Here is a 55,878-nt window from a genome sequence, read left to right on the forward strand (position 1 = left end):
CAGGTCGAGCGCCAGCTCCTCGCCGAGCTCGGCGCCGGGCCCCTCGCGCTCGCCCGCGCCCAGCGCGCCCAGACCGCGCGGCTGCTCATCGAGACGACCACGCTGCCCATGGCGCAGATCGCCTTCGCCGCGGGCTTCGCCTCCATCCGCACGTTCAACGACACCGTCCGCGAGGTCTTCGCGCACGCCCCGGGCGAGCTGCGCACCCGCGCCGCCCGCCGCGGCCGCGGCCCCGGCGGACCGCCGCCCGCCGCCCACGGCACGCTCTCGCTGCGGCTGCCGTTCCGGGCCCCGCTCCACCCCGACAACCTCTTCGGCCACCTCATCGCGACCGCCGTACCCGGCGTCGAGGAGTGGCACGAGGGCGCGTACCGCCGCACCCTGCGCCTGCCGTACGGGCACGGCGTCGTCGCGCTCACCCCGCACCCCGACCACATCGGCTGCCGCCTCACCCTCACCGACCCGCGCGACCTGACCCTCGCCATCAGCCGCTGCCGCAGGCTCCTCGACCTGGACGCCGACCCCGTCGCCGTGGACGACCAGCTGCGCGCCGACCCGCTGCTCGCGCCCCTCGTCGACAAGGCGCCGGGGCGGCGCGTGCCGCGCACCGTGGACGAGGCCGAGTTCGCGGTCCGCGCGGTGCTCGGCCAGCAGGTGTCCACGGCCGCGGCCCGCACCCACGCCGCGCGCCTGGTCACCGCGCACGGCGAGCCGGTCGACGACCCCGAGGGCGGCCTCACCCATCTGTTCCCGGCCCCTGCCGCGCTCGCCGCGCTCGACCCCGACTCCCTCGCGCTGCCCCGCAGCCGCCGCGCCACCCTCATGACCCTCGTACGCCATCTCGCCGACGGCACGCTCCGGCTCGGCGTGGAGAACGACTGGGAGCGGGCCCGCGCCCAGCTCACCGCGCTGCCGGGCTTCGGCCCCTGGACCACCGAGGTCATCGCGATGCGGGCGCTCGGCGACCCCGACGCCTTCCTGCCGTCCGACCTCGGAGTCCGCCGCGCCGCCCAGGGCCTCGGGCTGCCGCACACGCCCGCCGCGCTCACCGCCCGCGCGGCGGCCTGGCGCCCCTGGCGGGCGTACGCCGTCCAGTACCTGTGGGCGACGGACGACCACGCCATCAACCACATCCCCGCGCACCCCGGGCGCTGAAGCCCCTACGCGAACCCCTGAGACCCCCGAGACCCCTGAGACCTGGGATTGACCGCCATGCACCGTACGCACACCGTCATCGACAGCCCCTACGGGCCGCTCACCCTCGTCGCCACCGACGGCACCCTCAGCGGCCTGTACATGACCGAGCAGCGCCACCGCCCTGCCGAGGAGACCTTCGGCGACCGCGACCCCGACGGCTTCGACGCGGCGACCGAGCAGCTGACGGCCTACTTCGCGGGCGAGCTGACCCGCTTCGACCTGCCGCTGCGCCTGGACGGCACGCCGTTCCAGCAGTCCGTCTGGCAGCAGCTCCTGAAGATCCCGTACGGGCGGACCCGTACGTACGGGGAGCTCGCCGAAGCCCTGGGCAAGCCCGCCGCGTCCCGCGCCGTCGGCCTGGCCAACGGCAAGAACCCCATCGGCGTCATCGTGCCGTGCCACCGCGTCATCGGCGCGGGCGGCGGCCTGACCGGCTACGGCGGCGGCCTCGACCGCAAGCGGCGGCTCCTGGAGCTGGAGAGCGGGACCGCCCTGTTCTGAGCCGTGGCCTCCGGTGCCTCAGTCCGCACCGGCCCCCGAGTCGGCGAGCTCCGCGATCACCTCGGCGTGGCAGGGCTCCGGCACGCACCAGCACCCAAGGCGGTGCCCCCGCAGCTCGGGCAGCAGCGCGAGCAGGTCGGGGCGGCTGAGGAGATGGTCGCGGTACATGGCCACGACCTCCTCCCGCGTCCCGTCCTTACCGGGCCGGAAGGGGCTGGCCAGGGGAGAGCCCTTCAGGTGCCAGCCGCCCCGGTGCATGGCCCGGCCCACGTAGACCACGTCGGCGTAGTCCGGGTCCTCCCGGTGCCCCTTGAGGTTGACGACGGTCGTACGGCTCACGACGGGGCTCCCTCCGGGCGCGGTGCCGCGAAGACCGCGCAGGTCGTCGTGGCGTGGGCGTGCAGCTTGCCGTCGGCGGAGCTGACGACGCGGGCCTCGGCCGTGGCCGTGGTCCTGCCGACGTGCAGGGCCCTCGCGTCGCAGCGCAGGCGCGGCGAGTCCGCGAACACGGGGCGGACGAAGTTCACGCTGAGCTGGGTCGTGGTGTAGGCCCGGCCCGGCGGCAGCAGGGTCGCGACGGCGCAGCCCAGGGCGGAGTCGAGCAGCGTGGCCAGGACACCCCCGTGCACCGTCCCCATGGGGTTCAGGAGGTGCTCGCCCGGGTCGATCTCGAACACCGCCGTGCCCTCGCCGTAGCCGACCAGGTGGTAGTCGAGGGTCGAGCCCAGGGGCGGCTCCGGCAGTTCCCCGGCGAGGATCCTCCGCAGCAGCTCAGGACCGCTCACGTCCCCCGCCTCGGCCCAGGGCACCGGCGGCTCCCAGGTGTGCGTGCGGACGCGTGGCCCGCGCGGGTCCGGCTGCGCTGTCATCGGCGTGCTCCGTCCTTGGGCCCGGCGCGCGCCGTTCGGCTCGCGCCGCTTCCCTTACGACTCTCCCTGGCTTCGCCGACGGCCGCGCGCCGAGAGCCGGCGCCCGCACGGCCACCCGCCCGGGCCGGCGCCCACCCCGCCCGAATCAGCCGACCCGCCGCCCGCCCTCCAGCTCCACCGCGCCGCCGCCCGCCGCCAGCACGTCCAGCGCGACCCGCAACCGGCGCGCGAGCGGCACCGAGAGGTACGACTCCAGGTCCCCGGGTGCCACCAGGCGCCAGGACAGCAGCTCCTCCTCCTGGATCCGGATGGCCGCGAACCGCTCGTCGGGGAGCACCCCGCCGTCGTACAGGAACGCCACCAGCGGCGGTCGCTCGTCCGTGCCCGGCACCCAGTCGACCACGAGGAGGCCGCCGAGCTCGATGTCCAGGCCGACCTCCTCGGCGGTCTCGCGGCGCGCGCCCTGCCGGGGCGTCTCGCCGTCGGCCGACTCGACCCCGCCGCCCGGAAGTGCCCACTTCTCGCGGTAGTTGGGCTCGACGAGCAGCACGCGGCCCGCCGGGTCGCGGATGACGGCGGCGGCTCCGGCGAGGACGCGCGGCAGGCCCGCGATGTAGGCGGCGTAATCGAGAGTCGTCACGGAGGGAAGGGTAGCCCCGCGCGGCGGGGCCCCGAGGGGCCTTGCCCCCGGCTCCCGGCGCGGTCTCACTCGTCCGATCTGCCCCGGGACCTGGCGATCCGGCGGAGCCTGGGGTGGCGGTCGGCCGACTGTGAGGTCAGGGCGTCGCCGACCATGGCCCGCACCGCGTCCCGCAGGCCGTGCAGCGCGGTGTGCCGTGCGGGCCCCGCCCCCGGGTCCACCCTGAGCTCCTTCAGGAGCGCCCAGCACAGCGCCAGCATGACGACGACGAACGGCAGGGCCACCAGGATGGTCGCGCTCTGCAGGGACTTGAGGCCGCCCGCGACGAGCAGCACGGCGGCCACCGCCGACATCAGTGCCCCCCAGGTGACGACGAGCCAGGTGGGCGGGTGCAGCGAGCCGCGGCTGCTGAGCGAGCCCATCACGAGCGAGGCGGAGTCGGCGCTGGTGATGAAGTACGTCATGACGAGGACCATCGCCACCCACGAGGTGACCGTGGTCAGCGGCAGACCGTCCAGCATGGCGAACAGGGACGCCTCGGCGCCCTCCTTGGCCTTGGCCGCCATGTCCACCGCCCCGGTCGTGTCGAGCCGGATGCCGGTGCCGCCCATCACGCAGAACCACACGACGGTCGCCCCGCTCGGCACGAGCAGCACGCCGATGAGGAACTCCCGGATCGTCCGGCCGCGGGAGATGCGCGCGATGAACGTGCCGACGAACGGCGCCCAGGACAGCCACCACGCCCAGTAGAAGATCGTCCACGCGCCGAGCCAGGTGCTGTCGGTGAAGGCGCCGGTGCGCGTGGCCATCGGCAGGAGCTGGTGCAGGAAGCCGCCGACGCTCGCCGGGATCGCGTCCAGGATGAACACCGTCGGGCCGAGCACGAAGACGAACAGCATCAGGAGGGCGGCGAGCCCGAGGTTGAGCGTGCTGAGCCACTTCACGCCGCGGTGCACCCCGGAGAAGGCGGACAGCACGAAGGCCGCGCCGAGCGAGGCGATGATGATCAGCTGGAGGGTGGTGCTGTCCTCGGCGCCCGCGGTCAGATGCAGCCCCGTGGAGACCTGGAGCGCGCCCACGCCGAGGCTCGTGGCGGTGCCGAAGACGGTCGCGAAGACGGCGAGCAGATCGATGATCCGGCCGGGCCAGCCCGCCGCCCGCGCCTCGCCGATCAGCGGCACGAAGACCGAACTGAGCCGGTTCCCGCGGCCCTTGCGGAAGCCCGCGTACGCGAGCGCGAGGCCGGCGATGCCGTAGATCGCCCACGGCGTCAGGGTCCAGTGGAAGAAGGAGTACTCGAACGCGACCCGGGCGGCGCCCCCGGTGCGCGCCTCGACACCGGAGGCGGGCGGCGGGTCGAGGTAGTGCGTGAGCGGCTCCCCGACGCCGTAGAACATCAGGCCGATGCCCATGCCCGCGCTGAACATCATCGCGATCCAGGCGAGGCTCGTGAACTCCGGCTCGGAGTCGTCGGCGCCCAGCCGGATCCGGCCGAAGCGGCCGAACGCCAGCAGCACGCACAGGACCAGGAAGACATCGGCCGCGATCACGAAGAGCCAGGCGAAGTTGTCCAGGACCCAGGAGAGGGCGGAGCCGGTCGTGTTCTCGAAGGACGTCTTGCCGATCGCCGCCCAGGCGACGACGCCGAGGACGACGAGGGCGCCGATGCCGACGACGCTGAAGTCGGGGGAGCCGTCGGGGGCGGAGCCGGGCGGGGAAGGCGGGTCCGGCGGGCCGCCGGAGGTTCCGTCGGGGAGCGGCTGATCGATCACTTCCGTGCTCATGACGCCCCACTATGGAGCGGTATGCTCCGCTTTTTTCGGCTGACGCGCCGTCCTTGCGCCCAGCTGACCATGGGCAGGGGGCCCTTCCTGCGGTTATGGTCGCAGCGGCGCGACTGCCTTGCCGCGAGCAAGGCCGGAAGCAAGGGGAACGCAAGGTGGCGGACGCAGGGACGACAGCTCACGACGGGGGCCGTGGGACGGGGCGCGGTCACGGCCGCGGGCATGTGCTGATCGCCGCGGACAAGTTCAAGGGGTCGCTCACGGCCGTCGAGGTCGCGCAGCGCGTGTCGGCGGGCCTGCGCCGCGTCGTGCCGGACCTGTCGGTGCGCGCCCTTCCCGTGGCGGACGGCGGCGACGGCACGGTCGACGCGGCCGTCGCGGCCGGGTTCGAGCGCCGCGAGGCCCGGGTCACCGGGCCGCTCGGCGAGGGGGTCACGGCGGCGTACGCGCTGCGTGACGGCACGGCGGTCGTGGAGATGGCCGAGGCGTCGGGCCTGCAGCGCCTGCCCGAGGGCGTCTTCGCGCCGCTCACCGCGTCGACGTACGGCACGGGCGAGCTGATCCGCGCCGCCCTGGACGCGGGCGCGCGCACCGTCGTCTTCGGGGTCGGCGGCAGCGCCACCACGGACGGCGGCGCGGGCATGCTGGCCGCGCTCGGCGGCCGGTTCCTGGACGCGGCCGGGCAGCCGGTCGCCCCGGGCGGCGGGCCGCTGCGCGACCTGGAGAGCGCCGATCTGTCCGGGCTCGACCCGCGCCTGAAGGACACCGAGATCGTCCTCGCCAGCGACGTCGACAATCCGCTGACGGGCCCCAAGGGTGCCCCCGCGGTGTACGGCCCGCAGAAGGGGGCGTCCCCCGAGGACGTGGCGGCGCTCGACACCGCGCTCGCGCACTTCGCGCGGGTGCTCGCCCGCTCCGCGGGGCCGCGCGCCCTGGAGCACGCCGAGGCGCCCGGCGCGGGGGCCGCGGGCGGCATCGGCTTCGGCGCCCTCGTCGGGCTCGGCGCGTCCTTCCGGCCCGGCATCGAGGTCATGCTGGACGTCCTGGGCTTCGCGCCCGCCCTGGCCGGGGCGCAGCTCGTCATCACCGGTGAGGGCTCCCTGGACGAGCAGACCCTGCACGGCAAGGCACCCGCAGGGGTCGCCGCCGCGGCCCGCGCGGCCGGGGTCGAGGTCATCGCCGTCTGCGGGCGCCTGGCCCTGCCGCCGACCTCCCTCGGCACGGCGGGCATCCGCCGCGCGTACGCCCTGACGGACATCGAGCCGGACGTCGCCCGTTGCGTGGCCGAGGCGGGCCCGCTCCTGGAGCGCCTGGCGGAGGGCATCGCCCGGGACTATCTGCGCTGACCGTCCCGGAGCCCCGGCCGGGCCCGTGCGGGCCGCACGGCCTCGCGCGGGCCGCACGGGTTCGCGCGGGCAGCAAAAAGCCGGATGGGCCCGAACCACGAGGTTCAGGCCCACCCGGCTCGGGTCGGTCGCGGGAGGCTACGGCAGCTGTGCCGCTCGCGCCTCACGCCGGTTGTCCCGGAAGTTGTTCACCCGGCGAGCCGTGGCGAAGAGCGGGATCACGGCCCCGAGCACCAGCTGGAGCGCGCAGCCCGTCTGCAGCAGCAGCTGCCCGCCCGGCGCGTCGAAGGCCCACGCCGCGAGCAGCCCCATCGCGGAGACGATCCACGCCAGCATGGCCACCGCCAGGGGACCGCGCGGCTTCGGGTACTCGACGCGGCTGACCATCAGCCACGCCGTACCGATGATCGCCAGGAGCGTGGCCACGAAGGGCAGCTCCAGGAGCACGATCGAGACGACCGTCAGCGCCCCGAAGGGCGAGGGCATCCCCTGGAACACTCCGTCACGGAGCGTCACGCACGAGAATCTCGCAAGCCGCAGCACCACCGCCAGGAGCACCACGATCGCGCCCACCGCCGCGACCCGCTGGTGCGCGTCGTCGGCGACCATCCCGTACACGAGCACGAAGTACGCGGGCGCGAGCCCGAAGCTGATCAGGTCCGAGAGGTTGTCCAGCTCCGCGCCCATCGGCGAGGACCGCAGCTTGCGCGCGACGAGGCCGTCGAACAGGTCGAAGACCGCGGCGCAGAGCATCAGGATCACGGCCGTGGCCGCGCTGTGCCGGGCCATGCCCGACTCGTCACTGCCCGTGAGGTGCGGGATGAGGATGCCGGTGGTCGTGAAGTAGACCGCCATGAACCCGCACGTGGCGTTGCCGAGCGTGAGGGTGTCCGCTATTGACAGGCGCAGCGACAGCGGCATGTCCTCGTCGGCGTCGTCCACCGCGTCGACGGCCTCGGGCACCCAGCCGCCCGTCTGCGCCTCTGGATCAGTCACGGTCAATGCGAGTCACCCCAGCCACGGTCTTCTGACCGACCTCGACATCCACCTCGACGCCCTCGGGCAGATAGATGTCGACGCGCGAGCCGAAGCGGATCAGCCCGATCCGCTCACCCTGCTCCACCTTCGTGCCCTGCGGCACGTACGGCACGATGCGCCGGGCCACCGCGCCCGCGATCTGGATCATCTCGATGTCGCCGAGCTCGGTGTCGAAGTGCCAGACAACGCGCTCGTTGTTCTCGCTCTCCTTGTTGAACGCCGGGACGAAACCGCCGGGGATGTGCTCGACGGACGTCACCGTGCCGGCCAGGGGCGCGCGGTTGACGTGCACGTTGAGCGGGCTCATGAAGATCGCGACGCGGGTGCGCCCGTCCTTCCACGGCATGATGCTCTGCACGACGCCGTCGGCCGGGGAGATCACCCTGCCCTGGGTGATCTCGCGCTCGGGGTCGCGGAAGAACCACAGCATGCCCGCGGCGAGTGCGGTGGTCGGTACGGCGAGGGCCGCGGCGCCCTTGGACCGGCGGGACCGGGCCAGGCTGAGTGCCGCGGTGGCGACGGTCGGCAGGAGCCACGGCGATGCTCCGCGCGCGAGGCGTACACCAGCCAGGCTGTCGCGAGGTGCAGAGGTTTGGCTGTGGGGCATGGATGACCTTCGTAGCGGATGATGCCGCACTGCATACGGGGGGACGGCGGCTTTCCCGGGATCGTATCGGTTGCGAGCCACAACTGGGCAAGCCAGGAAGCCGAGTCGGCCGCCCGCGCGTGCTGACTGGGTGTGATCTTCTTCTCGATTAGATCTCGAAGAAACCGCCCCAAACCGGGCATTCAGCCCTGAAGTCGATACTCTTCGAGGAGTCGTCGGCCAATGATCATTTTCTGGATCTCGGCGGTTCCTTCACCGATCAGCAGCATGGGCGCCTCTCGGTACAGGCGCTCGATCTCGTACTCCTTCGAGAAGCCGTAACCGCCGTGGATCCGGAACGCGTCCTCCACGACTTCCTTGCAGTATTCGGACGCCAGGTACTTCGCCATCCCTGCTTCGAGGTCGTTTCGCTCCCCGGAGTCCTTTTTGCGTGCTGCGTTTACCATCATCGCATGGGCGGCCTCGACCTTGGTAGCCATCTCCGCGAGCTTGAACTGAATTGCCTGGTGCTGCGCGATCGGCTTGCCGAAAGTGTGCCGTTGCTGGGCATAGGAGACACCGAGTTCGAAGGCACGCTGAGCGACGCCGCAACCACGCGCCGCCACATTCACACGGCCGACCTCGACGCCGTCCATCATTTGGTAAAACCCCCGGCCGGTGGTCCCGCCGAGCACGCGATTGGCTGGAATGCGCAGGTCATCCATGACCAGCTCGGTGGTATCGACGCCTTTGTAGCCCATCTTGTCGATCTTGCCCGGGATGGTCAGGCCGGGGCGCACCTCACCGAACCCCGGCTCCTTCTCCACCAGGAAGGTCGTCATCGACTTGTGCGGGGCCGTGCCCTCGGGGTGGCCTTCGTCACTTCTGACGAGCACGGCCACGAGCGTTGACGTACCGCCGTTCGTCAACCACATCTTCTGACCGTTCAGGACGTACTCGTCGCCGTCCTTGACCGCCTTCGACGTGATCGCCGACACGTCCGAGCCCAGCGCCGGCTCCGACATGGAGAACGCCCCGCGGACCTCGCCGAGCGCCATCCGCGGCAGGAAGTACTCCTTCTGCTCCCGCGTGCCGTGCTGCTTGAGCATGTACGCCACGATGAAGTGGGTGTTGATGATGCCGGACACCGACATCCAGCCGCGCGCTATCTCCTCCACGCACAGCGCGTACGTCAGGAGCGACTCGCCCAGGCCGCCGTACTCCTCGGGAATCATCAGGCCGAACAGGCCCAACTCCTTGAGCCCGTCCACGATCCGCTGCGGATACTCGTCGCGGTGCTCGAGGTCCGTCGCGACCGGGATGATCTCTTTGTCGACGAAGTCACGGACGGTGGACAGGATTTCCCGCTGGACATCCGTGAGGCCCGCGGTCTGGGCGAGTCGGGACATGGCTACTTCTCCTGGCTCTTCGGCTCCGGGCGGCCGGGCTGCTCGCCGCCGCGCTCCTTGATGTACGTCTCGGTCGGCACCATCACCTTGCGGCGGAACACGCACACCAGGGTGCCGTCCTGCTTGTAGCCCTTGGTCTCCACGTGGACGATGCCGCGGTCCGACTTCGACTTCGACGGCGTCTTGTCGAGGACCGTCGTCTCGCCGTAGATCGTGTCGCCGTGGAAGGTCGGCGCCACGTGCTTGAGCGACTCGACCTCCAGGTTCGCGATCGCCTTGCCCGACACGTCCGGCACGGACATGCCGAGCAGCAGCGAGTAGACGTAGTTGCCCACGACGACGTTCTTCCCGAAGTCCGTCGTCCTCTCCGCGTAGTTGCTGTCCAGGTGCAGCGGGTGGTGGTTCATGGTGAGCAGACAGAACAGGTGGTCGTCGTACTCGGTGACCGTCTTGCCGGGCCAGTGCTTGTAGACGGCGCCGACTTCGAACTCTTCGTAGGTACGGCCGAACTGCATGTCCCTCACGCCTCCGGAGCTTCGAACACCGACGTGCGCCGCATGCCCGCCGCACGGCCCTTCCCGGAGATGACGAGCGCCATCTTCCGGCTCGCCTCGTCGATCATCTCGTCGCCGAGCATCGCCGAGCCCTTCTTGCCGCCCGCCTCGGAGGTGTAGTACGCGTACGCGTCGAGGATCAGCTCGGCGTGGTCGTAGTCCTCCTGGGACGGCGAGAACACCTCGTTGGCGGCCTCCACCTGGCCGGGGTGCAGCACCCACTTGCCGTCGAAGCCGAGGGCCGCGGCGCGCCCGGCCACCTCGCGGTAGCCGTCGATGTTCTTGATCTGGAGGAACGGGCCGTCGATCGCCTGGAGGTCGTGGGTGCGGGCGGCCATCAGGATGCGCATCAGGATGTAGTGGTACGCGTCCGCCGGGTAGCCGGGCGGCTGCATGCCCACGACGAGCGACTTCATGTTGATCGACGCCATGAAGTCGGCAGGGCCGAAGATGATCGTCTCAAGTCGTGACGAGGCACCGGCGATCTCGTCAACATTGACCAGGCCCTTCGCGTTCTCGATCTGCGCCTCAATGCCGATGCGCCCGACCTCGAGGCCCATCGTCTTCTCGATCTGCGTGAGCAGCAGGTCAAGGGCCACGACCTGCTGGGCGTCCTGGACCTTGGGCAGCATGATGCAGTCGAGGTTCTGGCCCGCGCCCTCGACTACGGTCACGACGTCGCGGTACGTCCACTCGGTGGTCCAGTCGTTGACGCGCACCACGCGTGTCTTGCCCGTCCAGTCGCCCTCGTTGAGGAACTTGACGATCGTGTGCCGTGCCTCCGGCTTGGCGAGCGGCGCGCAGGCGTCCTCCAGGTCGAGGAAGACCTGGTCGGCGGGGAGGCCCTGGGCCTTTTCCAGGAAGCGGGGGTTGCTTCCGGGGACCGCGAGACAGGAGCGGCGGGGGCGAAGGCGATTGATGGGCTCACTCATGCGGGGACCTCCAACGGGTCGAGGTGGTTCGCTGTGCGGATCTCGTCGACGATACGGCCGATGATCTCCGTGATGCCGAAGTCCTTGGGGGTGAAGACGGCGGCCACGCCCGCCGCCCTCAGGTCCTCGGCGTCGCTGCTGGGAATGATGCCGCCGGCGATGACGGGGATGTCGTTGGCGCCGGCGGCGCGCAGCCTGGTCAGGACGTCCGGCACGAGCTGCGCGTGCGAGCCGGAGAGGATCGACAGGCCCACCGCGTGCACGTCCTCCGCGAGCGCCGCGTCGACGATCTGCTCGGGGGTGAGCCGGATGCCCTGGTAGACGACCTCGAACCCGGCGTCGCGGGCCCGGACCGCGATCTGCTCGGCGCCGTTGGAGTGCCCGTCGAGGCCGGGCTTGCCCACCAGGAAGCGGAGCTTGCCGGTGCCCATGTCCGCGGCCGTCTTCTCGACCTTCTCGCGGACCAGGGCGAGCGGCGTGCCCGCCTCCGCGGTGACCGCGAGCGGCGCCCCGGAGACGCCCGTGGGCGCCCGGAACTCGCCGAAGACCTCCCGCAGGGCCCCCGCCCACTCGCCGGTCGTGACACCGGCGCGGGCGCACTCCAGGGTGGCCTCCATGAGGTTGCCGGTGCCCTGTGCGACCTCCTTGAGCCGGTCGATGGTCTGCTGGACGGTCGGGAAGTGGAACGGGTCGCCTCCGCCCTGCCGGTCGGAGGACTCCTGCCGCGTGGTGCGCCAGTCCCGCACCGCGGTCACGACGCGCGCCTCGACCGCCGGGTCGACCGTCATGATCGCGGTGTCCAGGTCGGCCGTGAGCGGGCTCGGCTCCGTCGCCTCGAAGACGTTCACGCCCACGATCTTCTCGTCGCCCGCCTCGATCCGCGCGCGCCGCTCCGCGTGCGAGGACACCAGCTGCGACTTCAGATAGCCGGACTCGACGGCGGCCATCGCGCCGCCCATCTGCTCGATGCGGTCCATCTCCTCCAGGGACGCCTCGACGAGCGCGTCGACCTTGCCCTCGACGACGTGCGAGCCCGCGAAGATGTCCTCGTACTCCAGGAGGTCCGACTCGTGCGCGAGGACCTGCTGGATGCGCAGGGACCACTGCTGGTCCCAGGGCCGGGGCAGGCCGAGGGCCTCGTTCCAGGCCGGGAGCTGCACGGCACGCGCGCGTGCGTCCTTGGAGAGCGTGACGGCGAGCATCTCCAGGACGATGCGCTGGACGTTGTTCTCCGGCTGGGCCTCGGTCAGACCGAGCGAGTTGACCTGCACGCCGTAGCGGAAGCGCCGCTGCTTGGGGTTGGTGATGCCGTAGCGCTCGCGCGTGACCTGGTCCCAGATGCGGCCGAAGGCGCGCATCTTGCACATCTCCTCGATGAACCGCACGCCCGCGTTCACGAAGAACGAGATGCGCGCGACGACGTCACCGAACTTCTCCTCCGGCACCTGCCCGGAGGCGCGCACCGCGTCGAGGACGGCGATCGCCGTGCTCATCGCGTACGCGACCTCCTGCACCGGTGTGGCCCCGGCCTCCTGCAGGTGGTAGCTACAGATGTTGATCGGGTTCCACTTGGGGATGTGCGCCACGGTGTACGTGATCATGTCGGTGGTGAGCCGCAGGCTCGGCCCCGGCGGGAACACGTGGGTGCCGCGCGACAGGTACTCCTTGACGATGTCGTTCTGCGTCGTCCCCTGGAGCGTGGTGATGTCGACGCCCTGCTCCTCCGCGACGACCTGGTACAGCGCGAGCAGCCACATGGCCGTGGCGTTGATCGTCATGGAGGTGTTCATCTGGTCCAGGGGGATGTCCTGGAACAGCCGCCGCATGTCGCCGAGGTGCGACACGGGGACGCCGACCCGGCCCACCTCCCCGCGCGCGAGGATGTGGTCCGGGTCGTAGCCGGTCTGGGTCGGCAGGTCGAACGCGACCGAGAGGCCCGTCTGGCCCTTGGCCAGGTTGCGCCGGTAGAGCTCGTTCGACGCCTCTGCCGTGGAGTGCCCGGCGTACGTCCGCATGAGCCACGGCCGGTCCTTCTGGCGATCCGTCATGTGCGTAACCTCGGTGTCCTTGGTGTCCTCAGTGTTCCCGGCGTGCTCGGCGTGCTCGGGGTTCTCGCCGTTCTCAATGACCTCGGCGTCCTCAGACGTTGCGGAAGCGGTTGATGGCGTCGATGTGCCGCGCCCGCGTCTCGGGGTCGCGCACGCCGAGGCCCTCGGCGGGCGCGAGCGCGAGGACGCCGACCTTGCCCTGGTGCAGATTGCGGTGCACGTCGTAGGCGGCCTGCCCGGTCTCCTCCAGGGAGTACACCTTCGAGAGCGTCGGGTGGATCTTGCCCTTGGCGATGAGCCGGTTGGCCTCCCACGCCTCGCGGTAGTTGGCGAAGTGCGAGCCGATGATGCGCTTCAGGGACATCCACAGGTAGCGGTTGTCGTACTCGTGCATGTAGCCCGAGGTGGAGGCGCAGGTGGTGATGGTGCCGCCCTTGCGGGTCACGTAGACGCTGGCGCCGAAGGTCTCCCGGCCGGGGTGCTCGAAGACGATGTCGATGTCCTCGCCGCCGGTGAACTCGCGGATGCGCTTGCCGAAGCGCTTCCACTCCTTGGGGTCCTGGGTGCGCTCGTCCTTCCAGAACCGGTAGCCCTCGGCGTTGCGGTCGATGATGGCCTCGGCGCCCATGGCACGGCAGATCTCCGCCTTCTGGGGGCTGGAGACGACGCAGATGGGGTTGGCGCCCCCGGCGAGCGCGAACTGCGTGGCGTACGACCCGAGTCCGCCGCTCGCGCCCCAGATCAGCACGTTGTCGCCCTGCTTCATGCCCGCGCCGTTGCGCGAGACGAGCTGCCGGTACGCGGTGGAGTTCACCAGGCCGGGGGCGGCGGCCTCCTCCCAGCTCAGGTGGTCCGGCTTCGGCATGAGCTGGTTGGACTTCACCAGGGCGATCTCGGCGAGCCCGCCGAAGTTGGTCTCGAAGCCCCAGATGCGCTGCTCCGGGTCGAGCATCGTGTCGTTGTGCCCGTCGCTGGACTCCAGTTCCACGGACAGGCAGTGCGCGACGACCTCGTCGCCGGGGTGCCAGGCGTTGACGCCGGGCCCGGTGCGCAGCACGACGCCCGCCAGGTCGGAGCCGATGATGTGGTACGGCAGGTCGTGACGCTTCGTCAGCTCGCTGAGCTTGCCGTACCGCTCCAGGAAGCCGAACGTCGACAGGGGCTCGAAGATCGACGTCCACACGGAGTTGTAGTTCACGCTCGACGCCATGACCGCCACCAGGGCCTCGCCCGGGCCGAGTTCGGGCACCGGGACCTCGTCCAGGTGCAGCGACTTGCGCGGGTCCTTGTCGCGCGTGGCGAGCCCCGCGAACAGTTCGGTCTCGTCCTTGTGCACGGTCACGGCGCGGTACGCGTCGGGCAGCGGCAGCGCGGCGAAGTCGGCGGCCGACGTGTCCGGCGATTGGATCGCGTCCAGGATTTCCTGCATGGGTTGCCTCCGGCGAAGGGCGCCCCGTGGGAGGCGCTCTGAGGGGTACGTCGGGTGGTGCGTGGCGTGGTGCCCGGGTGCTTCGAGGGGTGCGTGTGCTCGGTGCTCGACGGGTGCGAGGGGGCCTCGGACCCGTGGGGTTACGGGAGGTGCGAAGCGGTGGTGCCGTCGGTTCGGCGGAGGTGGTGCTGCGGCGGCGCCGTGGTGGGGCGCAGGAGGTGCCTGTGACGCAGGCGTCCGGGCGCGCTCGCCGAGGCTTGCGGGGACAGCCGGCGTACGGGTGGTGTCCGTGCGCCGGCCGCCCGGACAACATCAACGTATGACACCGCGTGCCAGTCGGCAAGACACTCAGTGCCAACAATTTCACTCAGTTGTCATTGCCCCGGTTCATCTGAGCGATGATCGATCATTGCAGGTCAGAGGGGGTGCGCCGAGCAGGCGTAAAGAAGCCCGCCCGCTCCCGGGAGGGGAGCGGGCGGGCGGAGCGGGAGTGCGGGACGGGTCAGGGGCGCGTGCGCAGGGCCTTCTCGATGGTGCGCATGATCTCGTCGAGGGGGGCGTCCGTACGGGCCACGGTCACCAGGACCTCACCCCGGTCCGAGACGGTCGCGGGCGCCCCCGAGGGGGCCGCGTCGCGCCCGGCGCCGATGCCCGTCCCGAACGTCCGCCGCACGATGCCGAAGGCGTGGTCGAGCTGGCCCTCCACGTCCCCCTGGCCCCCGGCCCGCAGCCACCGCCGCAGCACGTGGTTGTGGGCCGTGACGACGGCGGACGCCGCGACCTCCGCGAGCAGCGGGTCGTCGTTGCCGTCGTGGTGGGCGTGCTCGTCGAAGTGGCCCAGGAGATAGCGCGTGAACAGCCGCTCGTAGCGCGCCACGGAGGCGATCTCGCGCTCCCGCAGGGTCGGGACCTCGCGCGTGAGGCGGTAGCGCTCCACGGAGACGGTGGGCGACGCCGCGTACATCTTCATGACTTCCTTGATGCCGCGGCACACGGTGTCGAGCGGATGCTCGTGCGCGGGCGCCGCGTTGAGCACGGCCTCCGCACGGATCAACGTGTCGTCGTGGTCGGGGAAGATCGCCTCTTCCTTGGAGCGGAAGTGGCGGAAGAAGGTCCGCCGGGCCACCCCGGCCGCGGCCGCGATCTCGTCGACCGTCGTGGCCTCGTACCCCTTGGTCGCGAACAGCTCCATGGCCGCGGCCGCGAGCTCGCGGCGCATCTTGAGCCGCTGCGCGGCGGCACGGCTGCCCGCGGCGCTCTCCGGAGCGTCGGGCGTAGCGGGCGTACGTGAGGACTTGGCGGCCTTGGGCATGACCCGAACGTACTGCATGTGCGCAGCTGAGTGCGCCCGCGGGAGCGGACCGCCCGAGGGTTCGAGCAGCCCTCCCCAGTCCGCCCGCCCGGCGCGCACGACACCGTGCGCGGCGGGCGGGCCTTCCGGGGCCGGGTCAGCGCCGGGCATATTCGCGGAAGCCACGGCCCGTCTTGCGGCCGAGGCAGCCCGCGGCCACCAGATGCTCCAGGAGCGGCGCGGGCGCGAGGCCCGGCTCGCGGAATTCGCGGTGCAGGACCTTCTCGATGGCCAACGACACGTCCAGGCCGACGACGTCCAGGAGCTCGAAGGGGCCCATGGGGTAGCCGCCGCCCAGCTTCATCGCGGCGTCGATGTCGTCGAGGGACGCGTAGTGTTCCTGGACCATCTTGATCGCGTTGTTGAGGTACGGGAACAGCAGGGCGTTCACGATGAACCCGGCCCGGTCCCCGCAGTCCACCGGGTGCTTCTTGATCGTCGCGCACAGTTCCCGGGCCGTCGCGTGCACCTCGTCGGTGGTGAGCACCGTCCGCACGATCTCGACGAGCTTCATCGCGGGCGCCGGGTTGAAGAAGTGCAGACCGATCACGTCACCGGGGCGCGAGGTGGCGCGGGCACAGGCCACGACCGGCAGCGAGGACGTGGTGGTGGCGAGGACGGCGCCCGGCTTGCAGATCTTGTCGAGCGTCGCGAACAGCTGCCGCTTGACCTCCAGGTCCTCCGCGGCGGCCTCGAGGGCCAGATCGACGTCCGCGAACGCCTCGTACGAGCCGCTCGGCGTGATCCGGTCCAGCGTCTTCGCGGCCGACTCCGCGGTCATCCGGCCCTTGTCGACGGAGCGCGCGAGCGACCTCGCGACGCGGGTCCTGGCCGCGACGGCCTTCTCCTCGCTGCGGGCCGCCAGCACGACGTCGTACCCGGCCTTGGCGAACACCTCCGCGATCCCCGACGCCATGGTGCCGGAGCCGGCCACGCCCACCGAGCGCACCTCGCGCCCCCGCACCTGCCGCGCGCCCTCGACGGGCGTCAGCGCGTCCCGCACCACCTCGCCGCTGTCCGGCTCGGCGTACGTGTAGAAGCCGCGGCCCGCCTTGCGCCCCGTCAGGCCCGCCTCGCTGAGCTGCTTGAGGATCGGCGCGGGCGCGTGCAGCCGGTCGCGCGACTCGGCGTACATGGCGTCGAGGACGGTGCGGGCGGTGTCGACGCCGATCAGGTCGAGCAGCGCGAGCGGCCCCATCGGCAGACCGCAGCCGAGCCGCATCGCCGCGTCGATGTCCTCGCGGCTCGCGTACTTCGCCTCGTACATCGCCGCTGCCTGGTTGAGGTAGCCGAAGAGCAGTCCGTCGGCGACGAATCCGGGGCGGTCGCCGACGGCGACGGGCTCCTTGCCGAGCGCGGCGGCGAGTTCGGTGACGGTGGCGACGGCCGCGGGGGCGGTCAGGACGGACGAGACGACCTCGACGAGCTTCATCGCGGGCGCAGGGTTGAAGAAGTGCAGGCCCAACACCCGCTCGGGGCGGGCCGACTCGGCCGCGAGCCGCGTCACGGACAGGGCGTTGGTGCCGGTGGCGAGGATCGTGTCCGGGCGCACGATGCCGTCGAGCGCGCGGAAGATCTGCTGCTTGACCTCGTACGACTCCGGCGCGACCTCGATCACCAGGTCCGCGTCGGCGGCGGCCTGGAGGTCGGTGAAGGTGCGGAAGCGGGCGAGGGCGTCCGCGCGTTCGCCCTCGGTGAGCCGCTCGCGGCGCACGGCGCGCGCCGTCGAGGCCTCCAGGGCGGCGACGGCGTGCGCGGCGGCCTGCTCGCTGATGTCGATGCCGATGACCTCGCGGCCCGCGACGGCGAGGACTTCGGCGATGCCCGCGCCCATCGTGCCGAGGCCGACGACGGCGACGGTGCGCAGCGGCGCGCCGGACGTACTGGACGTGCTGGACGGACGGGCGGAGGGAGCGTCCATGCGGGGACTCCAGGGAGTGAGTGACGACTGAGAGGGCGCACGCGCGGGGCGCGCGCAGGGGCGCATCGGACACGACGGCGCGCGCGTGAAAGCCACGCGAGCGGCGTGAAGGGGTGTACGGCGCGCGTGAGTTGCGCGAGAAGGGGAGCCGACGGGCCCGGTCCCGGAGCCGCGTCGTCCTGCGGTACGTGCGTACCGAACCGACAACACTCTCGACGGCTGCGTCACCAGGCCGTCAGGAGTCGTGGAACTGCTGCGTGGAGCTACTACGGGGAGTGTGCCCCGCTCACTTGAGATTAACCGGTGAGTAACGAGCGCGCCAGCCCCCGGTGCCTGTGACCTCGGTCGCGACTAGGCTCACCGCATGGATGCGGAGTTGCGGACGGTGACGGATCGCTTACGACGCGAGGCGGCCGCGTCGGGAGCGCAGAAGGCGTACGAGAGACTGCTGGCCGTCAGTGATCCGGACGAGCTGGCGGGGATGCTCCAGGCGGCGGGACAGCCCCTGTGGGCCAGGGAGTTGGCGGCGGTGCGGCTCGGCCTCGCGGGCGACAAGCGCGCCTTCGAGTCGCTCGTGCTGCTGCTCAACCACCGGGACCCGCCGCGCTGCGCGGCCGCCGCGCACGCGCTCGCCCGGCTCGGCGACCCGCGCACGGCACGCGCGGCGGCCGCGCTCGCCACGAACGAGCTCCGGGTGGCCTACGCCCTGCACCCCGTGCGGCTCCTCACCGAGCTGCGCGCCCCGGAGTCGGCGCCCGCGCTCATCACCACGCTGCGCCGCCGCCTCGCGCCCAACGACCCGTACGGCAAGGTGGCGCTGGCCTGTGTGGAGGGCCTGGGCGCGCTGGGGGACGCCCGGGCGATCCCGGTGCTCACGGCCGCCGTCGCCCACCCGCGCCTCGCGGCGGCCGCCGCGGCGGCCCTGGCCCGGGTGTCGGCGTGAGGCGTACGGGCACCAGGGGGTGCGCGTACGGGCTCAGCGGTCCGGGCCGCGGGGCCGGTGGCGAGGTGCCCCTGGGCCGGTGGTGGCGCTATGCGCCCGCGGCGGCCTCGTCCGGCACGATCGCCAGGGCCTCTATCTCCATCAGGAACTCGGGCGAGATCAGCGCCGCGACCTGCATCGCCGAGGACGCCGGAAGGCGCGTCGGGTCGAGATGGGCGTCCCGCGCGGCGCGCACCGCGGACATGTGGGACATGTCCGTGACGAAGTACGTCAGCTTGATCACGTCGTCGAAGGTGGCGCCCGCGGCCGCCAGACAGCGGCGCAGATTCTCGAAGACCCGCATGGCCTGGGCCGCGGCGTCGCCCGCGCCCACCAGCTCGCCCCGCTCGTCCAGGGCGAGCTGACCGGAGACGGCGACCAGACGGCCGGTGCCCGTCACGACGTGGGTGTACGCCGTGGCGGGTGCGACTCCGTCAGGGGCGTGGATGTGCGTCAGTCGGCTCATGATCCCCATGGTGGACCATGGGTCTGACAACGCCCCCGGCGCCCGCCGCGCACACCCCGTCGGCGGGCCCGGTTCCGCGGGCCCGCCGGGCGCGGGATCAGCTGCGGAAGCCGAGCAGCCCGTGCAGTTCGGCGCTCCGCGCCGCCTTGCCGCGGGCCGGTGCCCGTCGCGGCTTCGGGTCCGGCAGCGCCTTGCACACCGCGTCGACCTCGCCGCCGCTGCTCGGCACCCGGCCCTTGTCGAGGTACTTCGCCAAGTACCGGTCCAGGCAGGCGTTCCCGCTCAGGGTGACGCCGTGGTTGCCGCCGCCCCACTCCACCACGAGGCGTGAGCCGCGCAGCTTGCGGTGCATCGTGATCGCTCCCTCGTAGGGGGTCGCCGCGTCGTCCGTCGCCTGGAAGAGGAGCACCGGCGGCAGCGCGGAGTTGCGGACGTCCGTCGGGCGCAGGCCGGCGGTCGGCCAGAACGCGCACGGCGCGTTGTACCAGGCGTTGTTCCAGGTCATGAAGGGCGCCTTCGCGTACACCGCCCAGTTGTCCGCGCGCCACCGGTCCCAGTCGCGCGGCCACGCCGCGTCCCGGCACTGCACGGCCGCGTACACCGAGAAGCCGTTGTCGCCCGCCGCGTCCACGGCGCCCAGGCTCTCGTACGCTTTCACGAGCGGCCCGGTCCGCCGGTGGTTCGCGTAGGCCGCGAACGCGTCGGCGAGCAGCGGCCAGTAGCCGTTGTAGTAGCCGCCCGGCAGATAGGTGTCCTCCAGCTCCGCGGCGCCGACCTTCCTGCCCGCGGGCCTCTCGGCGACGGCCGCGCGCATGGCGTACCACTTGGCCTCGACCTTGTCCGGGTCCTTGCCGAGCTTGTACGTCGTGTGGTGCTTGGCCACCCAGGCGAGGAACGCCTTGTGGCGGGCGTCGAACGCGAAGTCCTGGCTGAGGTTGGCCTCGTACCAGACGGCTGTCGGGTCGACCACGGAGTCGAGCACCATGCGGCGCACGCGGTGGGGGAACAGCCGCGCGTAGACGGCGCCCAGATAGGTGCCGTACGAGTACCCGAAGTAGGAGATCTTCCGGGCGCCGAGGGCCGCCCGGATCGCGTCGATGTCCTTGGCCGCGCTGACCGTGTCGATGTACGGCAGGACGTCCGCGTACTTCTTGGCGCACGCCTTGGCGAAGGCCTGGACCCGGCGCAGGTTCGCGCTCTCCAGGGCGGGCGTCGCCGGCACCGAGTCGGGCCGGACCGGAGCGGCGTGCCCGGGGCGGCAGGTGAGGGCCGGGGTGCTGCGGCCCACGCCGCGCGGGTCGAAGCCGATGACGTCGTACTGGGCGGCCACCTTCTTCGGCAGGGCCGCGGCGACGGATCCGGCCATCGTCAGGCCGCTGCCGCCGGGGCCGCCGGGGTTGACCAGGAGGGGCCCCTGGTACGTCTTCGCGGTGTGCCGCACGCGCGAGAGGGCGAGCGTGACCTGCTGCCCGTGCCGGTGGTCGTGGTCGAGCGGCACCTTCAGGGACGCGCACTGCAGGCGCGGGTGGTCGGGCGTCGCGCACTTCTTCCACACGAGGGTCTTCGGCGGGTGCGGGGTGCGCGGCGTGGTCCGTGAGTCGGCGCCCGCGGCGGCGGGCACCGCCGCGACGAGACCGGCCATCAGGGCGGCGACACCGCACAGCGAGACGGCGCTTCTTCTCATCGAGCCTCCCGGGACGGAGGGTTCGGGGCCGTGCGGCCCACGACCCTCGCCGCATGGTCCCGGAATCCCTGCCCGGAAGAGGGCGTTCTGACAAGAAATGACCTGAAAGGAGCACGGCCTGAACGGGTGCCCGCCGCCCTTCGGTCAGAGCAGCGTGAGCTGCGTGGCCTCTGGTGCGGACGCGGCCTCCTGGGGTGCCTCCCGGGGTACGCGGATGCGGCGCGCGCCGCCCGCGCGCGAGGGGCCGATGCCGAACTCCTCGGCCAGCTCGTGCACCTGGCGGGTGACGCGGCGCTGGTACCACTTGGGCGCGTAGTCGCCCTCCGCGTACAGGCGCTCGTAGCGCCGCACCAGATGCGGGTGATGGTGTCCCAGCCACTCCATGAACCACTCGCGCGCACCGGGGCGCAGATGCAGGACGAGCGGGGTCACCGACGTCGCCCCGGCCTGCGCGACCGCCCGCACCGTGGCGCGCAGCTGGTCCGGGTGGTCGCCGAGGAAGGGGATCACCGGCGCCATCAGGACGCCGCAGCCGATGCCGTGCTCGGTGAGCGTGCGCACGACCTCCAGGCGGCGCGCGGGCGCGGGCGTGCCCGGCTCGACGGTGCGCCACAGGGCCTCATCGAGGAAGCCGACGGACACCGAGATGCCGACGTCGGTGACGGCGGCGGCCCGGCGCAGCAGGTCCAGGTCGCGCAGGATCAGCGTGCCCTTGGTGAGGATCGAGAACGGGTTCGCGTGCGCGCGCAGGGCCTCGATGATGCCCGGCATCAGGCGGTAGCGGCCCTCCGCGCGCTGGTAGCAGTCGACGTTCGTGCCCATCGCGATGTGGTCGCCGTGCCAGCGGGGCGAGGCCAGCTCGCGGCGCAGCAGGTCGGGCGCGTTCACCTTCACGACGATCTGGCTGTCGAAGCCGAGCCCGGTGTCGAGGTCCAGATAGCTGTGCGTCTTGCGCGCGAAGCAGTACACGCACGCGTGCGTGCAGCCCCGGTAGGGGTTGACCGTCCACTCGAAGGGCATGCGGGAGGCCCCGGGCACGCGGTTCACGATCGATCTGGCCCGGACCTCGTGGAAGGTGATCCCACGGAACTCGGGCGTGTCGAAGGTCCGGGTGGTCACCGCGTCCGCGCCGAACAGCGCGGCGTCCGCGGTGCCCCGGCGCGGCCCGTCGGACAGGCTCTCCCAGCGCATGACGCCTCCTCGGTAGCACTGACCACAGAATAGAACACATGTTCCCTTGATCGTGCGGACGTCACCCCCGACCTGAGGGGGACCCGATTTGGGGCGCCGCCGCACGGGGTGGTTGGGTGACGGTCGAACCTTTGAGACACCAACTGGAGGAAGTGCCATGGCGCAGGTCGAGGCGACCACGGAGCGGATCATCACGGCGCGGCCGGAGGACGTCTTCGATGCGCTCGCCGACTACAGCGGCACGCGCGCGAAGATCCTGTCCGAGCACTTCAGCGAGTACGAGGTGCGCGAGGGCGGCGACGGCGAGGGCACCCTCGTCCACTGGAAGCTCCAGGCCACCAGCAAGCGCGTCCGCGACTGCCTGCTCGAGGTGAGCGAGCCCACCGACGGCGAGCTGGTCGAGAAGGACCGCAACTCGTCCATGGTCACCACCTGGCGCGTGACCCCCGCGGGTGAGGGCAAGGCGCGCGTGGCCGTCTCCACGGTGTGGAACGGCGCGGGCGGCATCGGCGGCTTCTTCGAGAAGACCTTCGCCCCCAAGGGCCTCGCCCGCATCTACGACGCCGTCCTCGACAAGCTCGCCGCGGAGGTGGAGAAGTAGCCGGAGCCGAGACCGGCCGGGGCACCGACGGGCCGTCGGGGCCGCGCGGCCGGGAGTGAGGAACGGCGGCGAGAAATCGCCGCACCCGGCAGGGGAGTTGGGGCCGGTGCGACACGGAGCCGTGTCGCACCGGCCCCAACTCCCGTTTAAGCCATCAGGGTTGTTCCCACGCTCACCGTTTCGAGTGGTTTCCGGCGCGGTCCGGTGGTGCGCCGTAGGGCTCCCACCGGCGCTTACGTGCGCCGGTGCACCTCTCGGGGGGACTCGTCGCGCTTGCTCGCAGTTGTCGCGTAATGCGAGAAATGGGCGGCGCAGGCGTGACGAGGGGAGCATCAGGTGGGCGGGACGACGCTGGCGATGAGCGCGGAGCACGACGAACGGGCGGCCACCCGGCCCCCGGCGGCCGACGCGGCCGAGGAACCACCACCCCCGGAGGACCGGGGGCCGACGCCGCGGGAGTTGAGCCCCGGCCGGGTGCGCATGGTGTTCTTCGCCCTCATGCTGGCCCTGCTGCTCGCCGCCCTGGAACAGATGATCGTGGCCACCGCGCTGCCGAAGATCGTCGGCGAACTGCACGGCCTGGACCGGATGTCGTGGGCGATCACCGCGTATCTGCTCACGTCCACCGTGGGCCTGCCCATCTACGGCAAGCTCGGCGACCTCTTCGGACGCAAGGGCGTCTTCCAGTTCGCGATCGTCGTCTTCGTGCTCGGCTCCGCGCTCGCGGGCTGGTCGCGGACCATGGACCAGCTCATCGCCTTCCGCGCCCTCCAGGGCGTCGGCGCGGGCGGCCTGATGATCGGCGTCCAGGCGATCATGGCGGACATCGTGCCCCCACGCGCGCGGGGGCGCTACATGGGCGTGATCGGGGCCGCGTTCGGCCTCGCGTCCGTAGCGGGTCCGCTGCTCGGCGGGTTCTTCACCGACCACGTCTCCTGGCGCTGGTGCTTCTACTTCAACGTGCCGTTCGGCCTGGTCACCCTCGCCGTCGTCACGCTCGTGCTCAAGCTGCCCAAGCCCGCCGCCCGAGGGCGGCTCGACGTGCTCGGCGCGCTGCTGCTCACGGCGGCCTCCACCTGTCTGGTGCTCCTGACGAGTTGGGGCGGCACCGAGTACGCGTGGGGCTCGCGCGTCATCCTGGGGCTCGGGGCCGGAGCGGTCGTGGCGAGCGTGCTCTTCCTGGTCGTCGAACGGTTCGCGGCAGAACCGATCATCCCGCTGCGCCTGTTCCGTGATTCGGTCTTCAACATCACGGGTCTCGTAGGGCTCGTCGTGGGAATCGCCCTCTTCGGAGCGGCCAGTTATCTGCCCACCTACCTCCAGATGGTCGACGGCGCGAGCGCCACGGAATCCGGTCTCCTCATGCTGCCGATGATGGGCGGCCTCGTCGGCGCCTCGGTCGTCGCGGGTCAGCTCATCAGCCACACCGGGCACTACCGGATCTACCCCATCATCGGTGGCGTCCTGTCGGTGATCGGCATGTACCTGCTCTCGCGCCTGGAGGCCGATACGCCCCGGCTGCACTACAGCGTCTGGATGGCCGTCCTCGGCGCCGGCGTCGGCCTCGTCATGCCCGTCCTGGTGCTCGCCGTGCAGAACGCCGTGCGGCCCGCCGACCTCGGCACCGCCACCAGCGCCAACAACTACTTCCGGCAGATCGGCGGCAGCGTCGGAGCCGCCGTGTTCGGCACGCTCTTCGCGAACCGGCTCACCGACGCGCTGGCCGACCGGCTGCCCGACACCGCCGGTCTGCCGGATCCCGAATCGATCACCCCGCAGGTCGTCCACGTGATGCCCGCCCACCTGCGCGAGGGCTACATCCAGGCGTACGCCGACGCGATGCCCCGGATCTTCCTCTACCTGGTGCCGGTGCTCGTCCTCGGCCTGCTGTTCGCCTTCTTCCTCAAGGAGACACCCCTGTTGTCCAGTGCCGCGTCCACCCACGCCTCCCTCGCCGAGCCTCCGGTCATCCCCGAGGCCCGCTCCCCGTACGTCGCCGGTGTGCCCGTCTGCGGCACCGTGCAGCACCCCGACGGCACCGTGGTGCCCCGCGCCGCCCTGACGCTCATCGACGTCGCGGGCCAGCAGATCGGCCGGGGCGCGAGCGGCGACGACGGGCGGTACGCGCTCGCCACCCCCGGGTCCGGGTCGTTCGTGCTGATCGCGGCGGCGGGCGGGCACCAGCCGCAGGCCGTCACCGTCACCGTCGGCGAGCGCCCCGTGGAGCTCGACGTCGTGCTCGGCGGCGCCGGGCGGCTCGCCGGGACCGTGCGCACCGCCGACGGCACGCCCGTACGGGACGCCGCCGTGACCCTCACCGACGTCCGCGGCGACGTCGTCGCCACCGCCCGCAGCGGACGCGAGGGGGGCTATGTGATCACGGAGCTGGTGGCCGGTGAGTACACCCTCGCCGCGAGCGCTCCCGCGTTCCGCCCCGCGGCCCTGCCCGTCAGCGTGCAGGCCTCCCGGGAGACCCGCCAGGACATCGAGCTCGCCGGCGGCGCCGTGCTGCGCGGCACCGTGCGGGCAACCGGCGGGCGGCCCGTCGAGGACGCGCGCGTGACGCTCCTGGACGCCGCGGGCAACGTCGTCGACACGCTCACCACGGGCGTGGACGGCACGTTCCGGTTCGTCGACCTGTCGTCCGGCGAGTACACGGTGATCGCGGCGGGCTACCCGCCGGTCGCCACGGTCCTCCAGGTCGCCGGTGGCGGCCGGACGGAGCGGGACCTGCAACTGGGCCACGAGGACTGACCGGAACGACCGGGTCCGACAGGTCGAGCGGGACGGGCGGCCCGACGGACCGAGAGGACCGGACAGTATGGCTCCCCGCGCGGCCAATTCGCGCAAGGCAGCGCGTGACAACCCGTCCCGGCCGTACGGTGGTTGAGGGGCGGTGCAGATCTTGCCGTGCCGTGGGAAGGAGCCTTGGCCATGGAGCGTGGGACCCCGGACGGCGGGGCCGTGGCGCACAGCGCCGCGTCCGGCCGCATCCCCTTGGCCGTTGTCGTCATCGACGGCGACGGCCTCGTCTCCCACTGGAGCGCCGGCGCGCGCCGTCTGTTCGGCTACGTCAGGGACGACGCGGTGGGCCGTCCGGCGGGCGACCTGCTGCCCGTCTCCGGCGCGCTGCCGCCGCAGGACGGGACGCGCTACGGAACGTACGACGCCCTGGGGCCCGATCTGGGCAACTCCTTGGACGGGCACATCTCCTACCCGGCCGCGGGCCGGGCCCGGCTGACGCCGTCGGCGAGCGGCGGCGGGCACGGCGAGCGCGTCGACGTGCTGTGGTGGGCCTATCCGCTGGTCGGCCCCGGCCCGGAGCGGATGCTCGTGCTCGCCGCGGACGCGGCCCGCCTGGCCCGGGGCGACGACGTGGACCCCGCCCATGTGGAGCGCATAGCCCCGGGGTTCGCGCTGCACACCGACTTCCCCGGGGCCGACGATCTCGCGGGACGGCTCCCGGACATCCTGCCCAGCATGAGCGTGGCCGAGAGCGCCCGCATCGTGTCGCAGATCCTGGAACTGGGCTATCCGGTCCTGGAGTTCAGCCAGCACGACCGGGTGCCCGTCACGCCCGACTGGGGCGTGCCGCGCCGGGCCGAGCGCCAGGCGCGCAAGCAGCGCGCGGCCGAGGCGGCCGCCGCCGGGCTCGCGCCGGGCCCGCAGAGCGCCGACGACGCCGACGACCTGGAGTACGCGGCGGTCCGCGAGCACCTGGAGTTCCTGAACGAGGTGAGCGCGCGCATCGGCTCCTCGCTCGACCTGGCCCGCACCATCCAGGAGGTCAGCAAGGCGGTCGTGCCGCGCTTCACCGACGTCGCGGGCACGTATCTGCGCGAGCAGGTCGTCGCGGGCGAGGGCTTCCCCGAAGGCGTCCCGGACGAGACCACGCTCTGGCACCGCGTCGCAGTGGAGCACACCGACGAACCGGGCCGCTGGGACGACGTCGTGCCCGTCGGCGAGTCCATGCCGTTCCCCTCGCACACACCGTTCTTCCAGTGCATGACGTCGGGCGATCCGGTCCTCGTGCCACGCATCACCGAGGAGATGGGCAACGCCATCGCCTCCCAGTTCGAGAAGCGCGACATCCGCCCGCTCATCAACCACCGCTCGATGCTGGTCGTGCCCCTGAAGGCACGCAACGTGGTGCTCGGCTTCATGATCCTGCTGCGCCACCGGGAGCGGCCCGTCTTCAACGACATGGACCGCGTGACCGGAGCCGAACTGGCCGCCCGCGCGGGCCTCGTCCTGGACAACGCGCGCATGTACACGTACCAGGAGTCGGTCGCCGACACCCTCCAGGACAGCATGCTGCCGCACATAGAGTCCCGGATGTCCGGCTGCGACATCGCCACCCGCTATCTGCCGGGCACCCTGCTCGGCCGGGTCGGCGGCGACTGGTTCGACTCCGTGAAGCTGCCCGGCGCGAGAACGGCGCTCGTCGTCGGCGACGTCATGGGCCACGGTCTGAACTCGGCCGCGATGATGGGCCAGCTGCGCACCGCCGTGCAGACCATGGCCGCGCTCGACCTGCCGCCCGCCCAGCTCCTGCGGAACCTGGACGACCTGGCGCAGCGACTCGGCGAGCACTATCTGGCGACGTGCCTGTACGCGGTGTACGACCCCATCGCGGGCGATCTGCACCTGGCGAACGCGGGCCACATCCCGCCCGTCCTGGTCCGCGCCCGCTCCGGCCGCAGCGAGCTCCTCGACCTGCCGACCGGGGCGCCCATAGGGGTCGGCGGCGTGCCCTTCGAGTCCGTCCGGGTCCGGGTCGCGCCCGGCGACCGGCTGCTGATGTGCACCGACGGGCTCGTCGAGGTGCGCGGCGAGGACATAGGCGTCGGCCTCGCCACGCTCGTCGAGTCCGCGGCCCACCCCGCCGCGTCCATGGACGCGGCCTGCGACACGATCATCCGCGCGCTCAACACCCGGGGCGGGCGCAAGGACGACGTGGCCCTGCTGATGGCCCGGCTGAACGGCGTCGCCTCCGAGGACGTCGGGCACTGGCGGCTCGCGGCGGACCCCTCCGAGGTCAGCAGGGCCCGCGAGCTCGTACGCCGCCAACTGCGCGCCTGGGGCCTCGACGACCTGGAGGACACCGCGACCCTGCTGGTCAGCGAGCTCGTCACCAACGCCGTACGGCACACCCGCGAGGGCCGCGTCGGGCTGCGCCTGGTCCGCTCCGGCCGGATCCTGTGCGAGGTCGACGACGAGGACCCGACGCTGCCGACGCTCCTGAACGCCGGGCCGGGCGACGAGTTCGGGCGCGGCCTGCGCATCGTGACGCGGCTCGCCAAGGAGTGGGGCACGAGCAGCGGCAGCAAGGGCAAGACGGTGTGGTTCGAACTGGAGGCGCCGCGCCGGTAGATCGAGCCGCGCCGGTGGGCCGGGCCGTGCCGGTGGACTGATCCGGGGCGGTGGACCGATCCGGGGCGTGTGCCGCGTGCTGCGCCCCGTCACGCGCGCCGGTACGCGGGCACACGCCCGGGGAACGCGTATCGAAAGCGCCGTGAAGGTGCGCGCGTGTGGCTTGTCGAGCGCCCCCCTGAGCGGTAGACCGATCTTGTCGTCGCTTTCGGCGGCACCGGTCACACCCGTCACACCCTGGGGAGCTGGGCATGAGCGTCACGAGTCGGTACCGGGAGGCGTGGGAGGGCTTCTGGAGCGAGGCACCCGAGGACGAGGGTGCCGTCTTCTGGGACGCGGAACCCGCCCTGACCGTGGGCCTCCACCTGGCCCTGTTCGAGCCGCACGTGGCCGCGCCCGGCCTGCCGGTCGTCGACGTCGGCTGCGGCAACGGCACCCAGACCCGCTTCCTCGCCGACCGCTTCCCGCGCGTCCTCGGCCTCGACCTGGCGGCCGCCGCGATCGAACACGCCCGGCGCGCGGACCCCGCGGGACAGGCCGAGTACCGCCAGCTCGACGCGGCGGAGAAGAGCACGGCCGAGCAACTGCACGCGGAACTCGGCGACGTGAACGTGTACGTGCGGGGCGTCCTCCACCAGTGCGAGCCCGCCGACCGCGGGCCCTTGGCCGAGTCCCTCGCGACGCTCATCGGCGAGCGCGGCCGGGTCTTCGTCGTCGAGCTGGCCGAGGCCGCGGGGCCGGTGCTGGCCGGCCTCGCCCGGAGCGCGGACGGCCCGCCGCCCAAGCTGGCACCGATCTTCGCCCATGGGCTCACCCCCGCCGAGGTCGCCGACGCGGAACTCCTCGACCACGTCCACGCGGCGCGCCTGACCATCCTCGCCAGCGGGGAAATCCCCCTGACCACGACCGAATTCACCTCCGACGGCACCCGCATCGAGCTGCCGTCCACCTGGCTGGTTGCGGGCCGCACCGACCTTTCCACAGGCACCAGTGGTCTGAACCAGTGAGACTTATCCACAGGCCTGGCACGGGGTCGGCGCGACCGCGTACGGTTTCGAGGCATGAAGATCCTCATCAGCGCCGACATGGAGGGCGCCACAGGTGTGACCTGGCCGGCTGACGTGCTGCCGGGTACGCCGCAGTGGGAGCGGTGCCGGTCGATGTTCACCTCGGACGTGAACGCGGCGGTGCTCGGCTTCTTCGACGGCGGCGCCGACGAGGTGCTCGTCAACGAGGCGCACTGGACCATGCGCAACCTCCTGCTCGAAGAGCTGGACGAGCGCGCGCAGATGCTCACCGGCCGCCACAAGGCGCTCTCCATGGTCGAGGGCGTGCAGCACGGCGGCAGCCAGGCCGTCGATGGCATCGCCTTCATCGGCTACCACGCGGGCGCAGGCATGGAGGGCGTCCTCGCGCACACCTATCTCGCCAACCAGATCACCGGTGTGTGGATCAACGGCGTCCGCGCCAGCGAAGGCCTGCTGAACGCGCACGTGGTGGCCGAGTTCGGCGTCCCCGTGGTGCTCGTCACCGGCGACGACCTGGCCTGTGAGGACGCCCTCGGCTATGCGCCCGGCGCGCTGAAGGTCGCCGTCAAGGACCACGTGTCGCGGTACGCGGCGGTGTGCCGCACCCCCGCCCGCACGGCCGCCGACATCCGCGCCGCCGCGAAGGAGGCGGCGGCGCTCGCCGTGCGGCACGAGCCGGTGGTGGGCGGCCCGTTCACCGTGGAGGTCGAGTTCGACGCCGAGCACCTGTCGATGGCCGCGACGGTGGTTCCCGGGGTCCGGCGCGTGGCGGAGCGGAAGGTCGCGTACACGAGCGAGACCATGTACGAAGGCATTCGCACGTTCAAGGCGGTCACCACGATCGCCTCCGCCGCGGTGGAGGAACAGTATGGCTGAGCAGGTGGACTCATCGGCACTGGACGAGGTCGTCCGGTTCACCTCCGATCTCATCCGCATCGACACCACCAACAGTGGGGACGGCGAGTGCCGCGAGCGCCCCGCCGCGGAGTACGCCGCGGCACTGCTCGCCGAGACCGGCCTGGAGCCCACGCTCCTGGAACGCACCCCCGGCCGGACGAACGTGGTCGCCCGCATCGAGGGCACGGACCCGGGCGCCGACGCCCTGCTGGTCCACGGCCACCTCGACGTCGTGCCCGCCGAGGCCGCCGACTGGAGCGTGCCCCCGTTCTCCGGCGAGATCCGCGACGGCGTCGTGTGGGGCCGGGGCGCCATCGACATGAAGAACATGGACGCGATGATCCTGGCCGTGGTGCGCGGCTGGGCGCGCGCCGGAGTGCGGCCCCGGCGCGACATCGTGATCGCGTTCACCGCCGACGAGGAGGCCAGCGCCCGCGACGGCTCCGGCTTCCTCGCCGACGAGCACCCCGGGCTCTTCGAGGGCTGCACCGAGGGGATCAGCGAGTCCGGCGCGTTCACCTTCCACGACGGGCGGGGCAATCAGCTGTATCCGATCGCCGCGGGGGAGCGCGGGACCGGCTGGCTCAAGCTCACCGCGCGCGGCACCGCGGGCCACGGCTCCAAGGTCAACAAGGAGAACGCGGTCAGCAGGCTCGCCGCCGCCATCCACCGCATCGGGGAGTACCGCTGGCCGGTGCGGCTGACCCCCACCGTGCGGGCGGCCCTGGTGGAGCTGGCCGGGATCTACGGCCTGGAGGCCGACCCGGACGCCCCGGGCTTCGACGTCGACGCCTTCATTGAGAAGCTCGGCCCGACCGCGGCCCTGGTCGAGCCCACGGTCCGCAACAGCGCCAACCCCACGATGCTCCGCTCCGGTTACAAGGTGAACGTGGTCCCGGGCGAGGCGACCGCCTATGTGGACGGCAGATTCGTGCCCGGCGGCGAGGAAGAGTTCCGCACCACCCTTGACCGGCTCACGGGACCGGACGTCGACTGGGAGTTCCACCACCGGGAGGTGGCGCTGCAGGCGCCGGTGGACACGCCCACGTTCGCCAAGATGCGCGCGGCCGTGGCCGAGTTCGCCCCCGAGGGCCGCGTCATGCCGTACTGCATGTCGGGCGGCACGGACGCCAAGCAGTTCTCGCGGCTCGGCATCCGGGGCTACGGCTTCTCGCCCCTGCGGACGCCGGAAGGCTTCGACTACCAGGCGCTCTTCCACGGAGTGGACGAACGGGTGCCGGTCGAGGCACTGCACTTCGGCACGCGGGTACTGGACCGGTATCTGCGGACGGCCTGACCGGCCGACGGCCCGCTCGGCGGGCCGATGGGCCGATGGACCACGTGACGGACCAATGGGGGAACGGACTATGGGGGAGATGATCGACATGGCGCAGACCAAGCCGTACGGCTCGTGGCGGTCCCCGATCGACGCCGGGCTCGCCGCGGCGCACGACGGCCGCCCCGCCTTCGCGGGCTTCGTCGGCGGCGAGGCGTGGTGGACGGAGCCGCGCCCGCTGGAGGGCGGTCGGCGCGCGCTGCTGCGCCGCCGCCCCGACGGCCACGAGGAGTCGGTGCTGCCCGCCCCGTGGAACGTCCGCAGCCGGGTCATGGAGTACGGCGGCCTGCCCTGGACCGGCGTCGAGCGCCCCGGGGATCCGCGCGGCCCGCTCATCGTGTTCGCGCACTTCGCCGACCAGCGCCTGTACGCCTACGAGCCGGACGCCCCCGGCGCGGAACCAAGACCCCTGACCCCGGTGTCGGACGTGGGCGGCGGGCTGCGCTGGGCGGACCCGCGGATCCACCTCGACCGGGGCGAGGCGTGGTGCGTCCTGGAGGAGTTCACCGGCGAGGGGCAGACCGACGTGCGGCGCGTGCTCGCCGCCGTGCCCCTGGACGGCTCGGCCGCGGGGGACCGGGCCGCGGTGCGGGAGCTGTCCGACGGACGCCACCGGTTCGTCACCGGGCCGCGCCTGGCACCGGACGGCACGCACGTCGCCTGGCTCGCCTGGGACCACCCCCGGATGCCCTGGGACGGCACGGAGCTGATGGTCGCCGAGGTCGCCGCGGACGGCACCTTCGCCGCCGCGCGCCGGTTCGCGGGCGGACCGCAGGAGTCGATCGCGCAGGCCGAGTGGGCGCCGGACGGACGGCTGCTGTTCGCGAGCGACCGCACGGGCTGGTGGAATCTGTACCGCGCTCCGCTCGACGGCGCCCCCGTCGCGCTGTGCCCGCGCGAGGAGGAGTTCGGCGGACCGCTGTGGCAGCTCGGCCTCAGCTGGTTCGCGCCGCTGGACAGCGGTCTGATCGCCGTCGTGCACGGCACGGGTGCGACCGCGCTCGGCGTGCTCGACCCGGAGACCGGCGAGGTCGTCGACGCGGCCGGGCCCTGGACGGAGTGGTCGGCCTCCGTCGCCGTCAGCGGCACCCGTGTCATCGGCGTCGCCGCGAGCCCGCGCAGCGCCTACGAGGTGGTGGAGCTGGACAACCGCACCGGCCGCGCCCGCGTCATCGGCGCGCCGCACGACGACCCGGTGGACCCCACGTACTACCCCGAGCCGCAGATCCGCACCTTCCTCGGGCCCGACGGCCGGGAGATCCACGCGCACGTGTACCCGCCGCACCACCCGGGTCATCTCGCGCCCGACGACGAGCTGCCGCCGTACGTGGTGTGGGCGCACGGGGGGCCCACCTCGCGCGCCCCGCTCGTCCTGGACCTGGTGATCGCGTACTTCACCTCGCGCGGCATCGGCGTCGCCGAGGTCAACTACGGCGGTTCCACGGGCTACGGCCGGGAGTACCGCAACCGCCTGCGCGAGCAGTGGGGCGTCGTCGACGTCGAGGACTGCGCCGCCGTCGCGCTCGCGCTCGCCGACGAGGGCACCGCTGACCGCGCGCGCCTCGCGATCCGCGGCGGCAGCGCGGGCGGCTGGACCACGGCGAGCTCCCTGACGACGACGGACGTGTACGCCTGCGGCACGATCATCTACCCCGTCCTCGACCTCACCTCCTGGAGCGACGGGGAGACCCACGACTTCGAGTCGCGCTATCTGGACACGCTCATCGGCCCGCCCGACGAGGTGCCCGGCCGGTACGAGGAGCGCTCGCCCACGCGCCACGCCGACCGGGTCACCGCGCCGTTCCTGCTGCTCCAGGGCCTGGACGACGTGATCTGTCCGCCCGCGCAGTGCGAGCGGTTCCTGGCGCGGATGGAGGGGCGCGGGGTGCCGCACGCGTACCTCGCCTTCGAGGGCGAGGGGCACGGCTTCCGGCGGGCCGACACCATGGTCCGGGCCCTGGAGGCCGAGCTGTCGCTGTACGCGCAGGTGTTCCGGATCGACCCGGCGGGCGGTCTGCCGACGCTGGAGCTGTCCAAGTGAGCGCGGCGGTCCAGCCGCTGACGCGGCCCGCGCGGCTCGCGCCCGGTGCCCGGGTCGCGGTCGTCGCGCCCAGCGGGCCCGTCCCCGAGGACCGGCTCGCGGCCGGTCTTGACGTCCTGCGCGGCTGGGACCTGGAGCCCGTGGCCGCCGCCCACGCCCGGGACACGCACCCGCGGTTCGACTATCTCGCGGGCACGGACGAGGACCGCGCGCGGGACCTCCAGAGAGCCTGGTGCGACCCGTCGGTGGCGGCGGTGCTCTGCGCGCGTGGCGGGTACGGGGCGGCGCGGATGGTCGACCTCCTCGACTGGGACGCGATGCGGGCGGCCGGGCCCAAGGTGTTCCTCGGGTTCAGTGACATCACCACGCTGCACGAGGCGTTCGCGAGCCGTCTGGGGCTCGTGACGCTGCACGGCCCGATGGTGGCGGCCGCCGACTTCCTGAAGAACGCGCGGGCCCAGGAGCACCTGCGGGCCACGCTGTTCGAGCCGGAGTCCGTGCGGGAGATCGCCTCCGCGGGCCGGCCGCTGGTGGGCGGGCGGGCCCGGGGGGTGACGCTCGGCGGCTGTCTGTCGCTGCTCGCGGCGGACGTGGGCACGGCGGGGGCCCGGGCCGGGGCGCGCGGCGGGCTGCTGTTCCTGGAGGACATCGGCGAGGAGGCGTACCGCATCGACCGCTGTCTGACGCAGCTGACGCGGGCGGGCTGGCTCGACGGCGTGGCCGGGGTGGCGCTCGGGTCGTGGGTGGACTGCGAGCCGTACGAGCGGCTGCGGCCGCTGTTCGCCGAGCGCCTGGAGGGGCTGGGGGTGCCGGTCGTGGAGGAGTTCGGGTTCGGGCACTGTGACGGGGCGCTGACGGTGCCGTTCGGGATACCGGGGCACCTGGACGCGGACGCGGGGACGCTGACGCTGGACATACCCGCGCTCGCCTAGGGCGCGTGTGCTGTCACGTGTGGCGCACGGCCCGTCCGCTGAATCTCCGTCAAGAATCCAGTGCCACGGGCGTTGCCCCCGCATGACGCGTGCCTCAGCAGGAGCGCGGACCGGTGTCTGCCGGGCGGTGGTCGCCACGCCCACACCGTGGAGGCCCTCTTGTTCCGCCTGTCTCAGTTCCGCCATGCCGTGTCGCCGTTCCGCACGGCCCCGCCGCGTCCCGGCGCCGCGTCCGCCGGGGGCGGCCCGGCGAGAGCGAGGACGCCGCTCGCGCTGGTCGCCGCCACCGCGCTCGCCGCGCCCCTGCTCGTCGCCGTGCCCGCGCCCGCGTCCGGCGCGGGGGAGCGGGGCGGCCGGTTCACCGTCACCCCGCTCACGTTCACGGTGCGGGCGGGGGAGCGGCGCTGCGCCGTCGACGCCGATCTGTACCGCCCGCGCGGGGTGGACCGGGCGCATCCCGCGCCCGCCGTGCTCGCCACCCACGGCTTCGGCGGCAGCAAGTCCGACGGCGCCACGGCCGCCATCGGCAGGGCCATGGCCGAGCGCGGCTACGTCGGCCTCGTCTACTCCGGGCTCGGCTTCGGCAAGTCCGGCTGTCCGATCTCGCTCGACGACCCCGGGATCGACGGCCGGGCCGCCTCGGGGCTCGTGGACTTCCTCGCCGGTGAGCGGGCCGCCGACGACGGCACCAGGGCCGACTACGTCGTCGCGGACGCCGCGGGCGACCCGCGCGTCGGCATGGTCGGCGCGTCGTACGGCGGCGCGATCCAGCTCGCCACGGCGGCCGACGACCACCGCGTGGACGCGCTCGTCCCGCTCATCACCTGGCACGACCTCGGCTACTCCCTCAACCCGAACAACGCCGTCGAGGGGACGGCCGCGGGCCGCGAGGTGCCCGGCGCCGTCAAGTGGCAGTGGATGAACGGCTTCTACCTCATGGGCGAGGGCCAGCCCCTCGTCGCGCCGAACCTCGACCCGTCCCGGATCAACTCCCTGGACTGTCTGCACTTCGTCACCCGCGCCTGCGAGCTCATCCGCACGCTCAACTCCGGCCGCTACCCGGACGGCAGGACGCGGCGGCTCCTGGCGTACGCCCGCAGCGTGTCACCGGCGTCGTACCTGCACCGGGTCGAGGCACCGACGCTGCTCGTGCAGGGCCAGGCCGACACGCTGTTCAACCTGAACGAGGCGGAGGCGACGTACCGCGCGCTCAAGGACCGCGGCACCACGGCGAAGATGATCTGGCAGTCCTGGGGGCACAGCGGCGGCATGGGCGGCCCCGCCCCGGGCGAGCTCGACCTGGGCAAGGGCGACCTGGAGTCGACGTACGTCGGCCGTCGCGTCCTGGCGTGGTTCGACCGCTATCTGCGCCACGACGAGAGCGCCGACACCGGGCCCGACTTCGCCTACTACCGCGACTGGATCAAGGACCCGGGCCGCACCTACGCCACCGCGTCGCACGTCCCGGAGCCCGGGCGGGAGCTGTACCTCTCCGGGGACGGCAGGCTCGTCGGCGACCGCGCGCGGGTGACGCCCGGCAGCCGGACGTACCGCAACCGGCCGCTGCCCACCAGCCACTCGGAGAGCTCGGCCGCCAGGATGGCGGGCCTGCCCGACCTCGCGCCGTACGACACCAAGGGCACCTACCTCGGCTGGACCACCGAGCCCCTGCGGCGGTCCGTCGACGTGGTGGGGGCGCCCGAGGCGACGCTGAGGGTGGCATCGCCCCGCGCCGAGCGGGCGCAGGGCTCCGCCGACGCCGCCGACAAGCTGGTGCTGTTCGCGAAGCTGTACGACGTGGCGCCGGACGGCGCGCAGACGCTGGTGCACCGCCTGGTGGCGCCGGTGCGGGTGCCGGACGTGCGCGAGACGTTCACGGTCCGCCTTCCGGGCATCGTGCACCGGTACGAACGGGGGCACCGGCTGCGGTTCGTGATCGCGGCCAGCGACGGCGCGTACGGCGGGAACCGCGGGGTGAAGCCGGTGACGGTGACCAGCGCGCCCGGCGACACGGGGGTGCTGCGGCTGCCCGTGGTCCAGGGCACGTCCGGCGGGCCGGGCAAGGCCTAGGGCCTGTCCGGCGGGCCGGGCGCGGCGTCCCGTCGGACAGGCCCTGGCCGTCGTCACCCGTTCGGCCCACGGGCCCCACCCGCCCGCGTCATCTGCCGTGCGCCCGTCGCCGCCGCTGCCCATCCTGACGGGACGGGCAGCGGCCGGCGCTGCGACGGATTACGGAAGGGTCCCGCCATGAGCAGTTCCACGGGCGGCTCCAAGAGTCCCTCGAAGGGCGGCGTGGCCGGGCTGATGACGCCCGGCAGGATCACCGTCGCCGTCATCGCCCTGCTCACCCTCGTCTTCATCTTCGAGAACACCCGCAGCACCAAGATCCGGCTGCTGATCCCCGAAGTGACCATGCCGCTGTGGATGGCGCTGTTCGGCACGGCGGTGATCGGGGCCGTGTGCGGGGCCTACTTCGTCCGCCGCCGCAAGTGATCCGCCGCCGCAAGTGAGCGGGCCGTCCCGGTAACGTGGGGCGGATGCGCCAGCCGAGCCGCCGCCACCTCGCCGAAGGCCCCCGCACGGGCATACGCCCCTTCACCGCCGCGGACGGGGCCGAGTTCACGGCACGGGCGCGGGAGAGCCAGGAGCTGCACCGGCCCTGGCTGTTCCCGCCCACCACCGAGGAGGCCTACGCGGCGTACGCGCGCACGCTCGTCGAGGACCCGGCCAGGGCCGGGTTCCTCGTCTGCGAGCGGGAGTCGGGCGCGCTCGCCGGGTTCATCAACATCAACAACATCGTCCGGGGCGGCTTCCGCTGCGGGGCGCTCGGCTACGGCGTGTTCGCGCACGCCGCCGGGCGCGGCCTGATGCGGGAGGCGCTCGGGCTCGTCGTGGACCGCGCGTTCGGCGAGCTGCGCCTGCACCGTCTGGAGATCAACGTGCAGCCGGGCAACGGCGCGTCGATCGCGCTCGCCCGCCGTCTGGGCTTCCGTCTTGAGGGCTTCTCGCCGGACTTCCTGTTCATCGACGGGGCGTGGCGCGACCACCAGCGGTGGGCCCTGACCGCCGGGATGCGGGCCGCGGCAACCGGCGGCCGCCCGGCCGCCACCGGGCCCCGCGAGGAGTGACGGCGGCCACGGACGCGGCCATTGAAGGCGGTGGCCCGCGTCCCGGAGGATGGACCGCATGCGGAACATCGTGGTCATCGACGCCCCCTCCAACCTGGGTCTGCGCCCGCCCGCGCCGGGCACCGTGCCCGGCTGCTACAAACTCGCCGGGGCGCTGCGCGAGCGCGGCATCGTGCGCCGCCTCGGCGCCCTGGAGGGCGGCGTCGTCGTACCGCCGCGCTACGACCGGGGCGACTGGCAGGAGGGCGACGGCGTGTTCAACGCGGCGGCCATCGCCGCGTACACGCCCCGGCTCGCGGACCGCATCGAGCGCCATCTGCGCGCAGGTGAGCTGCCCGTCGTCCTCGGCGGCGACTGCTCCATCCAGCTCGGCGCGTCCCTCGCGCTGCGCCGCACGGGGCGCTACGGCCTCGCCGCGCTCGACGCCTCCGCCGACTTCCGGCACCCGGGCAACTCCGACCGGATCGGCGCGGCGGGGGGCGAGGAGCTGGCGCTCGCCACCGGGCGCGGCCAGGACGACCTCACCGACCTCGAAGGCCTGCGGCCCTATCTGCGGGACGAGGACGTACGGATCTTCGGCATGCGCGACGGCGACGAGGACCGCGCCGAGCTGGGCGAGCTGAAGATCCCGACCGTGACCGTCGGCGAGCTGCGCCAGTGGGGCGCGGCCGACGTGGCCCGCTCGGCCGTCGTCGCCCTGGAACACACGTCCCTGGACGGCTTCTGGGTGCACCTGGACGCCGATGTGCTCGACCCGTCCGTGATGCCCGCCGTCGACAGCCCCGACGAGGACGGCCTGCACCCCGACGAACTCCTCGCGCTGCTGCGCCCCTTGGTCCGCTCGCCGCGCTGCGTCGGGCTCAACGTCACCATCTACGACCCGGACCTGGACCCCGAGGGCACGGCGGGCGACGTGCTCACCGACGTCGTGGTGGCCGCCTTCGCGCAGCCGTGATCGCTCCCGGCGCCGGCGGAACCGGGCAGGGCCCCTGGTGGGGGCGGCGTTCAGCGTGTTCCATGGTCACCGACCCGATGACCTGAGGAGACCGCCGTGGCGACGACCGTGCGACGCGACGTACTGACCCTGCCCGCCGCCGAGTTGGGGCCGGACAACCCGCTGCCGCCGCTGCGGCTGCCGCGCGAGCCGCACCGGGTCGACGACCGCGCGCGGCAGGGCCTGCCGCGCGACATGGCGCGGCAACTCGGGTACGAGCCGCTGCGCTCGGTCCTTCCCGCGCCGCTGCGCGACGGCTACGGCCGACGGCGCGCGCCCGCCTCGTTCGACGTGCTCGTCCTGGAGAACGAGCGGCTGCGCGCCACCGTCCTGCCCGGCCTCGGCGGCCGCGTGCACTCGCTCGTGCACAAGCCGACCGGGCGGGAACTGCTGTACCGGAACCCGGTGTTCCAGCCCGCGTGCTTCGCGCTGAACGGCGCCTGGTACGCGGGCGGCATCGAGTGGAACATCGGCGCCACCGGGCACACCACGCTGTCCTGCGCGCCGCTGCACGCCGCCGTCGTGACCGCGCCCGACGGCGGTCCGATGCTGCGCCTGTGGGAGTGGGAGCGGCTGCGCGACGTGCCCTTCCAGGTGGACCTGTGGCTGCCGGAGGACTCCGACTTCCTGCACGTGGGCGTGCGGATCCGCAATCCGCACGAGAAGCCCGTGCCCGTCTACTGGTGGTCCAACACCGCCGTGCCCGAGGAGCGCCGGGTGCTCGCGCCCGCCGCCGAGGCCTGGCGCTACGACTACACGCGCGCCCTCGCCCGGGTACCGGTGCCCGAGCCGCACGGCCCGTACGCCGCCGACTACTTCTACGACGTGCCGGACGGCGCGCGCCGCTGGATCGCGGCGCTCGACGCCGACGGGCACGGGCTCGTGCAGACGTCCACGGCCGCGCTGCGCGGGCGCAAGCTGTTCCGGTGGGGCGCGGGCGGCGGCGGCCGGCGCTGGCAGGAGTGGCTGACGGGCCCGGACACCGGCGGGTACGCGGAGATCCAGGCGGGGCTCGCGCGCACGCAGCTGGAGCACGTGCGGCTCGACGCGGAGAGCGAGGTCGCGTGGCTGGAGTCGTACGGTCCGCTGTCGCTCCCCGCGGACGTGGCGCACGGGGACGACTGGGCGGCGGCCCGTGCCGCGGCCGAGGAGCGGCTCGCGGAGGCGCTGCCGCCGTCGGCGGTGGACGCGGCGTACGAGCGGTGGCGGCCGTACGCCGACGACGAGCCGGGGGAGACCCTCGCCGTCGGGTCCGGCTGGGGCGCGCTCGAAGTGCTGCGGGGCGAGTTCAAGCTGCCGGGCACGCCGTTCGACCAGGCCACGCTGGGGCCCGAGCAGGAGCCGTGGCTCGAACTCCTGCGGTCCGGGGCGGTGCCGGAGCCGTCCGGGGCCGGGGCGCCCGGGCCCACGCTCGTCGCCCGGCACTGGCGGGACATGCTGGAGACGGCGCCCGCGCGGCCGCACGCCGAGTACCACCTCGGGGTCGCGCAGTGGCACGCCGGGGACCGGGCGCAGGCGGTGCGCAGCTGGGAGCGCGGGCTCGAACGGGCCGCGGCCGCGGCGCGCTGGCCGCTGCTGCGGTGCCTGGCGGTGGCCGACCTGGAGGCGGGGCACGGGGAGCGGGCCGCGGACCGCTACGCGGAGGCCTTCGCCGGGCTCGGGGAGTCCGAGGCCCTGGGCGCGCTCGGACGTGAGGCGATCGAGGCGCTCCTCGCGGTGGGGCGGGCGGAGGCCGCGCGCGGCGTCTGGGACCGGCTGGGCCCCGCCGTGCGGGGGCTCGGGCGCTTCCGGCTCCTGGAGGTCAGGCTGCTGCTCGCGGAGGGCGACCCGGCCGGGGCGCGGGCGGTGCTCGACGAGGGGTTCGAGGTGGCGGACCTGCGGGAGGGGGACGAGGGGCTGGGGGAGCTGTGGGCGACGGTGGCGCCGGGGGTGCCGGTGCCGCCGTGCTACGACTTCCGCATGACCCCGGCCGCGGAGCCCGGCGGGGCCTGAGCCGTGCGGGGCGGCTGTGGGCCGGGCCCACAGCCGCGCGAGGGGCTACGCGTTGCGGTCGACGTACTCGAAGACCGTGCCGTCCGGGTGCATCGCGATCAGGTTGCGGCCCGCGGGGGTGGGGACGGGGCCCGCGATGATGCGGGCCCCGGAGGCGGTGAGGGTGGCGTGGGCCTCGTCGACGTCCTTCACGGCGATCGTCGCCGTGACCTTGCGGAGGATCTCCAGCTCGTGTTCGGGCCCGCTCATCAGCAGGAAGCACCCGACCGACGCGACGGACACGCCGCCGCGCTCGAACCGCATCGCTGTGCTGCCCGTAAGGCGCTCGTAGAAGGAGACGGACGCCTCCAGGTCGTTCACACAGACACGCAGCACGGTTCCCAGGATTTCCATACGAACGAGCCTAGTTGGCCCGGCCGGGACACGAGATCCATTCGGCGGACCTCGCGCGCGCGGCCCGGGGCGCCCCGGGGCCGGGGCAGGGGCCGTTACGCGCCGCGACCGCGGGGTACCCGGCGGCCATGACTGCATCGGACCATCCACACCGACCTTTCGGCCGTTCCTCGACGAGCGCTCCGGGGCAGAAGGCGACCGGCCTCGCGTCCCCGGAGACGGCGCTGAGCGACGCGCTGGCGCAGGTCGTCCACGAGGCGGTACGCGCGTCCCTGCGGGAGGCGGTACGCACGGAACTGCCGAGCCAACTCGCCGACGCGGCGCGCGAGCAGCGCCGCAGGGCCTCCCTGTACGCGGCGGCCGGAGTCGCCGCGCTGTACGCGGGCGCGGCCGCCGCGCTCACCCTCGGCCTGGCCGTCGCCGTCGGCCTGCCCGGCTGGGCGGCGGGCCTGATCGTCACCGTGCTGCTCGCGGCGGTGGCCGTGGTCCTGCGCAACGCGGCGCGGCCCGGCCGCTCCCGGCCCGGCACGGGCACCCCGGCCCGCGCGGCCGCCGAAACCCCCGCGGCCGCCGTGCCCCCGACCCCGCGCGGCGCCCCGGGCACCGCCGACTTCCCCGCGGTCCCGTCGAGCCCGCCGGACGCCACCGCGCCGCCCGTCGTCCCCGAGTCGCCGAGCGCGAGCCCGCGGTCGCGGTGAGGCTCGGCGACGGCGCGCGTACCGGGCGGGCGGTGCGACCGCTGTCTCGCGCGGACCGCCTACGGCCCGTCCTCGCCCACCGCCCCCGGCAGCCAGCCCGTCGCCCGTAGGACCGCCAGAGCCACCTCGCCCACGGTGCGGCCGTCCGTCGGGACCCGATGGGTGCCGACGGGGACGTGCGCCTCCAAGCGCCGAGCCATGTACGCGCTGCGGCGCAGCTGACGGGCCAGCTCCGAGCCCTGCTCCCGTACCGTCAGGCGCCGCGCGGCCGTCTCGTCCGTCGCCGTGAGCAGGACGCGGGTGAGCCGCGGGGAGCCGAGGGCCTCGGTGAAGATCCACTCCTCGCTGCCGAGCACGGCCGCCGTGTTCGTGTACACGAGCCGACGGCAGCCCAGGGCCGCGTAGTTGGCCCACAGCGCCGCCAGGTTGCGGCTGGTGAGCCGCGAGCGGTCCGGGTCGTCCGGCGGCGCGGGGTGCACCGTGTCCAGTACGTCGCCCTCGATCAGGGCGTGACCGACGTCGGCGGCCCGCAGCCGCGCCGCCACCTCCCAGCCCACGGACGACTTGCCCGCCCCGGAGCGGCCACCGATGAGCAGGACCTCCGGCGGTGCCTCCCGCGCCGGTCGTGCTTCCCGCCCCGACGGCGCCTGCCGCCCCGACGGCGCCTGCCGCCCCGACGGCGCCTGCCGCCGCGACGGCGCTTCCCGCCCCGACCGTGCTTCCCGCTCCGACCGTGCTTGCCTCAGCGCATCCATGACCGCGAGCGTCGCAACGCCGTCCGGCGCCCGCCACCGGATATTCCGTTTCACCGCGGCGGCCACGGGCACCTGGGAGGTCCGTGCGGGAGCACGCGCACCGGCGCCCGCACCGGCAGCCCAGAGGCATCCGTGCGCGGACACCGTACGGATGCCGTACCGCACTCCACCGGAGGCGCTACGTGAGCCGTGAATCCCACCGCCAGCACGTCGTGGTCGTCGGCGCCGGCTTCGCCGGGTTCCAGGCCGCGCGGACCCTCGCGCGCCTCGCCCGTCGCCGGGTCGACGTCACCCTGCTCAACCCCACCGACTACTTCCTCTACCTGCCCCTGCTGCCCCAGGTGGCCGCGGGCGTCCTCGAACCGCGCCGCGTCACCGTGTCGCTCTCGGGCACCCTCAAGCACGTCCGGCTCGTCCTCGGCGAGGCCGACGGAATCGACCTGGAGCGCCGGGCCGTGGGCTACACCGGACCGGAGGGCGAGCGCGGTGAGCTGACCTACGACCGGCTGGTCCTGGCCGTCGGCAGCGTCAACAAGCTGCTGCCCGTCCCCGGCGTCGCCGAGCACGCGCACGGCTTCCGGGGCCTGCCGGAGGCGCTGTACCTGCGCGACCACGTGACCCGGCAGATCGAGCTCGCCGCCGCCGCGCCCGACGCCGCGACGTGCCGGGCGCGCTGCACCTTCGTCGTCGTCGGCGCGGGCTACACCGGCGTCGAGGTCGCCGCGCACGGGCAGCTGTTCACCCGGTCCCTGGTGCGCGGTCAGCCGCTGCGCGCCGGGATCGAACCCCGCTGGCTGCTCCTGGACATCGCGCCGCGCGTCCTGCCGGAGCTGGACCGGCGGCTGTCCACGACCGCCGACCGCGTCCTGCGCGGGCGCGGCGTGGAGGTCCGCACGGGCACCTCCGTGAAGGAGGCCACGCACCGGGGCGTGCTCCTCGACGACGGCGACACGGTCGACACGCGCACCCTCGTGTGGTGCGTCGGCGTGCGCCCCGACCCGCTCGTCGCCGGGGTCGGCACGCCGCTGGAGCGCGGGCGGCTCCTCGTCGACCCGTTCCTGAACGTGCCGGGCCACCCCGAGGTGTTCGCCTGCGGCGACGCGGCGGCCGTGCCCGACCTCGCCGAGCCGGGGCGGTTCACGGCCATGACCGCCCAGCACGCCTGGCGGCAGGGCAAGGCCGCGGGCCGCAACGTGGCCGCCTCGCTCGGCATCGGCCGCCGCGCCCCCTACCGCCACCACGACCTCGGCTTCACCGTCGACCTCGGCGGCGTCAAGGGCGCCGCCAACCCGCTCGGCGTCCCGCTGTCCGGGCCGCTCGCCGGGGCCGTCACCCGCGGCTACCACCTGGCCGCGATGCCCGGCAACCGCGTGCGCGTCGCCGCCGACTGGCTCCTGGACGCGGCGCTGCCCCGCCAGGGCGTACAGCTGGGCCTCGTCCGGTCGTGGTCGGTGCCGCTCGACACGTCGTCGCCGGAGCTGGCCCGGGTGCCCGGCGGGCCCGCCGAACGTACCCCCGACCGGGAGAACAGGCCCGGGGCCGAGCCCGATTCCGAGTCCGCGTCCAAGCCCGAGGAGTGAGCGACCATGACCGAGACCACCCCGCGCGGCGGCCACGGGCCGGACCACCTCCGGGAGCTCGCGCGGCAGCTGCGCGTCGACTCCGTGCGCGCCGCGGCCGCCGCCGGATCCGGGCACCCCACCTCGTCCCTGTCCGCGGCCGACCTGATGGCGGTGCTCCTCGCCCGCCACCTCCAGTACGACTTCCAGCGCCCCGACCACCCCGGCAACGACCGGTTCATCCTCTCCAAGGGCCACGCGTCGCCGCTCCTGTACGCCGCGTACAAGGCGGCGGGCGCCCTCGGCGACGAGGAACTGCTCACCTTCCGCACCCGGGGCAGCCGCCTCGAAGGACACCCGACGCCCCGCCGCCTGCCGTGGGTCGAGGTCGCCACCGGCTCGCTGGGGCAGGGGCTCGCCGTCGGCGTCGGCATGGCCCTGTCCGGCAAGCGGCTCGACCGCATCCCCTACCGGGTCTGGGTGCTGTGCGGCGACAGCGAACTGGCCGAGGGCTCCGTGTGGGAGGCCGCGGAGCACGCCGCGTACGAGCACCTGGACAACCTCACCGCGCTCGTCGACGTGAACCGGCTCGGCCAGCGCGGGCCCACCCGGCACGCCTGGGACCTCGACGCGTACGCGCGCCGCTGGAAGGCCTTCGGCTGGCACGTCGTCGCGATCGACGGGCACGACGTCGAGGCGGTCGACCGGGCCCTGCACGAGGCGCGCTCCACCGCGGGCCAGCCCACCGTCGTCCTCGCCCGCACCGTCAAGGGCAAGGGCGTCGCGTCCGCGGAGGACCGCGAGGGCCTGCACGGCAAGCCGCTGCCCGACGCCGAGGCCGCGGTCGCGGAGCTCGGCGGCCCCGGGCGGCTGCGCGTGGACGTCCGGCTGCCCCCGGCGGCCCGCGTGCTGCGCGCCACCCGCAGCGGACACCTGGAGCTGCCCCGGTACGAGCAGGGCGAGGAGGTCGCGACCCGGGACGCCTTCGGCCGGGCGCTCGCGGCGCTCGGCACGGCACGCGGCGACGTCGTCGCCCTCGACGGCGAGGTCGGCGACTCCACCCGCGCGGAACTCTTCGCCAAGGAGCACCCCGAGCGGTACTTCGAGTGCTACATCGCCGAGCAGCAGCTCGTCGCCGCCGCCGTGGGTCTCGCCCGGCGCGGCTGGGTGCCGTACGCGTCCACGTTCGCGGCGTTCCTGACCCGCGCCCACGACTTCGTGCGCATGGCGGCCGTCAGCGGCGCCGACCTCAACCTGGTGGGCTCGCACGCGGGCGTCGCCATCGGCGAGGACGGCCCGTCCCAGATGGGCCTGGAGGACCTGGCGATGTTCCGGGCCGTGCCCGGCTCCACCGTCCTGTACCCGTGCGACGCCCCGCAGACGGCACGCCTGGTCGCCGCCATGGCCGACCTCGACGGCGTGCGCTACCTGCGCACCTCGCGCGGTGCGACGCCGGTCCTCTACGGCCCCGGCGAGGAGTTCCCCGTCGGCGGGTCCAAGGTGCTGCGGTGGAGCGACGCCGACCGGCTCACGGTCGTCGCGGCCGGGGTGACCGTCCACGAGGCGCTCGCCGCCGCCGTGCTCCTCGACCGCGAGGGCATCCCGGTGCGCGTCGTCGACCTGTACTCCGTCAAGCCCGTGGACCGGCGCACGCTGCGCGAGGCCGCCGAGCGGACGGGCTGTCTGCTCACCGTCGAGGACCACCGCCAGGAGGGCGGCATCGGCGACGCCGTCCTGGACGCGTTCAGCGACGGCAGCCCGGTGCCGCGCCTGGTGCGCCTCGCGGTGACCGGCGTGCCGGGGTCCGCCTCGCCCGCCGAGCAGCTGCGGGCCGCGGGGATCGACGCGGAGTCGATCGCGGCGGCCGTACGGCTGCTCGTGGAACACGTGGTGGTGCGATGAGGGGGGAGCGGACATGAGCGAGACGCGCACCGTACGGGCGGGCCGCCGCACCGTCGCACTCCACCGGCCCCAGAAGCCGTTCATCCCCGAGGGCTCCGGCTCAGCCCCGTACACCAAGGGGGACCTCTTCGACTACTACCGGGCCGTCGCCCCCTTCATCCTTCCGCATCTGCGCGGCCGCCCCCTGATGCTGGAGCGGCACCCGGACGGGGTCGCGGGACCCCGCTTCCTGCAGAAGGACACACCAGAGCACTACCCGGGCTGGATCACCCGCGCCGAGGTGCCCAAGCGGGGCGGCACCGTCACGCACACCGTGTGCGACGACAGCGCCACGCTCCTCTACCTCGCCGACCAGGCCTGTGTCACCCTGCACCGCTGGCAGTCCCGCGTCGGCCGCGTCGACCGGCCCGACCGCATGGTCTTCGACCTGGACCCGGCCGGGGACGGCACGCCGCAGGGCGCGTACGGCCCGGTGCGCGAGGCCGCCGGGCTGCTCGGTGAACTCCTCGACCAGGTGGGTCTGCCGTCCGCCGTGATGACGACCGGTTCGCGCGGCCTGCACGTGGTCGTGCCGGTCAACGGCCGCCACCACGTCGACGACGTCCGCGCGTTCGCCAAGGAGCTCACCGAGGTCCTCGCCGCCGCGCACCCGCACCGGTTCACCACGGCCGTCCGCAAGAAGGACCGGGGCGGGCGGCTCTACCTCGACGTCCAGCGCAACGGATACGCGCAGACCGCCGTCGCGCCCTTCTCGGTACGGGCCAGGCCGGGCGCGCCGGTGGCCGTGCCGCTCGCCTGGGAGCAGCTCGACGCCCCCGGCACGCACGCGGCCCGCTGGACCATCGCCGACGCCGTGGAGCAGGCCCGCGGCGACCCCTGGGCGGGCCTGCTGCGCTCGCCCCGCGCACTCGGCCCGGCACGCCGCAAGCTGCGGGCGCTGCGCGGCGGCTGAAAGTCGGGCGGAGGTTTGCCGCCACGGCACCAGGTCACTCGGGTCAGGAGGTGGCCATGACGCATACGTCCCGCAAGCAGAACAACACGACAGCCGAGTCCGACGCCCTGCCCGGCCCCGTCTCGGTGCTGCGGCACGCGCGGGAGCAGCTCACGGAACTCACCGGCCTCGCCGCCGAGTCCGTCTCGTCGTTCGAACGCACCGACGGCGGCTGGGAGCTGGAGGTCGAGGTCCTCGAACTCGCCCGCGTGCCGGACACCATGAGCCTGCTCGCGACCTACGCCGTGAGCCTGGACCCGGGCGGCGAGCTCACCGCCTACCGCAGGGTGCGCCGCTACGAGCGCGGCCGCGCGGACCCGCACCGCACGGGCGGCTGACCGGCACACCCGGCAGGGCCCGACCATTCCGGGCGTCCCGAACACCCACGACGCCAACACCCAAGGCAAGGAGGACAGGTCGGCATGACCGTCGTCCCAGCACAGCAGAGTGGCGGCGCAGGCGGCACCAGCGGCCTGTACGACGTCATCGAACTCATCCTCGACCGCGGGCTCGTGATCGACGCGTTCGTACGCGTCTCGCTCGTCGGCATCGAGATCCTCAAGATCGACGTGCGCGTCGTCGTCGCCAGCGTCGACACCTATCTGCGCTTCGCCGAGGCCTGCAACCGCCTCGACCTGGAGGCCGGACCGCACAAGAGCCCCGGCCTGCCCGACCTGGTCGGCGAGATCACCGAGTCGGGTGCGCGCGGCAAGTCCAAGGGCGCGCTCAGCGGCGCCGCCCAGACCGTGTCGGACGCCTTCAAGCAGGCGCGCGAGGACGGCCGCTCCGGTGAGGAGGAGGCCGCCCGGCCGCGTCGGCGCAGCACGTCACGGTCCCGGAAGGAGGAGACGGAGTGACCACGTACATCTACGGGATCGCCGGCAGCGACCACCCGGCGCTGCCGGAGGGCATGGGCGGCATCGGCGAACCGGCCCGCCCGGTGCGCGTCCTCAGGCACGGCAAGCTCGCCGCGCTCGTCAGCGACAGCCCCGAAGACCTGCGCCCCAAGCGGCGCGATCTGCTCGCCCACCAGAACGTCCTGGACGAGGCGGGCGCGGGCGGCCCCGTCCTGCCGATGCGCTTCGGCAGCCTCGCGCAGGACGACCCGGCCGTGGTCGAGGTCCTCGACGAGCTGGCCGACCACTACGAGGAGCGGCTGCGCTCCCTGGAGGGCAGGGCCGAGTACAACGTGAAGGCCGCCCACGACGAGCAGGCCGTGCTGCACCAGGTGCTCGCCGAGAACCCGGAGCTGCGCGCCATGGCCGAGGCCAACCGCAAGGCGGGCGGCGGCACCTACGAGCAGAAGCTGCGGCTCGGCGAGCAGCTGACCGCCGCCGTGCAGGGCCGCGAGGCCGGTGACGGCCTCCAGGTGCGCCGCGCGCTCGAACCGTGCGCGGAGGCCGTCAGCACGGGCCCCGAGGGCACGGGGTGGCTGGCCAACTACTCGTTCCTGGTGCGCCGCGAGTCCGCCGACGGCTTCGTGGCCGCCGTCGCGGAACTGCGCAAGACCCAGCCGCACCTGGACGTGCGCGTGAACGGCCCGCTGCCCCCCTACAGCTTCGTCGACCCCGGTGCCGCACAGCCCGCGGACGACGCGGCACGGGCGCGGTGAGGCCCGCGCATGGGACTCGTCGGTGAACTGCTCGGGCTGCCCCTGGCCCCGGCCCGGGGCACCCTCTGGGTGCTCCGCCAGGTGGTCGCGGAGGCGGAGCGGCAGTACTACGACCCCTCGGCGATCCGCGCCGAACTCGCCCGGCTCACCGAGCTGGTGGAGGCGGGCGAGATCGACGCGGACGAGTTCGACCGCCGTGAGGACGAGCTGCTGGCGCGGCTCGGCTACGGCGCCCGGCAGGAAGCGGCTCCGGAGACCGTTCCGCGGGCCGCTCCGGAGGAGAACAGGACGGCGACACGATGAACCGTTTGGCAGTGGGCCTCGGCGTAGGCGCGGGGTACCTCCTGGGACGGACCAAGAAGGCCAAGCTGGCCTTCGCCGTCGGCACCATGGTCGCGGGCAGGAGGCTGAAGCTGAACCCCGCGTCCCTGGCCCGCGCGGTGACCGACCAACTGGAGAACAACCCGCAGTTCAAGGAGATAGGCGGCCAGCTCAAGGACGACCTGCGGGGCGTCGGCAAGGCCGCGACCGGCTCGCTGCTCGACCGGCGCCTGGAGTCCTTCGCGGACCGTCTGCACGACCGCACCCTGGACGTACGGGACCGGATGGCGGGGGCGGCGCCCGGGGCCGACGAGGAGCCGGACGAACGCGACGGGTCAGAGGAGCGCGACGGTCGCGACGGGTCCGAGGAGCGCGACGAGCCCCGCCAGAAGACCGGCACGGCGACCAGAAAGGCGCGGTCCGCGGCCAAGAAGGCCCCCAGGCCCGCCGGTGGCCAGAGCGGCGGCGGCACGGGGTCCGGGCAGGCCCGGAAGAAGAGCCCGGCGCCCCGCAAGAAGCCGTCCGCGCGCGGCACCCAGAGCCGGGACACCGCGAAGCGCAGCCCGGCGAAGCGGGCCCCCGCGAAGCGCAGCCCGGCACGGAAGTCCGGCGGCGCGAAGGGAGGCGACGATGCCTGACACGCGTGAGCGCATCAGCGACACCGCGGGCGGGGCCACGGGCTCCGGCGACGGCGAGGGGGCGGGGGGTGCCCTGAGCGCCGCCCTGCACGGCCCCGGCGCCGACCGCCTGAAGGACGAGGCGCGGGCCTACCTCATGGCGCAGGCGGAGCGCGCCCTCGTCGGCGTCGGACGCAAGCTCGGCGACGCCACCGTCAAGCTCAACGACGTGGCCGAGGGCCGCAGTCCGGGCTTCGCCCGCCTCGCCCTGGACGGCGGCCGCAAACTGGCCTCCGGCAAGGGCCCGTTGCGCAGCGCCGTCGAAGTGGGCGGCAGCCACCTGAAGGACGCCGTGACCGGATCGCTCAAGGGGGCCCTGGACAAGGCGCGCGGCAAGGGCGGCAAGAGCGGCAGCGGACAGAAGCCCACCGTCATCCTGGAGCACGTCGACGTCGGCGTGCCCGTGCGCGAGGCGTACGAGCAGTGGACGCGGTACGAGGAGTTCGCCACGTTCACCAAGGGCGTGCGGGACGCCACCGAGGTGAGCGAGACCGAGTCCCACTGGAAGCTCAAGGTCTTCTGGTCCAGCAGGAGCTGGACGGCACGCCTCATCGACCAGGTGCCCGAGGAGCGCCTCGCCTGGACGTCGGAGGGCGCCAAGGGCACCACGAAGGGCGTGGTCAGCTTCCACCCCCTCGGCGAGCGCCTGACCCGGGTGGTGCTGGTCATCGAGTACTACCCGAAGGGCCTGTTCGAGCGCACCGGCAACCTCTGGCGCGCCCAGGGCCGCAGGGCCCGGCTCGACCTGAAGCACTTCGCCCGCCATGTGTCGCTGCGCTCGGCCGCGCAGGACGACACCGACACCGAAACCGACGCCGAGGACGTGGAGCCCGAGGAGGACGCCGAGGACATGGCGTACCACGAGGACGACGACACGTACTCGGAGGAGACCGACGAGGCCGACGAGGCCGACGAGGACGACGCCGACGACGGCTACGAGGACTACGCGGACGAGGACGGCGTGTACGAGGAGGAGGACGACGGCGAGCCCGAGGACGCGGCCGAGGAAGCCGACGTGGACGCCGAGGACGAGGCCGAGGACGAGGCCGACGAGGACGAACCCGTGGCGGCGGCCCGGAGCCGCCGATGACGACCGCGAGCCGACTGCCCGATTCGTACGGCCAGGGCGGCGGCACCAACCTCGCCGACGTCCTGGAGCGCGTCCTGGACAAGGGCGTCGTCATCGCCGGGGACATCCGGATCAACCTGCTCGACATCGAGCTGCTCACCGTGAAGCTGCGGCTCGTCGTCGCCTCGGTGGAGCGCGCCAAGGAGATGGGCATCGACTGGTGGGAGGACGACCCGGCGCTGTCCAGCAAGGCGCGCAGGTCCGAACTCGCCCGGGAGAACGCCGAGTTGAAGCAGCGCCTGGAGCGGCTCGAACTGACGCGGGGCGAGGCCGCGGCCGAGAGCGAAAGTGAGCGTGAACATGACCGCGGAAGTGAACCCGAACGCGAGTGACGACGTAATCGACGGCGTGAGCGACGAACCGCACGACGAACCGCACGACGAGCTGCGCTACGTCTACGCGGTGTGCAGGCGCCTGTCCGGCCCGTTGCACGCGGACCTGACCGGGGTCGGCGGCGCACCGCCCCGGCAGCTGGCCCACGCGGGCCTGATCGCCGTGGTCGGCCCCGTCCCGGCCCGCGACTTCGGCCTCGAACCGTTGCGCGCGCATCTGGAGGACCTGGACTGGCTGTCGGAGACGGCCCGCGCCCACCAGCACGTCATCGGCGCGCTCACCGCCGTGACCTGCCCGCTGCCGCTGCGGCTCGCGACGGTGTTCCGGGACGACAGCGGCGTGCGCGCCATGCTGGAGGGCGAGAGCGCGCGCCTGGGCCGGATCCTCGACCGCATCGAAGGTCACGTCGAGTGGGGGGTCAAGGTGTGGCTGCACCCCGACGCGGGCGGCGTCGCCTCCGCCGGGTCGTCGCGGCCGCGCGGCGCTCCCGCCTCCGGGCGCGACTATCTGCGCCGGCGCAGGGAGCAGCGCACGGCGAGCGAGGAGACCACCGCGCGGGCCGAGGTGTTCGCGCGGCGGCTGCACGCCGAGCTCGCGCGGTCCGCCGCGGCGTCCCGGCAGCACCCGCCGCAGAGCCCGGCCCTCGCCGCCCCGGGCTCCGGCCTGAACGTCCTCAACGCGGCCTATCTGGTGCCCCGTTCGTACGCCGAGGAGTTCCTGGAGCTGATCGCCCGCACCGAGGGCAGCCAGCCGGGCCTGCGGGTGGAGGTGACGGGCCCTTGGGCGGCGTACTCCTTCACGGACGACGCGGACGACGCGGACGACACCGGGATGACCGAGACGACCGGGACGGTCGGGACGACCGGGGTGACCGGGGTGACCGGGGTGACCGGGACCACGAGGAAGGACACCGAGACCGGATGACGGCGATCGAGCCCCTGTACGGCCGGGAGATCGCGCTGGTCGACCTCCTCGACCGGCTGCTCGCGGGCGGTGTGGTCATCGCGGGTGACCTCACCCTGCGCATCGCGGACGTGGACCTCGTCCGCATCGACCTGAAGGCGCTGATCAGCACGGTCGGCGCGGCGGTGCCGTCGCCCTGGCCGGAGTACCCCGAGCGCGGAACCGCCGTGCGCGGGCCGAGCTGACGGGAGCCCGCCGTGGACCTCGACCCCCAGACCGTGGAGCGCGACCTCGTCGCGCTCGTCCTCACCGTCGTGGAGCTGCTGCGCCAGCTCATGGAGCGCCAGGCGCTGCGCCGCTTCGACACCGGTGAGTTGACGGAGGACCAGGAGGAGCGGATCGGGCTCACGCTGATGCTCCTGGAGGAGCGGATGGGCGAGCTGCGCGAGCGCTACGGACTGCGGCCCGAGGACCTGAACCTGGACCTCGGGCCGCTGGGGCCGCTGCTGCCGAGGGAGTGACGGGCCCTCGGGGCGGCCGCTGTCGCCGGGCCGCTACCAGCGGTACCAGTGCGGCCGCGTCCCGGACGCGCCGGGGCCCGTGCCGCGCGGCAGGAAGGCGAGCAACAGCAAGAGCAGCAGGACCAGAAGAAGGAAAACCATGGCGTGCACCTCCTGCCGTCCGGGTATCCCCGACGGGCCCGGACACACCCCCGGTCACCGGCGGCAGAGCACCTCCCCGTGCAGCACCGCGAACCACCCGTCCGGCGCGCGCCCCCACTCCCGCCAGGCCTCGGCGACGGCCGAGAGCCGCTCGGCGTCGGCGTGCCCGCTCTCGACCGCGCGGTCCGCGTACGAGGACGCCACCGTCCGGTCCGCCCACAGCCCCGACCACCAGGCGCGCTCCTCGGGCGTGCTGTAGCACCAGGTGCCCGCCCCCGCGGTGACGTCGGTGAAACCGGCCGCGAGGGCCCAGGACTTGAGGAGGCGGCCCGCGTCCGGCTCCCCGCCGTTGGCGCGGGCCACGCGCCGGTACAGGTCGAGCCAGTCGTCCAGGCCGGGGGTGCGCGGGTGCCACGTCATGGCCGCGTAGTCGCTGTCGCGGGCGGCGACGATGCCGCCGGGCGCGCAGACGCGGCGCATCTCGCGCAGCGCGCGCACCGGGTCGCCCACGTGCTGGAGCACCTGATGGGCGTGGACGACGTCGAAGGAGCCGTCCGGGTAGTCCAGGGCGTGGACGTCCCCGACGGTGAACTCCACGTTCGCCAGGCCCCGTTCGGCCGCCGTCGTCCGCGCCAGGTCCAGGATCTCCGGGGCCCGGTCGAGGCCCGTGACGTGCCCGTCCGGGACGAGCGCCGCGAGGTCGGCGGTGATGGTTCCCGGCCCGCAGCCGATGTCGAGCACCTTCATGTGCGCCCGGAGCGAACCGACGAGGTACGCGGCGGAGTTGGCGGCGGTGCGCCAGGTGTGGGACCGCAGGACCGACTCGTGGTGGCCGTGTGTGTAGACGGCCGTGTCGGAAGGGCCGGCGGCGTCGGCCGTGCCGCTGCGCGGCCCGTCCGCCGGGGCGTGCTGAGGCATGCGCTGTGTCATGTCCGAACGGTACGCCGAACGTACCGGATCATGAGACCCCCGTATCAGGATGTGGACCCCCGCGGGTGCGGGGAAGCAGCCCGCGGGGGTCCCGCTCACGCCAGCGGCGAGGGGCGGTACACCGTCAGCGCCTCCGGCAGCTTCTCGATCAGCAACTCGCCCTCGACCGGCGTGATCTCGCCGTCGTACGCGACCACGGTGCCGGGCGCGAGACCCGCCACGCGCAGCGTCCGGCGGCGGATCGCGGTCTGCACGGGGGAGCGCTCCACCGGCGAGGTCAGGGCGGCCGCGAGCAGCCGGGCGCCGGGCTTGCGGCCGCCGTGCACGACGCGCACGTCCAGGAGCCCGTCGGCCAGGTCGAACCGGCGCGCGGGCGCGAGGCCCAGGCGGTTGTACACGCAGTTCCCGGCGAACAGCAGCCACAGCGCCCGCTCGGTGCCCTGGAACTCGGCCCGCAGCGGCTGCCGGTCCGCGCGCAGCACGTGGGCGGCCGCGAGGACCCCGGCGGGCCAGCCGCCGACCTTGGGCGACCACCGCTCGCGCTCGCGCACGAGCTCGGGGTAGACGCCGAGGCTGAAGGTGTTGAGGAAGTAGCCGTCGCCCCGGGCCGCGCTGAACCGGCCCACGTCCACCGCGACCGCGTTCCCCGCCTCGATCGCGGCGGCCACCTCGCGCGGGTCCTCGGCGCCCAGGTCCTGCGCGAAGTGGTTGAGGGTGCCGCCCGGCACCACCACGAGCGGGACGTCGTGGCGCAGGGCGGCGGCCGCCGCCGTGTTGACGGTGCCGTCGCCGCCGCACACGCCGAGCACCCGGGCGCGCTCCGCCGCCTTGTCGAGCTCGGCGGCCACCTCGTCCGGGGAGCACCGCACGACCTCGGCGTGCGGCAGCGCGTCGAGCAGCGGGCGCACCCGTTCGGGGCTCCGCGCGCCCTCGTTCACGACCACCACCAGGCCGCGCCCGCCGGGCAGGGCCGGGGCGTCCACGCGCGGGCGGCCCGGCGGCGGCAGCTGGGACCGGGTCGGCACCAGGCCGCGCACGGCGTAGGCCGCGCCCACGCCGAGGGCGGCGCCCGCGAGCACGTCGCTCGGGAAGTGCACCCCCGTGTACACCCGCGACAGGGCGACGGCACCGGCGAGCGGCGCGACGGCCGCGCCGAGGCCCCGCGACTCCAGGGCCACGCCCGTGGCGAAGGCGGCGGCGGACGCGGCGTGGCCCGAGGGGAACGACGTGGTGAAGGGCTGGCGCTTGAGCCGCCGTATCAAGGGCACGTCGTCGAGGAGCGGCCGCGCCCGCCGCACGGAGCGCTTGCCGAGGGTGTTGATGGTCGCGGACGCGAGCGCGAGCGAGGCCGCCCCGCGCACGGCGGCGCGCCGGGCCCGGGGGTGCCGCGTGGCCGCGAGCGCGGCGCCCGTGGCGAACCACAGCACGCCGTGGTTCGCCGCCCGGCTCAGCCGCGGCAGGACCTGGTCGGCCCCGGGCCAGTGCCGGGACGCCACGGCGGTGAAGACCCGGCAGTCCAGTGAGGTGAGACGGGCCTTGGGCCCACGGGCGGGGGGCAGGGGGAGCACGGCGTCAGGACTCATGGAATCCCGGGTACCCGGGGAACGCCGCGGCCAACGGCCGAGTGATCGACCCCACCCCCGGCCCCCGAAGAGCGGGCCGCCCCGCGGGCCTCCGCCGGGCCGGGCCGTAAACCGTTTGCCGCCCGCGAGCCCGCCCACGGACAATCGCCCCATGGGACATCTAGAGGCCGCACACATCGAGTACTACCTCCCGGACGGCCGGGCGCTGCTCGGAGATGTCTCCTTCCGCGTCGCCGAGGGCACGTCGGCCGCGCTCGTCGGGCCGAACGGCGCGGGCAAGACCACCCTCCTCAAGCTCATCGCGGGCGAGCTGCGCCCGCACGGCGGCACGGTCACGGTCAGCGGCGGCCTCGGCGTCATGCCCCAGTTCGTCGGGTCCGTACGGGACGACACGACGGTGCGCGACCTGCTCGTCTCGGTGGCGCACCCCCGCATCCGCGAGGCCGCCCGAGCCGTCGACACGGCCGAGCACGCCATCCTGACCGTCGACGACGAGGCGGCCCAGCTCCAGTACGCGCAGTCGCTCGCCGACTGGGCGGAGGCCCGCGGGTACGAGGCGGAGACGCTCTGGGACATCTGCACCACGGCCGCGCTCGGCGTTCCGTACGAGAAGGCGCAGTGGCGCGAGGTCCGCACGCTCTCCGGCGGCGAGCAGAAGCGCCTGGTCCTGGAGGCGCTGCTGCGCGGCACCGACGAGGTCCTGCTCCTCGACGAGCCGGACAACTACCTGGACGTCCCCGGCAAGCGCTGGCTGGAGGAGCGCCTGAAGGAGACCCGCAAGACCGTCCTGTTCGTCAGCCACGACCGCGAGCTCCTGGCCCGCGCCGCCGACCGGATCGTCAGCGTGGAGCCCAGCCCCGCGGGCTCGGACGTGTGGGTGCACGGCAGTGGCTTCGCCACGTACCACGACGCGCGCCAGGAGCGCTTCGCGCGCTTCGAGGAGCTGCGCCGCCGCTGGGACGAGAAGCACGCGCAGCTCAAGAAGCTCGTGCTCGACATGCAGCAGTACGCCTCGCGCAGCGACGAGATGGCCTCGCGCTACCAGGCGGCCAAGACGCGCCTGAGGAAGTTCGAGGAGGCCGGGCCGCCGCCCGAGCCGCCCCGCAAGCAGGACATCACCATGCGCCTGCACGGCGGCCGCACCGGCGTGCGCGCCGTGACCTGCAAGGACCTGGAGCTC

General features: G+C 73.5%; 52 protein-coding genes (2 of these 52 cut by a window edge). 32 read left to right on the plus strand and 20 right to left on the minus strand.

Annotated features, from left to right (window positions below):
* Together C9F11_RS32225 and C9F11_RS32230 are read left to right on the plus strand one after the other, a co-directional pair.
* Positions 1 to 1,155, plus strand: the 3' portion of a protein-coding gene (locus tag C9F11_RS32225; RefSeq protein ID WP_138967250.1) for an AlkA N-terminal domain-containing protein. It extends 345 nt beyond the left edge of the window; the window shows 1,155 of its 1,500 coding nt (coding positions 346–1,500); its start codon lies beyond the left edge, outside the window; the stop codon is at positions 1,153 to 1,155.
* 57 nt (positions 1,156 to 1,212) lie between these two features.
* Positions 1,213 to 1,698 carry a methylated-DNA--[protein]-cysteine S-methyltransferase gene (locus tag C9F11_RS32230; RefSeq protein ID WP_138962562.1) on the plus strand — a complete coding sequence of 162 codons (486 nt, stop codon included), beginning with the start codon at positions 1,213 to 1,215 and terminating at the stop codon, positions 1,696 to 1,698.
* Between the two features lie 18 nt (positions 1,699 to 1,716).
* Here the strand turns inward: C9F11_RS32230 and C9F11_RS32235 are convergent, their stop codons facing one another.
* The 4 genes from C9F11_RS32235 to C9F11_RS32250 all read right to left on the minus strand — a co-directional run bounded on the left by C9F11_RS32235 (position 1,717) and on the right by C9F11_RS32250 (position 4,991).
* On the minus strand, positions 1,717 to 2,037 hold the full coding sequence (locus tag C9F11_RS32235) for a DUF4326 domain-containing protein (RefSeq protein ID WP_138962563.1): 321 nt from the start codon (positions 2,035 to 2,037) through the stop codon (positions 1,717 to 1,719).
* Positions 2,034 to 2,567: a PaaI family thioesterase gene (locus C9F11_RS32240; protein ID WP_138962564.1), complete on the minus strand. Its 534-nt coding sequence runs from the start codon at positions 2,565 to 2,567 to the stop codon at positions 2,034 to 2,036. The genes C9F11_RS32235 and C9F11_RS32240 overlap by 4 nt, the downstream gene beginning before the upstream one ends.
* A gap of 145 nt (positions 2,568 to 2,712) precedes the next feature.
* Positions 2,713 to 3,207, minus strand: a complete 495-nt coding sequence (locus tag C9F11_RS32245) for an NUDIX hydrolase (protein ID WP_138962565.1) — start codon at positions 3,205 to 3,207, stop codon at positions 2,713 to 2,715.
* A gap of 65 nt (positions 3,208 to 3,272) precedes the next feature.
* On the minus strand, positions 3,273 to 4,991 hold the full coding sequence (locus C9F11_RS32250) for a BCCT family transporter (protein WP_138962566.1): 1,719 nt from the start codon (positions 4,989 to 4,991) through the stop codon (positions 3,273 to 3,275).
* Positions 4,992 to 5,215: 224 nt separating this feature from the next.
* On the opposite strand from C9F11_RS32250, the gene C9F11_RS32255 reads away from it, so the two are divergent.
* The gene (locus C9F11_RS32255) at positions 5,216 to 6,337 is read left to right on the plus strand and encodes a glycerate kinase (RefSeq protein WP_249402251.1); all 1,122 of its coding nucleotides are present in this window, start codon (positions 5,216 to 5,218) and stop codon (positions 6,335 to 6,337) included.
* 138 nt (positions 6,338 to 6,475) lie between these two features.
* On the opposite strand, the gene pssA is transcribed toward C9F11_RS32255, so the two are convergent.
* The 9 genes from pssA to C9F11_RS32300 all read right to left on the minus strand — a co-directional run bounded on the left by pssA (position 6,476) and on the right by C9F11_RS32300 (position 17,605).
* Complete coding sequence (gene pssA, locus C9F11_RS32260) at positions 6,476 to 7,339, minus strand: CDP-diacylglycerol--serine O-phosphatidyltransferase (protein ID WP_138962568.1); 864 nt, start codon at positions 7,337 to 7,339, stop codon at positions 6,476 to 6,478.
* Positions 7,326 to 7,982, minus strand: a complete 657-nt coding sequence (locus C9F11_RS32265; RefSeq protein WP_138962569.1) for a phosphatidylserine decarboxylase — start codon at positions 7,980 to 7,982, stop codon at positions 7,326 to 7,328. Before C9F11_RS32265 ends, pssA begins: the two co-directional genes overlap by 14 nt.
* 182 nt (positions 7,983 to 8,164) lie before the next feature.
* Positions 8,165 to 9,370, minus strand: a complete 1,206-nt coding sequence (locus tag C9F11_RS32270; RefSeq protein WP_138962570.1) for an acyl-CoA dehydrogenase family protein — start codon at positions 9,368 to 9,370, stop codon at positions 8,165 to 8,167.
* Positions 9,371 to 9,372: 2 nt separating this feature from the next.
* Positions 9,373 to 9,885 carry a MaoC family dehydratase gene (locus C9F11_RS32275; protein ID WP_138962571.1) on the minus strand — a complete coding sequence of 171 codons (513 nt, stop codon included), beginning with the start codon at positions 9,883 to 9,885 and terminating at the stop codon, positions 9,373 to 9,375.
* A gap of 5 nt (positions 9,886 to 9,890) precedes the next feature.
* Positions 9,891 to 10,856, minus strand: a complete 966-nt coding sequence (locus tag C9F11_RS32280; protein WP_138962572.1) for a CoA ester lyase — start codon at positions 10,854 to 10,856, stop codon at positions 9,891 to 9,893.
* Positions 10,853 to 12,904 (minus strand): protein meaA, encoded by a 2,052-nt coding sequence (locus C9F11_RS32285; protein ID WP_138962573.1) that lies wholly within the window; start codon positions 12,902 to 12,904, stop codon positions 10,853 to 10,855. The genes C9F11_RS32280 and C9F11_RS32285 overlap by 4 nt, the downstream gene beginning before the upstream one ends.
* A 91-nt stretch (positions 12,905 to 12,995) precedes the next feature.
* Positions 12,996 to 14,333 (minus strand): crotonyl-CoA carboxylase/reductase, encoded by a 1,338-nt coding sequence (gene ccrA / locus C9F11_RS32290; RefSeq protein ID WP_138962574.1) that lies wholly within the window; start codon positions 14,331 to 14,333, stop codon positions 12,996 to 12,998.
* Between the two features lie 502 nt (positions 14,334 to 14,835).
* Positions 14,836 to 15,645, minus strand: a complete 810-nt coding sequence (locus C9F11_RS32295) for a TetR family transcriptional regulator (RefSeq protein ID WP_249401959.1) — start codon at positions 15,643 to 15,645, stop codon at positions 14,836 to 14,838.
* Positions 15,646 to 15,781: 136 nt separating this feature from the next.
* Complete coding sequence (locus C9F11_RS32300) at positions 15,782 to 17,605, minus strand: 3-hydroxyacyl-CoA dehydrogenase (RefSeq protein WP_138962575.1); 1,824 nt, start codon at positions 17,603 to 17,605, stop codon at positions 15,782 to 15,784.
* A gap of 364 nt (positions 17,606 to 17,969) precedes the next feature.
* Between C9F11_RS32300 and C9F11_RS32305 the strand changes: the two genes are divergently transcribed.
* The gene (locus C9F11_RS32305) at positions 17,970 to 18,548 is read left to right on the plus strand and encodes an adenylosuccinate lyase (protein WP_138962576.1); all 579 of its coding nucleotides are present in this window, start codon (positions 17,970 to 17,972) and stop codon (positions 18,546 to 18,548) included.
* A gap of 88 nt (positions 18,549 to 18,636) precedes the next feature.
* Here C9F11_RS32305 and C9F11_RS32310 read toward each other — a convergent pair whose 3' ends face one another.
* The 3 genes from C9F11_RS32310 to C9F11_RS32320 form a co-directional block, all read right to left on the minus strand.
* Positions 18,637 to 19,053, minus strand: coding sequence for a RidA family protein (locus C9F11_RS32310; protein WP_138962577.1), 417 nt, complete (start codon positions 19,051 to 19,053; stop codon positions 18,637 to 18,639).
* Between the two features lie 97 nt (positions 19,054 to 19,150).
* A complete protein-coding gene (locus tag C9F11_RS32315; protein ID WP_138962578.1) occupies positions 19,151 to 20,737 on the minus strand; it encodes an alpha/beta hydrolase in 1,587 nt (528 codons plus the stop codon).
* 144 nt (positions 20,738 to 20,881) lie between these two features.
* Entirely contained in the window at positions 20,882 to 21,928 is a 1,047-nt protein-coding gene (locus C9F11_RS32320) for an Rv2578c family radical SAM protein (RefSeq protein WP_138962579.1), read from the minus strand.
* 157 nt (positions 21,929 to 22,085) lie between these two features.
* On the opposite strand from C9F11_RS32320, the gene C9F11_RS32325 reads away from it, so the two are divergent.
* From C9F11_RS32325 to C9F11_RS32385, 13 genes are all read left to right on the plus strand, one after another.
* Positions 22,086 to 22,529 carry an SRPBCC family protein gene (locus tag C9F11_RS32325; RefSeq protein WP_138962580.1) on the plus strand — a complete coding sequence of 148 codons (444 nt, stop codon included), beginning with the start codon at positions 22,086 to 22,088 and terminating at the stop codon, positions 22,527 to 22,529.
* A gap of 357 nt (positions 22,530 to 22,886) precedes the next feature.
* A complete protein-coding gene (locus tag C9F11_RS32330) occupies positions 22,887 to 25,283 on the plus strand; it encodes an MFS transporter (RefSeq protein WP_138967254.1) in 2,397 nt (798 codons plus the stop codon).
* 180 nt (positions 25,284 to 25,463) lie between these two features.
* The gene (locus C9F11_RS32335) at positions 25,464 to 27,902 is read left to right on the plus strand and encodes a SpoIIE family protein phosphatase (protein ID WP_138962581.1); all 2,439 of its coding nucleotides are present in this window, start codon (positions 25,464 to 25,466) and stop codon (positions 27,900 to 27,902) included.
* A gap of 251 nt (positions 27,903 to 28,153) precedes the next feature.
* Positions 28,154 to 28,909 carry a class I SAM-dependent methyltransferase gene (locus C9F11_RS32340; RefSeq protein ID WP_138962582.1) on the plus strand — a complete coding sequence of 252 codons (756 nt, stop codon included), beginning with the start codon at positions 28,154 to 28,156 and terminating at the stop codon, positions 28,907 to 28,909.
* Between the two features lie 54 nt (positions 28,910 to 28,963).
* Positions 28,964 to 29,806: a M55 family metallopeptidase gene (locus C9F11_RS32345; protein ID WP_138962583.1), complete on the plus strand. Its 843-nt coding sequence runs from the start codon at positions 28,964 to 28,966 to the stop codon at positions 29,804 to 29,806.
* The gene (locus C9F11_RS32350; protein WP_138962584.1) at positions 29,799 to 31,124 is read left to right on the plus strand and encodes a M20/M25/M40 family metallo-hydrolase; all 1,326 of its coding nucleotides are present in this window, start codon (positions 29,799 to 29,801) and stop codon (positions 31,122 to 31,124) included. Before C9F11_RS32345 ends, C9F11_RS32350 begins: the two co-directional genes overlap by 8 nt.
* Positions 31,125 to 31,194: 70 nt before the next feature.
* Complete coding sequence (locus C9F11_RS32355; protein ID WP_138962585.1) at positions 31,195 to 33,204, plus strand: prolyl oligopeptidase family serine peptidase; 2,010 nt, start codon at positions 31,195 to 31,197, stop codon at positions 33,202 to 33,204.
* On the plus strand, positions 33,201 to 34,136 hold the full coding sequence (locus C9F11_RS32360; RefSeq protein ID WP_138962586.1) for an LD-carboxypeptidase: 936 nt from the start codon (positions 33,201 to 33,203) through the stop codon (positions 34,134 to 34,136). Before C9F11_RS32355 ends, C9F11_RS32360 begins: the two co-directional genes overlap by 4 nt.
* A 303-nt stretch (positions 34,137 to 34,439) precedes the next feature.
* Positions 34,440 to 36,206 (plus strand): CocE/NonD family hydrolase, encoded by a 1,767-nt coding sequence (locus tag C9F11_RS32365; RefSeq protein WP_249402252.1) that lies wholly within the window; start codon positions 34,440 to 34,442, stop codon positions 36,204 to 36,206.
* 177 nt (positions 36,207 to 36,383) lie between these two features.
* On the plus strand, positions 36,384 to 36,629 hold the full coding sequence (locus C9F11_RS32370) for a LapA family protein (RefSeq protein WP_138962587.1): 246 nt from the start codon (positions 36,384 to 36,386) through the stop codon (positions 36,627 to 36,629).
* A 44-nt stretch (positions 36,630 to 36,673) separates the two neighbouring features.
* Complete coding sequence (locus tag C9F11_RS32375; RefSeq protein ID WP_138962588.1) at positions 36,674 to 37,264, plus strand: GNAT family protein; 591 nt, start codon at positions 36,674 to 36,676, stop codon at positions 37,262 to 37,264.
* A gap of 58 nt (positions 37,265 to 37,322) precedes the next feature.
* The gene (locus C9F11_RS32380) at positions 37,323 to 38,219 is read left to right on the plus strand and encodes an arginase family protein (RefSeq protein WP_138962589.1); all 897 of its coding nucleotides are present in this window, start codon (positions 37,323 to 37,325) and stop codon (positions 38,217 to 38,219) included.
* A gap of 96 nt (positions 38,220 to 38,315) precedes the next feature.
* Positions 38,316 to 40,250, plus strand: a complete 1,935-nt coding sequence (locus C9F11_RS32385) for a DUF5107 domain-containing protein (protein WP_138962590.1) — start codon at positions 38,316 to 38,318, stop codon at positions 40,248 to 40,250.
* Between the two features lie 45 nt (positions 40,251 to 40,295).
* Here C9F11_RS32385 and C9F11_RS32390 read toward each other — a convergent pair whose 3' ends face one another.
* Positions 40,296 to 40,643 (minus strand): VOC family protein, encoded by a 348-nt coding sequence (locus tag C9F11_RS32390; protein ID WP_138962591.1) that lies wholly within the window; start codon positions 40,641 to 40,643, stop codon positions 40,296 to 40,298.
* 128 nt (positions 40,644 to 40,771) lie between these two features.
* On the opposite strand from C9F11_RS32390, the gene C9F11_RS32395 reads away from it, so the two are divergent.
* A complete protein-coding gene (locus tag C9F11_RS32395; RefSeq protein WP_138962592.1) occupies positions 40,772 to 41,341 on the plus strand; it encodes a phage holin family protein in 570 nt (189 codons plus the stop codon).
* A gap of 59 nt (positions 41,342 to 41,400) precedes the next feature.
* On the opposite strand, the gene C9F11_RS32400 is transcribed toward C9F11_RS32395, so the two are convergent.
* The gene (locus tag C9F11_RS32400; RefSeq protein WP_138967258.1) at positions 41,401 to 41,937 is read right to left on the minus strand and encodes a hypothetical protein; all 537 of its coding nucleotides are present in this window, start codon (positions 41,935 to 41,937) and stop codon (positions 41,401 to 41,403) included.
* 341 nt (positions 41,938 to 42,278) lie between these two features.
* Between C9F11_RS32400 and C9F11_RS32405 the strand changes: the two genes are divergently transcribed.
* The 13 genes from C9F11_RS32405 (at position 42,279) to C9F11_RS32465 (ending at position 52,044) form a co-directional block, all read left to right on the plus strand.
* Positions 42,279 to 43,676 (plus strand): NAD(P)/FAD-dependent oxidoreductase, encoded by a 1,398-nt coding sequence (locus tag C9F11_RS32405; RefSeq protein ID WP_138962593.1) that lies wholly within the window; start codon positions 42,279 to 42,281, stop codon positions 43,674 to 43,676.
* Between the two features lie 6 nt (positions 43,677 to 43,682).
* Positions 43,683 to 45,557 carry a transketolase gene (locus C9F11_RS32410; RefSeq protein ID WP_138962594.1) on the plus strand — a complete coding sequence of 625 codons (1,875 nt, stop codon included), beginning with the start codon at positions 43,683 to 43,685 and terminating at the stop codon, positions 45,555 to 45,557.
* A gap of 13 nt (positions 45,558 to 45,570) precedes the next feature.
* Positions 45,571 to 46,509, plus strand: a complete 939-nt coding sequence (gene ligD, locus C9F11_RS32415; RefSeq protein WP_138962595.1) for a non-homologous end-joining DNA ligase — start codon at positions 45,571 to 45,573, stop codon at positions 46,507 to 46,509.
* A 56-nt stretch (positions 46,510 to 46,565) separates the two neighbouring features.
* Positions 46,566 to 46,886: a gas vesicle protein gene (locus C9F11_RS32420; RefSeq protein ID WP_138962596.1), complete on the plus strand. Its 321-nt coding sequence runs from the start codon at positions 46,566 to 46,568 to the stop codon at positions 46,884 to 46,886.
* A gap of 84 nt (positions 46,887 to 46,970) precedes the next feature.
* Positions 46,971 to 47,405 carry a gas vesicle structural protein GvpA gene (locus C9F11_RS32425; protein WP_138962597.1) on the plus strand — a complete coding sequence of 145 codons (435 nt, stop codon included), beginning with the start codon at positions 46,971 to 46,973 and terminating at the stop codon, positions 47,403 to 47,405.
* Positions 47,402 to 48,160: a GvpL/GvpF family gas vesicle protein gene (locus tag C9F11_RS32430; RefSeq protein WP_138962598.1), complete on the plus strand. Its 759-nt coding sequence runs from the start codon at positions 47,402 to 47,404 to the stop codon at positions 48,158 to 48,160. The genes C9F11_RS32425 and C9F11_RS32430 overlap by 4 nt, the downstream gene beginning before the upstream one ends.
* Before the next feature lie 9 nt (positions 48,161 to 48,169).
* On the plus strand, positions 48,170 to 48,463 hold the full coding sequence (locus tag C9F11_RS32435) for a gas vesicle protein GvpG (protein ID WP_138962599.1): 294 nt from the start codon (positions 48,170 to 48,172) through the stop codon (positions 48,461 to 48,463).
* Positions 48,460 to 49,119: a DNA primase gene (locus C9F11_RS32440; RefSeq protein ID WP_138962600.1), complete on the plus strand. Its 660-nt coding sequence runs from the start codon at positions 48,460 to 48,462 to the stop codon at positions 49,117 to 49,119. Before C9F11_RS32435 ends, C9F11_RS32440 begins: the two co-directional genes overlap by 4 nt.
* On the plus strand, positions 49,112 to 50,248 hold the full coding sequence (locus tag C9F11_RS32445; protein WP_138962601.1) for an SRPBCC family protein: 1,137 nt from the start codon (positions 49,112 to 49,114) through the stop codon (positions 50,246 to 50,248). Before C9F11_RS32440 ends, C9F11_RS32445 begins: the two co-directional genes overlap by 8 nt.
* The gene (locus tag C9F11_RS32450; RefSeq protein ID WP_138962602.1) at positions 50,245 to 50,619 is read left to right on the plus strand and encodes a gas vesicle protein; all 375 of its coding nucleotides are present in this window, start codon (positions 50,245 to 50,247) and stop codon (positions 50,617 to 50,619) included. The genes C9F11_RS32445 and C9F11_RS32450 overlap by 4 nt, the downstream gene beginning before the upstream one ends.
* A complete protein-coding gene (locus C9F11_RS32455; RefSeq protein WP_138962603.1) occupies positions 50,588 to 51,544 on the plus strand; it encodes a GvpL/GvpF family gas vesicle protein in 957 nt (318 codons plus the stop codon). The genes C9F11_RS32450 and C9F11_RS32455 overlap by 32 nt, the downstream gene beginning before the upstream one ends.
* The gene (locus C9F11_RS32460) at positions 51,541 to 51,768 is read left to right on the plus strand and encodes a gas vesicle protein (protein ID WP_138962604.1); all 228 of its coding nucleotides are present in this window, start codon (positions 51,541 to 51,543) and stop codon (positions 51,766 to 51,768) included. Before C9F11_RS32455 ends, C9F11_RS32460 begins: the two co-directional genes overlap by 4 nt.
* A gap of 12 nt (positions 51,769 to 51,780) precedes the next feature.
* Positions 51,781 to 52,044, plus strand: coding sequence for a gas vesicle protein K (locus C9F11_RS32465; RefSeq protein WP_138962605.1), 264 nt, complete (start codon positions 51,781 to 51,783; stop codon positions 52,042 to 52,044).
* Between the two features lie 195 nt (positions 52,045 to 52,239).
* Here the strand turns inward: C9F11_RS32465 and C9F11_RS32470 are convergent, their stop codons facing one another.
* Both C9F11_RS32470 and C9F11_RS32475 read right to left on the minus strand, forming a co-directional pair.
* Positions 52,240 to 53,115, minus strand: coding sequence for a class I SAM-dependent methyltransferase (locus C9F11_RS32470; protein ID WP_249401961.1), 876 nt, complete (start codon positions 53,113 to 53,115; stop codon positions 52,240 to 52,242).
* Positions 53,116 to 53,210: 95 nt separating this feature from the next.
* Positions 53,211 to 54,698, minus strand: a complete 1,488-nt coding sequence (locus C9F11_RS32475; RefSeq protein WP_138962606.1) for a bifunctional phosphatase PAP2/diacylglycerol kinase family protein — start codon at positions 54,696 to 54,698, stop codon at positions 53,211 to 53,213.
* A gap of 151 nt (positions 54,699 to 54,849) precedes the next feature.
* Between C9F11_RS32475 and C9F11_RS32480 the strand changes: the two genes are divergently transcribed.
* On the plus strand, positions 54,850 to 55,878 hold the 5' portion of the coding sequence (locus tag C9F11_RS32480; RefSeq protein WP_138962607.1) for an ATP-binding cassette domain-containing protein. Its footprint extends 600 nt past the window's final position; only the first 1,029 of its 1,629 coding nucleotides appear in the window; its start codon is at positions 54,850 to 54,852; its stop codon lies beyond the right edge, outside the window.

It is taken from the genome of Streptomyces sp. YIM 121038 (assembly GCF_006088715.1).
GTDB lineage: Bacteria > Actinomycetota > Actinomycetes > Streptomycetales > Streptomycetaceae > Streptomyces.

What these genes read in the sequence shown, in the direction of transcription:
- ccrA (WP_138962574.1), bottom strand. Translation starts at nt 14,333, where the DNA reads ATGCAGGAAATCCTGGACGCGATCCAATCGCCGGACACGTCGGCCGCC.
- C9F11_RS32275 (WP_138962571.1), bottom strand. Translation starts at nt 9,885, where the DNA reads ATGCAGTTCGGCCGTACCTACGAAGAGTTCGAAGTCGGCGCCGTCTAC.
- C9F11_RS32370 (WP_138962587.1), top strand. Translation starts at nt 36,384, where the DNA reads ATGAGCAGTTCCACGGGCGGCTCCAAGAGTCCCTCGAAGGGCGGCGTG.
- C9F11_RS32455 (WP_138962603.1), top strand. Translation starts at nt 50,588, where the DNA reads ATGACCGCGGAAGTGAACCCGAACGCGAGTGACGACGTAATCGACGGC.
- C9F11_RS32475 (WP_138962606.1), bottom strand. Translation starts at nt 54,698, where the DNA reads ATGAGTCCTGACGCCGTGCTCCCCCTGCCCCCCGCCCGTGGGCCCAAG.
- C9F11_RS32380 (WP_138962589.1), top strand. Translation starts at nt 37,323, where the DNA reads ATGCGGAACATCGTGGTCATCGACGCCCCCTCCAACCTGGGTCTGCGC.
- C9F11_RS32270 (WP_138962570.1), bottom strand. Translation starts at nt 9,370, where the DNA reads ATGTCCCGACTCGCCCAGACCGCGGGCCTCACGGATGTCCAGCGGGAA.
- C9F11_RS32350 (WP_138962584.1), top strand. Translation starts at nt 29,799, where the DNA reads ATGGCTGAGCAGGTGGACTCATCGGCACTGGACGAGGTCGTCCGGTTC.
- C9F11_RS32395 (WP_138962592.1), top strand. Translation starts at nt 40,772, where the DNA reads ATGACTGCATCGGACCATCCACACCGACCTTTCGGCCGTTCCTCGACG.
- C9F11_RS32440 (WP_138962600.1), top strand. Translation starts at nt 48,460, where the DNA reads ATGAACCGTTTGGCAGTGGGCCTCGGCGTAGGCGCGGGGTACCTCCTG.
- C9F11_RS32330 (WP_138967254.1), top strand. Translation starts at nt 22,887, where the DNA reads ATGAGCGCGGAGCACGACGAACGGGCGGCCACCCGGCCCCCGGCGGCC.
- C9F11_RS32335 (WP_138962581.1), top strand. Translation starts at nt 25,464, where the DNA reads ATGGAGCGTGGGACCCCGGACGGCGGGGCCGTGGCGCACAGCGCCGCG.
- C9F11_RS32435 (WP_138962599.1), top strand. Translation starts at nt 48,170, where the DNA reads ATGGGACTCGTCGGTGAACTGCTCGGGCTGCCCCTGGCCCCGGCCCGG.
- C9F11_RS32250 (WP_138962566.1), bottom strand. Translation starts at nt 4,991, where the DNA reads ATGAGCACGGAAGTGATCGATCAGCCGCTCCCCGACGGAACCTCCGGC.
- C9F11_RS32425 (WP_138962597.1), top strand. Translation starts at nt 46,971, where the DNA reads ATGACCGTCGTCCCAGCACAGCAGAGTGGCGGCGCAGGCGGCACCAGC.
- C9F11_RS32445 (WP_138962601.1), top strand. Translation starts at nt 49,112, where the DNA reads ATGCCTGACACGCGTGAGCGCATCAGCGACACCGCGGGCGGGGCCACG.
- C9F11_RS32285 (WP_138962573.1), bottom strand. Translation starts at nt 12,904, where the DNA reads ATGACGGATCGCCAGAAGGACCGGCCGTGGCTCATGCGGACGTACGCC.
- C9F11_RS32325 (WP_138962580.1), top strand. Translation starts at nt 22,086, where the DNA reads ATGGCGCAGGTCGAGGCGACCACGGAGCGGATCATCACGGCGCGGCCG.
- C9F11_RS32420 (WP_138962596.1), top strand. Translation starts at nt 46,566, where the DNA reads ATGACGCATACGTCCCGCAAGCAGAACAACACGACAGCCGAGTCCGAC.
- C9F11_RS32345 (WP_138962583.1), top strand. Translation starts at nt 28,964, where the DNA reads ATGAAGATCCTCATCAGCGCCGACATGGAGGGCGCCACAGGTGTGACC.
- C9F11_RS32300 (WP_138962575.1), bottom strand. Translation starts at nt 17,605, where the DNA reads ATGGACGCTCCCTCCGCCCGTCCGTCCAGCACGTCCAGTACGTCCGGC.
- C9F11_RS32340 (WP_138962582.1), top strand. Translation starts at nt 28,154, where the DNA reads ATGAGCGTCACGAGTCGGTACCGGGAGGCGTGGGAGGGCTTCTGGAGC.
- C9F11_RS32265 (WP_138962569.1), bottom strand. Translation starts at nt 7,982, where the DNA reads ATGCCCCACAGCCAAACCTCTGCACCTCGCGACAGCCTGGCTGGTGTA.
- C9F11_RS32230 (WP_138962562.1), top strand. Translation starts at nt 1,213, where the DNA reads ATGCACCGTACGCACACCGTCATCGACAGCCCCTACGGGCCGCTCACC.
- C9F11_RS32320 (WP_138962579.1), bottom strand. Translation starts at nt 21,928, where the DNA reads ATGCGCTGGGAGAGCCTGTCCGACGGGCCGCGCCGGGGCACCGCGGAC.
- C9F11_RS32375 (WP_138962588.1), top strand. Translation starts at nt 36,674, where the DNA reads ATGCGCCAGCCGAGCCGCCGCCACCTCGCCGAAGGCCCCCGCACGGGC.
- C9F11_RS32315 (WP_138962578.1), bottom strand. Translation starts at nt 20,737, where the DNA reads ATGAGAAGAAGCGCCGTCTCGCTGTGCGGTGTCGCCGCCCTGATGGCC.
- ligD (WP_138962595.1), top strand. Translation starts at nt 45,571, where the DNA reads ATGAGCGAGACGCGCACCGTACGGGCGGGCCGCCGCACCGTCGCACTC.
- C9F11_RS32450 (WP_138962602.1), top strand. Translation starts at nt 50,245, where the DNA reads ATGACGACCGCGAGCCGACTGCCCGATTCGTACGGCCAGGGCGGCGGC.
- C9F11_RS32470 (WP_249401961.1), bottom strand. Translation starts at nt 53,115, where the DNA reads ATGACACAGCGCATGCCTCAGCACGCCCCGGCGGACGGGCCGCGCAGC.
- C9F11_RS32280 (WP_138962572.1), bottom strand. Translation starts at nt 10,856, where the DNA reads ATGAGTGAGCCCATCAATCGCCTTCGCCCCCGCCGCTCCTGTCTCGCG.
- C9F11_RS32355 (WP_138962585.1), top strand. Translation starts at nt 31,195, where the DNA reads ATGGGGGAGATGATCGACATGGCGCAGACCAAGCCGTACGGCTCGTGG.
- C9F11_RS32305 (WP_138962576.1), top strand. Translation starts at nt 17,970, where the DNA reads ATGGATGCGGAGTTGCGGACGGTGACGGATCGCTTACGACGCGAGGCG.
- C9F11_RS32410 (WP_138962594.1), top strand. Translation starts at nt 43,683, where the DNA reads ATGACCGAGACCACCCCGCGCGGCGGCCACGGGCCGGACCACCTCCGG.
- C9F11_RS32460 (WP_138962604.1), top strand. Translation starts at nt 51,541, where the DNA reads ATGACGGCGATCGAGCCCCTGTACGGCCGGGAGATCGCGCTGGTCGAC.
- C9F11_RS32390 (WP_138962591.1), bottom strand. Translation starts at nt 40,643, where the DNA reads ATGGAAATCCTGGGAACCGTGCTGCGTGTCTGTGTGAACGACCTGGAG.
- C9F11_RS32295 (WP_249401959.1), bottom strand. Translation starts at nt 15,645, where the DNA reads ATGCCCAAGGCCGCCAAGTCCTCACGTACGCCCGCTACGCCCGACGCT.
- C9F11_RS32310 (WP_138962577.1), bottom strand. Translation starts at nt 19,053, where the DNA reads ATGAGCCGACTGACGCACATCCACGCCCCTGACGGAGTCGCACCCGCC.
- C9F11_RS32240 (WP_138962564.1), bottom strand. Translation starts at nt 2,567, where the DNA reads ATGACAGCGCAGCCGGACCCGCGCGGGCCACGCGTCCGCACGCACACC.